Annotated in this window: 53 protein-coding genes, 1 tRNA gene, 1 pseudogene and 1 riboswitch (1 of these 56 only partly in view); of the genes and pseudogenes, 16 read left to right on the top strand and 39 right to left on the bottom strand. The window is 67.9% G+C overall.

The window, feature by feature from the left end:
* The 9 genes from O7R11_RS03240 to O7R11_RS03200 all read right to left on the bottom strand — a co-directional run.
* On the bottom strand, positions 1–447 hold the 5' portion of the coding sequence (locus tag O7R11_RS03240; protein WP_337996049.1) for an IclR family transcriptional regulator. Its footprint begins 363 nt before the window's first position; 447 of the gene's 810 nt are visible here — the first part of the coding sequence; its start codon is at positions 445–447; its stop codon lies beyond the left edge, outside the window.
* Between the two features lie 337 nt (positions 448–784).
* Positions 785–2,839 carry a hydantoinase/oxoprolinase family protein gene (locus tag O7R11_RS03235; RefSeq protein ID WP_337996048.1) on the bottom strand — a complete coding sequence of 685 codons (2,055 nt, stop codon included), beginning with the start codon at positions 2,837–2,839 and terminating at the stop codon, positions 785–787.
* 2 nt (positions 2,840–2,841) lie between these two features.
* Entirely contained in the window at positions 2,842–4,506 is a 1,665-nt protein-coding gene (locus O7R11_RS03230) for a hydantoinase B/oxoprolinase family protein (RefSeq protein WP_337996047.1), read from the bottom strand.
* Between the two features lie 86 nt (positions 4,507–4,592).
* On the bottom strand, positions 4,593–5,912 hold the full coding sequence (locus O7R11_RS03225; protein ID WP_337996046.1) for an aspartate aminotransferase family protein: 1,320 nt from the start codon (positions 5,910–5,912) through the stop codon (positions 4,593–4,595).
* Between the two features lie 40 nt (positions 5,913–5,952).
* Entirely contained in the window at positions 5,953–6,660 is a 708-nt protein-coding gene (locus O7R11_RS03220) for an ABC transporter ATP-binding protein (RefSeq protein ID WP_337996045.1), read from the bottom strand.
* On the bottom strand, positions 6,647–7,384 hold the full coding sequence (locus O7R11_RS03215; RefSeq protein ID WP_337996044.1) for an ABC transporter ATP-binding protein: 738 nt from the start codon (positions 7,382–7,384) through the stop codon (positions 6,647–6,649). Before O7R11_RS03215 ends, O7R11_RS03220 begins: the two co-directional genes overlap by 14 nt.
* Positions 7,381–8,334 carry a branched-chain amino acid ABC transporter permease gene (locus O7R11_RS03210; protein WP_337996043.1) on the bottom strand — a complete coding sequence of 318 codons (954 nt, stop codon included), beginning with the start codon at positions 8,332–8,334 and terminating at the stop codon, positions 7,381–7,383. The genes O7R11_RS03215 and O7R11_RS03210 overlap by 4 nt, the downstream gene beginning before the upstream one ends.
* Positions 8,335–8,337: 3 nt before the next feature.
* On the bottom strand, positions 8,338–9,213 hold the full coding sequence (locus O7R11_RS03205) for a branched-chain amino acid ABC transporter permease (protein WP_337996042.1): 876 nt from the start codon (positions 9,211–9,213) through the stop codon (positions 8,338–8,340).
* Positions 9,214–9,307: 94 nt separating this feature from the next.
* Positions 9,308–10,459 (bottom strand): ABC transporter substrate-binding protein, encoded by a 1,152-nt coding sequence (locus tag O7R11_RS03200; protein ID WP_337996041.1) that lies wholly within the window; start codon positions 10,457–10,459, stop codon positions 9,308–9,310.
* A 136-nt stretch (positions 10,460–10,595) separates the two neighbouring features.
* Between O7R11_RS03200 and O7R11_RS03195 the strand changes: the two genes are divergently transcribed.
* Positions 10,596–11,441, top strand: a complete 846-nt coding sequence (locus O7R11_RS03195; RefSeq protein WP_337996040.1) for an IclR family transcriptional regulator — start codon at positions 10,596–10,598, stop codon at positions 11,439–11,441.
* Positions 11,442–11,692: 251 nt separating this feature from the next.
* Here O7R11_RS03195 and O7R11_RS03190 read toward each other — a convergent pair.
* Positions 11,693–11,766 (bottom strand) — tRNA-Gln (locus tag O7R11_RS03190).
* A gap of 195 nt (positions 11,767–11,961) precedes the next feature.
* Between O7R11_RS03190 and O7R11_RS03185 the strand changes: the two genes are divergently transcribed.
* Together O7R11_RS03185 and O7R11_RS03180 are read left to right on the top strand one after the other, a co-directional pair.
* Positions 11,962–12,978 carry an NAD-dependent epimerase gene (locus O7R11_RS03185; RefSeq protein WP_337996039.1) on the top strand — a complete coding sequence of 339 codons (1,017 nt, stop codon included), beginning with the start codon at positions 11,962–11,964 and terminating at the stop codon, positions 12,976–12,978.
* Positions 12,979–13,048: 70 nt separating this feature from the next.
* Positions 13,049–13,246, top strand: a complete 198-nt coding sequence (locus tag O7R11_RS03180) for a hypothetical protein (RefSeq protein WP_337996038.1) — start codon at positions 13,049–13,051, stop codon at positions 13,244–13,246.
* A 249-nt stretch (positions 13,247–13,495) separates the two neighbouring features.
* Here the strand turns inward: O7R11_RS03180 and gcvPB are convergent, their stop codons facing one another.
* The 4 genes from gcvPB to gcvT are packed head-to-tail and all read right to left on the bottom strand — an operon-like array spanning position 13,496 to position 17,889.
* Positions 13,496–15,016 carry an aminomethyl-transferring glycine dehydrogenase subunit GcvPB gene (gcvPB, locus tag O7R11_RS03175; RefSeq protein WP_337996037.1) on the bottom strand — a complete coding sequence of 507 codons (1,521 nt, stop codon included), beginning with the start codon at positions 15,014–15,016 and terminating at the stop codon, positions 13,496–13,498.
* Complete coding sequence (gene gcvPA, locus O7R11_RS03170; RefSeq protein ID WP_337996036.1) at positions 15,013–16,359, bottom strand: aminomethyl-transferring glycine dehydrogenase subunit GcvPA; 1,347 nt, start codon at positions 16,357–16,359, stop codon at positions 15,013–15,015. Before gcvPA ends, gcvPB begins: the two co-directional genes overlap by 4 nt.
* Position 16,360: 1 nt before the next feature.
* Positions 16,361–16,738, bottom strand: coding sequence for a glycine cleavage system protein GcvH (gcvH, locus tag O7R11_RS03165; RefSeq protein ID WP_337996035.1), 378 nt, complete (start codon positions 16,736–16,738; stop codon positions 16,361–16,363).
* A 29-nt stretch (positions 16,739–16,767) separates the two neighbouring features.
* Complete coding sequence (gcvT, locus tag O7R11_RS03160; RefSeq protein ID WP_337996034.1) at positions 16,768–17,889, bottom strand: glycine cleavage system aminomethyltransferase GcvT; 1,122 nt, start codon at positions 17,887–17,889, stop codon at positions 16,768–16,770.
* Between the two features lie 195 nt (positions 17,890–18,084).
* Positions 18,085–18,174: riboswitch (glycine riboswitch) on the bottom strand.
* A gap of 165 nt (positions 18,175–18,339) precedes the next feature.
* On the opposite strand from gcvT, the gene O7R11_RS03155 reads away from it, so the two are divergent.
* Together O7R11_RS03155 and O7R11_RS03150 are read left to right on the top strand one after the other, a co-directional pair.
* Positions 18,340–19,428, top strand: a complete 1,089-nt coding sequence (locus O7R11_RS03155; RefSeq protein WP_337996033.1) for an efflux RND transporter periplasmic adaptor subunit — start codon at positions 18,340–18,342, stop codon at positions 19,426–19,428.
* A gap of 9 nt (positions 19,429–19,437) precedes the next feature.
* Positions 19,438–22,566, top strand: coding sequence for an efflux RND transporter permease subunit (locus O7R11_RS03150; RefSeq protein WP_337996032.1), 3,129 nt, complete (start codon positions 19,438–19,440; stop codon positions 22,564–22,566).
* Positions 22,567–22,726: 160 nt separating this feature from the next.
* Here O7R11_RS03150 and pssA read toward each other — a convergent pair whose 3' ends face one another.
* Both pssA and O7R11_RS03140 read right to left on the bottom strand, forming a co-directional pair.
* Positions 22,727–23,536 (bottom strand): CDP-diacylglycerol--serine O-phosphatidyltransferase, encoded by an 810-nt coding sequence (pssA, locus tag O7R11_RS03145; protein WP_337996031.1) that lies wholly within the window; start codon positions 23,534–23,536, stop codon positions 22,727–22,729.
* Entirely contained in the window at positions 23,536–24,264 is a 729-nt protein-coding gene (locus O7R11_RS03140) for a phosphatidylserine decarboxylase (RefSeq protein ID WP_337996030.1), read from the bottom strand. The genes pssA and O7R11_RS03140 overlap by 1 nt, the downstream gene beginning before the upstream one ends.
* Before the next feature lie 152 nt (positions 24,265–24,416).
* Here O7R11_RS03140 and O7R11_RS03135 point away from each other — a divergent pair, with 152 nt between their 5' ends.
* Positions 24,417–24,872, top strand: a complete 456-nt coding sequence (locus O7R11_RS03135; RefSeq protein ID WP_337996029.1) for a hypothetical protein — start codon at positions 24,417–24,419, stop codon at positions 24,870–24,872.
* Between the two features lie 17 nt (positions 24,873–24,889).
* Here O7R11_RS03135 and O7R11_RS03130 read toward each other — a convergent pair whose 3' ends face one another.
* The gene (locus O7R11_RS03130; RefSeq protein ID WP_337996028.1) at positions 24,890–25,837 is read right to left on the bottom strand and encodes a LysM peptidoglycan-binding domain-containing protein; all 948 of its coding nucleotides are present in this window, start codon (positions 25,835–25,837) and stop codon (positions 24,890–24,892) included.
* Between the two features lie 265 nt (positions 25,838–26,102).
* Here O7R11_RS03130 and O7R11_RS03125 point away from each other — a divergent pair, with 265 nt between their 5' ends.
* A complete protein-coding gene (locus O7R11_RS03125) occupies positions 26,103–27,317 on the top strand; it encodes an NADP-dependent isocitrate dehydrogenase (RefSeq protein ID WP_337996027.1) in 1,215 nt (404 codons plus the stop codon).
* A 173-nt stretch (positions 27,318–27,490) separates the two neighbouring features.
* Here O7R11_RS03125 and alaS read toward each other — a convergent pair whose 3' ends face one another.
* The 10 genes and pseudogenes from alaS to flgB all read right to left on the bottom strand — a co-directional run bounded on the left by alaS (position 27,491) and on the right by flgB (position 37,550).
* Entirely contained in the window at positions 27,491–30,133 is a 2,643-nt protein-coding gene (alaS, locus tag O7R11_RS03120; protein ID WP_337996026.1) for an alanine--tRNA ligase, read from the bottom strand.
* 304 nt (positions 30,134–30,437) lie between these two features.
* Positions 30,438–31,508: a recombinase RecA gene (gene recA, locus O7R11_RS03115; protein ID WP_337996025.1), complete on the bottom strand. Its 1,071-nt coding sequence runs from the start codon at positions 31,506–31,508 to the stop codon at positions 30,438–30,440.
* Between the two features lie 120 nt (positions 31,509–31,628).
* Positions 31,629–32,633 (bottom strand): ATP-binding protein, encoded by a 1,005-nt coding sequence (locus tag O7R11_RS03110; RefSeq protein WP_337996024.1) that lies wholly within the window; start codon positions 32,631–32,633, stop codon positions 31,629–31,631.
* Positions 32,634–32,706: 73 nt separating this feature from the next.
* Positions 32,707–34,011, bottom strand: a pseudogene (locus O7R11_RS03105) (PAS domain-containing protein); the annotation flags it as partial.
* 205 nt (positions 34,012–34,216) lie between these two features.
* Complete coding sequence (gene flhB, locus O7R11_RS03100; RefSeq protein WP_337996023.1) at positions 34,217–35,281, bottom strand: flagellar biosynthesis protein FlhB; 1,065 nt, start codon at positions 35,279–35,281, stop codon at positions 34,217–34,219.
* Between the two features lie 15 nt (positions 35,282–35,296).
* Positions 35,297–36,064 (bottom strand): flagellar biosynthetic protein FliR, encoded by a 768-nt coding sequence (fliR, locus tag O7R11_RS03095; protein WP_337996022.1) that lies wholly within the window; start codon positions 36,062–36,064, stop codon positions 35,297–35,299.
* A 9-nt stretch (positions 36,065–36,073) separates the two neighbouring features.
* Entirely contained in the window at positions 36,074–36,340 is a 267-nt protein-coding gene (gene fliQ, locus O7R11_RS03090; RefSeq protein ID WP_337996021.1) for a flagellar biosynthesis protein FliQ, read from the bottom strand.
* Between the two features lie 19 nt (positions 36,341–36,359).
* Positions 36,360–36,677, bottom strand: coding sequence for a flagellar hook-basal body complex protein FliE (gene fliE / locus O7R11_RS03085; protein WP_337996020.1), 318 nt, complete (start codon positions 36,675–36,677; stop codon positions 36,360–36,362).
* 19 nt (positions 36,678–36,696) lie between these two features.
* Positions 36,697–37,107, bottom strand: a complete 411-nt coding sequence (gene flgC / locus O7R11_RS03080; protein WP_337996019.1) for a flagellar basal body rod protein FlgC — start codon at positions 37,105–37,107, stop codon at positions 36,697–36,699.
* Positions 37,108–37,127: 20 nt separating this feature from the next.
* Entirely contained in the window at positions 37,128–37,550 is a 423-nt protein-coding gene (flgB, locus tag O7R11_RS03075) for a flagellar basal body rod protein FlgB (RefSeq protein WP_337996018.1), read from the bottom strand.
* 180 nt (positions 37,551–37,730) lie between these two features.
* Here flgB and O7R11_RS03070 point away from each other — a divergent pair, with 180 nt between their 5' ends.
* Genes O7R11_RS03070 through O7R11_RS03050 form a run of 5 tightly spaced genes read left to right on the top strand, consistent with a single transcriptional unit; the run spans position 37,731 to position 40,485 of the window.
* Entirely contained in the window at positions 37,731–38,057 is a 327-nt protein-coding gene (locus O7R11_RS03070; protein WP_337996017.1) for an EscU/YscU/HrcU family type III secretion system export apparatus switch protein, read from the top strand.
* Positions 38,054–38,353 (top strand): hypothetical protein, encoded by a 300-nt coding sequence (locus tag O7R11_RS03065; protein WP_337996016.1) that lies wholly within the window; start codon positions 38,054–38,056, stop codon positions 38,351–38,353. Before O7R11_RS03070 ends, O7R11_RS03065 begins: the two co-directional genes overlap by 4 nt.
* Positions 38,343–38,747: a flagellar biosynthetic protein FliO gene (locus O7R11_RS03060; RefSeq protein WP_337996015.1), complete on the top strand. Its 405-nt coding sequence runs from the start codon at positions 38,343–38,345 to the stop codon at positions 38,745–38,747. Before O7R11_RS03065 ends, O7R11_RS03060 begins: the two co-directional genes overlap by 11 nt.
* Positions 38,744–39,493 carry a flagellar type III secretion system pore protein FliP gene (gene fliP, locus O7R11_RS03055; RefSeq protein WP_337996014.1) on the top strand — a complete coding sequence of 250 codons (750 nt, stop codon included), beginning with the start codon at positions 38,744–38,746 and terminating at the stop codon, positions 39,491–39,493. Before O7R11_RS03060 ends, fliP begins: the two co-directional genes overlap by 4 nt.
* Before the next feature lie 26 nt (positions 39,494–39,519).
* Positions 39,520–40,485, top strand: coding sequence for a threo-3-hydroxy-L-aspartate ammonia-lyase (locus O7R11_RS03050; protein WP_337996013.1), 966 nt, complete (start codon positions 39,520–39,522; stop codon positions 40,483–40,485).
* A 274-nt stretch (positions 40,486–40,759) separates the two neighbouring features.
* Here O7R11_RS03050 and O7R11_RS03045 read toward each other — a convergent pair whose 3' ends face one another.
* From O7R11_RS03045 to O7R11_RS02990, 12 genes are all read right to left on the bottom strand, one after another.
* Complete coding sequence (locus O7R11_RS03045) at positions 40,760–41,857, bottom strand: branched-chain amino acid ABC transporter substrate-binding protein (protein WP_337996012.1); 1,098 nt, start codon at positions 41,855–41,857, stop codon at positions 40,760–40,762.
* Positions 41,858–41,933: 76 nt separating this feature from the next.
* Positions 41,934–42,791, bottom strand: a complete 858-nt coding sequence (gene speE / locus O7R11_RS03040; protein WP_337996011.1) for a polyamine aminopropyltransferase — start codon at positions 42,789–42,791, stop codon at positions 41,934–41,936.
* Positions 42,785–43,294 carry an adenosylmethionine decarboxylase gene (gene speD, locus O7R11_RS03035; RefSeq protein WP_337996010.1) on the bottom strand — a complete coding sequence of 170 codons (510 nt, stop codon included), beginning with the start codon at positions 43,292–43,294 and terminating at the stop codon, positions 42,785–42,787. Before speD ends, speE begins: the two co-directional genes overlap by 7 nt.
* A gap of 150 nt (positions 43,295–43,444) precedes the next feature.
* The gene (locus O7R11_RS03030) at positions 43,445–46,642 is read right to left on the bottom strand and encodes a tetratricopeptide repeat protein (RefSeq protein ID WP_337996009.1); all 3,198 of its coding nucleotides are present in this window, start codon (positions 46,640–46,642) and stop codon (positions 43,445–43,447) included.
* Positions 46,639–47,337: a flagellar motor protein MotB gene (locus tag O7R11_RS03025; RefSeq protein ID WP_337996008.1), complete on the bottom strand. Its 699-nt coding sequence runs from the start codon at positions 47,335–47,337 to the stop codon at positions 46,639–46,641. The genes O7R11_RS03030 and O7R11_RS03025 overlap by 4 nt, the downstream gene beginning before the upstream one ends.
* Positions 47,334–48,011, bottom strand: a complete 678-nt coding sequence (locus O7R11_RS03020; RefSeq protein WP_337996007.1) for a hypothetical protein — start codon at positions 48,009–48,011, stop codon at positions 47,334–47,336. Before O7R11_RS03020 ends, O7R11_RS03025 begins: the two co-directional genes overlap by 4 nt.
* 48 nt (positions 48,012–48,059) lie before the next feature.
* Positions 48,060–48,704, bottom strand: coding sequence for a protein phosphatase CheZ (locus tag O7R11_RS03015; protein WP_337996006.1), 645 nt, complete (start codon positions 48,702–48,704; stop codon positions 48,060–48,062).
* 34 nt (positions 48,705–48,738) lie between these two features.
* Complete coding sequence (locus O7R11_RS03010; protein WP_337996005.1) at positions 48,739–49,128, bottom strand: response regulator; 390 nt, start codon at positions 49,126–49,128, stop codon at positions 48,739–48,741.
* Between the two features lie 141 nt (positions 49,129–49,269).
* Entirely contained in the window at positions 49,270–49,959 is a 690-nt protein-coding gene (locus O7R11_RS03005) for a MotE family protein (protein ID WP_337996004.1), read from the bottom strand.
* Positions 49,960–49,974: 15 nt separating this feature from the next.
* Positions 49,975–50,541: a DUF6468 domain-containing protein gene (locus O7R11_RS03000; protein WP_337996003.1), complete on the bottom strand. Its 567-nt coding sequence runs from the start codon at positions 50,539–50,541 to the stop codon at positions 49,975–49,977.
* A 23-nt stretch (positions 50,542–50,564) separates the two neighbouring features.
* The gene (gene fliM / locus O7R11_RS02995; protein WP_337996002.1) at positions 50,565–51,734 is read right to left on the bottom strand and encodes a flagellar motor switch protein FliM; all 1,170 of its coding nucleotides are present in this window, start codon (positions 51,732–51,734) and stop codon (positions 50,565–50,567) included.
* A gap of 34 nt (positions 51,735–51,768) precedes the next feature.
* Complete coding sequence (locus O7R11_RS02990) at positions 51,769–52,305, bottom strand: flagellar basal body-associated FliL family protein (RefSeq protein ID WP_337996001.1); 537 nt, start codon at positions 52,303–52,305, stop codon at positions 51,769–51,771.
* Between the two features lie 305 nt (positions 52,306–52,610).
* On the opposite strand from O7R11_RS02990, the gene flgF reads away from it, so the two are divergent.
* Genes flgF through flgH form a run of 4 tightly spaced genes read left to right on the top strand, consistent with a single transcriptional unit; the run spans position 52,611 to position 55,979 of the window.
* On the top strand, positions 52,611–53,354 hold the full coding sequence (gene flgF, locus O7R11_RS02985) for a flagellar basal-body rod protein FlgF (protein WP_337996000.1): 744 nt from the start codon (positions 52,611–52,613) through the stop codon (positions 53,352–53,354).
* 21 nt (positions 53,355–53,375) lie between these two features.
* A complete protein-coding gene (flgG, locus tag O7R11_RS02980; protein ID WP_337995999.1) occupies positions 53,376–54,164 on the top strand; it encodes a flagellar basal-body rod protein FlgG in 789 nt (262 codons plus the stop codon).
* 26 nt (positions 54,165–54,190) lie between these two features.
* Complete coding sequence (gene flgA / locus O7R11_RS02975; protein WP_337995998.1) at positions 54,191–55,195, top strand: flagellar basal body P-ring formation chaperone FlgA; 1,005 nt, start codon at positions 54,191–54,193, stop codon at positions 55,193–55,195.
* 16 nt (positions 55,196–55,211) lie between these two features.
* Positions 55,212–55,979 (top strand): flagellar basal body L-ring protein FlgH, encoded by a 768-nt coding sequence (gene flgH / locus O7R11_RS02970; RefSeq protein ID WP_337995997.1) that lies wholly within the window; start codon positions 55,212–55,214, stop codon positions 55,977–55,979.
* Positions 55,980–56,235: the final 256 nt, after the last annotated feature.

Raw genomic sequence — 56,235 nt, 5'->3', positions numbered from 1 at the left:
CTTGCCGGTAGAGGTGCAATAGAGCGGCGCACCGCTGCCCGGATCGAACTGCAATCCCAGCGGCATCGCCACGCGCACGCTATCGACGTAGACGACCGCATTATCGCGCACGATACCGATTTCGCATTGTTCGCCGATTTCTTCGGCAACCGCCTGCAACACCGCATGTCTGCGGGCGGTTCGGAACGCCGAGCCGATGGTCTTGCCTGCCAAGGTAACGAGGCCATTGCCGACAACGAATCGCTTCGTTCCGGGTGCGCGTTGCAGAAAACCGCGTACCTCGAGATTGCCGATCAGCCTGTGCGCCGTCGGAAGAGGCAATTCGAGCCCCTTGGCGATTTCTGCAGAGGAAACGGCCTTCAGCTGACTTGCCACGAATTCAAGCACGGCGAACGCACGATCGAGAGGGGTTTCGCGATTGGCCGCTTGAGGCGCAGAATCATCCACGATGACACTCCATTTTCGGATTCCGACATAAAATATCTCGGAAAGTGGGAGCAGCAATCATGTTTCGACGCCAGGGCCGATTATCGGCATCCCCATCGCTTTGCGTAAAGACAATGTCCGTTGTGAGACGCCACAGCTTGGCCAAGGACGACGGTAATGGGCGCATGGCGGAGGGAGCAAAAAGGGCCGAAAAGCGCCCGTCAACTATGGGGCATCAAGTATGTTCGACAAGATGCTCGGAGCGCCCTTTCCCAAAAGACGCACCAACTTGAACCATCTCCAGAGAATTGCCACAGGGCCCGGCCTCCCACAGAGGCCGGGCCCTGATGCTGGGCAATCAGGCCGAAGTGCCGCCCACAGAGATGTCGAGCCAGCCGAGGTCGTTGACCGTCATCCTGTCCTTCTCGCCGATTACCACCGTGGTGGTTTCCGCCTCGATGATCGCCGGACCCGCGATCTCCTGCCCAAAGCGCAGGGCAGGGAGATCGTAGACCGGCACCTCCCACCAGCCGCCGAACCAGGCACGGCGGTGGGTTCGGGGCAGCGGTGCGGCTTCCGCCCGGCCGCTCAGGCGTTCGTGGCACAGCTTCGGCACGCGGCCCACCGCGGCGACGCGGGCGTTGACGAACACCACTTCCTGGTCGTGCAGGGCATAGGTGTAGAGGTCTTCATGACGACGGTGGAACTGCTCCTCGATGCGGGCGATGAGGCCCGGCGCTTCCCAGTCGATATCGTCCAGCGGCACGTCGATTTCGAAGATCTGCTCGCCGTAGCGCATTTCGGCGGAACGCTCCATCTCCACCGAGCCGTCGAACCAAGCGGAAAGGCGGGTCCGCGCCTGGGCCTCCAGGTCGTTGAAGACGGTACGGATATTCTCCTCTCCCGCCGGGCCGTCGATGCCGATGGAGGTGCGGCCGACCTCGTAACGCAGGTTGCTCGACAGCATTCCCCAGGCGGAGAGGACGGAGGCGGTGACCGGCACGACGATGCGCCGGACCTCCAGCTCGCGCGCCACCTCCACGGCGTGCAGCCCGGCAGCGCCGCCGAAGCTCAGCATGGCGAAGCGGCGCGGATCGATGCCGCGGCGCAGGGTCATCAGACGGATGCCGTCGGCCATCTTGAGGCTCACCAGGCGGTGGATGCCCGCCGCGGTTTCGGCGCGCGGCAGCGCCAGCCCGGCGGCGACGCGATCCACCGCCGCGTCGGCGGCGACGCGGTCGAGGCGGCTTTTGCCGCCGAGGAAGGCATCGGCGTCGAGATAGCCGAGGACGACGTTGGCATCGGTCACCGCCGCCGCCTCGCCACCGTTGCCGTAGCAGGCGGGTCCGGGCACCGACCCGGCGCTTTCCGGCCCGACGTGCAAAATCCCGCCGGCATCGACATGGGCGATGGAGCCGCCGCCTGCGGCGATACTGGCGATGTCGAGGCTGCGCAGGGCGATGCGCTGCCCGGCGAGGCCACCGTCGGCGGAGAGCGTCGCCTGGCCGTCGGCAACCAGGGAGATGTCGGTGCTGGTGCCGCCCATGTCGAACGCCACTAGGTCGGAGACGCCCAGCCACTCGGCGCAACGGCAGCAGCCGGAAATTCCGCCCGCGGGGCCGGAGAGCACGGTGCCCGCGGCGAGGCGGGCCGCCTCTTCCACCGGCGCCATGCCGCCGTGCGACAGAATGATGAACAGCGAACCGCCGAATCCCGCCTCGGCGAGGCGCCGCTCGAGATTGCCGAAATAGCGGCGCACCACCGGCCCGACGTAGGCGTTGACCACGGTGGTGGAGACCCGCTCGTATTCCTTGATCTGCGGCCAGACGTCGCTGGAGCGCGTGACGTAGAGATCGGGGAACTCTTTCTGCAGGCGCTCCACCGTGGCGATCTCGTGCGCCGGATTGCGGTAGGAGTGCAGATAGCACACCGCCACCGCGGTGACACCGGCGGCACGGACGCCCGCCACCGCCCGGTCGAGGGAAGCGGGGTCGAGCGGTGTTTCGACCGTGCCGTCGGCGCGCAGGCGTTCGCGCACGCCGAAGCGCAGATTGCGCGGCACCAGGGGGTCGGGCGGCGGGGTGCGCAGGTCGTAGCGGTCGCCCTTCAGGCCTTCGCGCATCTCCAGAACGTCGCGGTGGCCCTCGGTGGTGAGCAGCGCCACCACCGCACCCTTGCGCTCCAGAAGGGCATTGGTGGCAACGGTGGTGCCGTGCACCAGGCGGCCGGTCGCCGCCAGCATGTCGGCACGGCTCATCTCCAGGCGTGCCGCCAGTTCTTCCAGGCCGGTCATCACGCCGACCGACTGGTCCGCCGGGGTGGAGGGCGACTTGACGAAGACGGTACGCCCGGCTTCGTCGATGGCGACGAGGTCCGTGAAGGTGCCCCCGACGTCGATGCCTATGGTCAACATGATCACACCTCCCCGCCGGTCGTGGGGTCCACCAGTCCGAGTTCGCGATCGCGCCGCCGCGCCACTGCGGTGCGCCGCGACGGCGGGCCCCAGCCGCCGCCGCCGCCGGAGCGCACCTCCAGCACGTCGCCGGGGCGGATTTCGATGCCCGTCTCCTTGGTCTTCAGGCGGCGCACCTCGCCGTCGGGGGAGACTAGGCGGTAGTCGTGAGGTGCACCGTCGGCACCGCCCAGCATGCCGCAGGCGCCATGGCGCACGCCCTCGCCCGCGGTATTGGCGAAGGCGGGCTTGTCGATCTCAAAGACGAGGTCGAGGCTGCCGCCGAGACCGCCGCGGAACTCCCCGTCGCCACCCGAGCCGGGGAGGAACTCGTGGGTACGGAAATGCAGCGGGAAGCGCGCTTCGGTGACCTCGATGCTGCCGAACTTGATGCCACCCACCGAATGCCACTCGCCAATGGACGACCAGCCGTCGCCGCCCGAAGAGCCGCCGCCGCCGGGCCGCGCCTGGAACATGTGCCAGATGAAGCTGCGCCCGGTGCGCGGATCCTCGCCTTGAATCGCCATGCGGAAGCGCCGGCCCCATCCGGCCATGGCACGGCGCGGGCAGGCGCCGGCCATGGCCTTCACCACCGCCTCCACGATCTCATTGGAGGGGTGGCTGGTACACAGGGTCACCGGACGTCCGGGATCGGCCCAAACGATGCTGCCCGGCTTCAGCACCACCTTGAGCGGCCGCAGGGCACCTGCGTTCTTCGGAATTTCGGGGTCGATCAGGTAGGCGAAGGCCATCACCACCGCCGCCTGGGTGTTGGCATAGGAGGAGTTGACGAAGCTGTCGGTCTGCGGATCGGAGCCGCTGAGGTCCACCTCCACGTCGCTGCCGCGCTTGGTCACCGTTGCGGCGATACGGATGTCGCTGCGTCCGCGCCCGTCGTCGTCGAGGAAGGCCTCGCCGTAATAGACCCCGTCCGCCCAGGTGGCCACCACGTCGCGGGTCTGCCGCTCGGTGGCGTCGAGGATCGAATCCACAGCGCCCGCCACCACCGGGCTGCCGAACTCGGAAAACAGCTTCTCCATGCGGCGGCGGCCAAGGTTGGCGGCACCGACCATCGCCGCGAGATCGCCACGGAAATCGCGGGCGTTGCGAACGTTGAGCGCCAGCATGTCGAGCAGATCTTCACGCAGACGTCCCGCCTCGTAGAGGCGGATCGGCGGCACCCGCAGGCCCTCCTGCCAGATCTCGGTGGCGTCCGGATTGTAGCCGCCGTGGGCGGTGCCGCCGATGTCGCTCTGATGCGCGCGCACGATGATCCAAAACAGTCGCACCTCCCCGTCGAACACCGGCACGAACACCGTGAGATCGGGCAGATGGCTGCCGCCGTGGTAGGGATCGTTAAGCAGCATCACATCGCCGGGAACGATGTCGTCGAAGCGCTCCTCGATGGCCCGCGCCGCCCACGGCATCGCGCCCACATGCACCGGAATGTGGTCCGCCTGTGCGATCAGGCGGCATTGGGTGTCGCAGATGGCGATCGAGAAATCGCGGCTGGAATTGAGGATCTGCGAATACGACGTGCGCAGCATCGCCTCGCCCACCTCCGTCACGATCGACGACAGCCGGTGCTGTACGACGGAACGCGTGATGGGGTCGATCTCATGCGGCATTTCAGGTCTCCTGACTGTGAATCGGGCCGCCACTCCCCGCTGCGCCGCTCCTGCGGCACATTAAAAAATGGCGTAATAACATATAGTTATACTGTTTTCGCCACCTCGGAGAGGGCGCCATCGGCAGCGGCGATCACCGCCGCGACGTCGGCATCGGTCATCGGTGTCGAGAATGCCATCAGCCCGTAGCCCGCGGCGACTACCCCACGGTCGAGCAGGCCGCGGTGAAACAGCGCGAGACGGCGCGCCTCCTCGGCGCCGCCATAGGCGGAGCGGTAGTCGCGCACCGGCTGGTCGGCGAAGTGCACTTTGAGCAGGGAGCCGAGGCCTGTGGTGCGGCCGGGCACGCCGTGCCGCCGGAACGCCGCGTCGATGCCCGTGCGCACCGCCTCGCCGATGGCGTCTAGACGCGCGAACGCCGCTTCGTCGAGCAGCTCCATCGCCGCGCACCCGGCACGCATCGTCACCGGATTGGCGGAGAAGGTACCGCCGTGCGGCAGTGCGGGCTTGCCCGCGCTCGGATCGAACACCTGCATGAATTCCGCGCCGCCGCCGACCGCCCCGACCGGGAAGCCGCCGCCGATGATCTTGCCGAAGGTGGTGAGGTCCGGCGCGATGTTCCACAGGCCCTGCGCGCCGTGGTAGCCGAGGCGGAAGGAGATCACCTCGTCGAAGACAAGGAGCGCGCCGATCTCCCGCGTCACCTCGCGCAGCATCTGCAGATAGGCCGGATCCGCGGGGACCAGACCGGCGCGGTTGGGCATCGGGTCGACCAGCACGCACGCCAGCCCGCTGCCGTGCTCGCGCAGCAGACCGGCCGCGGCGTCGGGATCGTTGAACGGCAGAGTGAGAACGTCGTCGAGCACTCCCTGGGGCGTGCCCTGCGCATAGGCCACCGAGACCGGGACGTTAGCGCCCCACACCTCGGGGGTCGGGTCGAGGCTGACCTCCGCATAGTCGTAGGAGCCGTGGTAGGCGCCTTCGCACTTCGCGATGCGAGGGCGGTCGGTGTAGGCACGGGCGGCCTTGAGCGCCATCATCACCGCCTCGGTGCCGGAATTGGTGAAGCGCACCTGGTCTACCGCGGCGACGCGCCCGACGATCAGTTCGGCGAGGTCGATCTCCGATTCCGTCGGCATGCCGAAGCAGGTGCCGAGCGCCGCCTGGCGGCATGCCGCCTCGACCAGGGCGGGGTGGGCGTGGCCGTGGATCAGCGAGGTGAAATTGTTGATGCAGTCGATGCGCGACACCCCGTCGACATCGACGATACGGCAGCCCTCGCCGCGCGCAGCGTAGATCGGATAGGGCTTCATGAACACCGTGGTGCGGGTGTTCCCGCCGGGCAGGCTCCGCCGTGCGCGGGCGTAGAGCGCCTGGGAGCGGGAGTTGGGGTCGGGGTAGCTCATGGTCGTTCTCCTGTGACCGGATGCGTCCGCCGGGGCCGCTCTAGCGGCCGAGGTAGGCCTCGCGTACGAGGGCATTGCGTTTCAGTTCCGCGGCAGGGCCGTCGAGGATGACGCGGCCGTTCTCCAGCACGTAGCCGCGGTCCGCGACGGCCAGCGCCAGCACGGTGTTCTGTTCGACGACAAGGATGGTCAGGCCGGACTCGCCGATGCGGCGGACCTGCTCGTAGACGTCTTCCGCCAGCCGTGGCGCCAGGCCGAGCGACGGTTCGTCGAGCAGCAGCAGCTTCGGCCGCGCCATCAGCGCCCTGCCGATCGCCAGCATCTGCTGCTCGCCGCCGGAGAGCGACCAACCGAGCTGGATGCGGCGCTCCTTGAGGCGGGGGAAGAGGTCGTAGACGCGCTCCAGGTCGAGGGCGATCTTTTCCCCCCAGCGCCGCCACGGTGCGGTGGCGACGGCAAGGTTCTCCTCCACGGTGAGACCGGGAAAGATGCGGCGTCCCTCCGGTGCCTGGGCAATGCCCTTGCGCACGCGGTGGGCCGCTGCCACACCGGCGAGGGACTCGTCCTCGAAGCGGATGTCGCCCGAGAGCACCGGCTGCAACCCGGAGATCGCGTTGAGCAGGGTGGTTTTACCCGCCCCGTTGGCGCCGATCAGGGCGACCGTCTCGCCCGTACCGACGGTCAGGGAGAGACCGTGCAGCGCGACGATCTCGCCATAGGCGACGGTGAGGTCCTTACAGGTCAGCATGGGAATACCCCTCGCCCAGGTAAGCGGTGAGAACCGCCGGATCGGATTGAATCTCCTCCGGCGTGCCCTCGGCGATCGTGCTGCCGAAGTTAAGCACCAGGATCCGCTCGGCGAAGCGCATCACCATGCCCATGTTGTGCTCGATCAGCACCACCGCGACGCTGTGCTCCTCGCGCAGGGCGGCGAGCCGTTCCACCAGCTGCTCCACCTCGCCGGAGTTGAGGCCCGCCGCCGGTTCGTCGAGTAGCAGGACACGCGGCTTCCCAGCGAGAACGCGGCACATCTCCACCATGCGGCGCTGGCCGTAGGAGAGAGACCCCACCGCCTCCGCCGCCTGGGCGGCGAGCCCCATGCGCTCGAGCACTCGCATCGCCGTTTCGCGCGGCGCTCCATCGCCGCCGCGGCGGCAGGTCTCCGCCGCGGTCATCACGTTCTCCAGAACCGACATGCGGGAGAACAGGCGTCCGTGCTGGAAGGTGCGACCGATGCCGAGGCGCACCCGTTTGTGGGTGGCTAGCTTCGTCACGTCGGTGCCGTCGAACAGCACCCGCCCCGTGGTCGGCGGGGTGAGGCCGGTGAGCACGTTGAGGAAGGTGGACTTTCCGGCGCCGTTAGGGCCGATCACCGCAACCGATTCGCCCGGCATCACCGTGAGGTCTACGTCGGTGAGCGCCTGGAGACCGCCATACACCTTGGTCACGCCGCAGGCCTGCAACAGCTTCATGACCGGCCCTCCGCGATGCGCCGCGGCGCCCGACGCCGGAACAGACTGACCAGCCCCCGCGGCAGAAAGATCAGAATGGCGAGCATCATCGCCGCGAAGAAGGCGAGATAGGCGTTGCCAAGAAAGCGCAGCCACTCCGGCAGAAACGTAAGCAGAACCGCCCCGAGGATCGCTCCCACCACCGAGCCCTCGCCGCCGACGATGAGCATGGCGAGGTAGGTGATGGAGTGGACGTAGCCGAAGTCCTCCGGCGCGATGAAGCGGACGTGTTCGGCGAACAGGGCGCCCGCCACCGCGGCGCAGGCCGCCGACAGGGCGAAGGCGGCCACCCGCACCCGGGTGACGTCGATGCCCGACATTGCCGCGGCGATCTCGTCGTCGCGCGCCGCGATCATCGCCCGCCCGTGCCGCGAGCGCTGGAAGGCGAGAGCGGCGGCGGCCACCGCCGCCAGGAAAACCAGGCCGAAACGCAGGAAGTAGCGTTCGCCGGAGATGAAATAGCCGTGCAGGCGCAGCTGTGGAATGCCGGGAATACCGTTGGTGCCCCCGGTAAGGGACAGCCAGTTGGCGGTGATAATGAAGAAACTGACGTTGAGCCCGAGAGTCGCCAGGGCGAGGTAGTGCCCCTTGAGGCGCAGCAGCGGATAGCCGATCAGCGCGGAGAACAGCACGGTACCCGCCACCGCCATGGGGATCGCGGCCCAGGGCGACCAGCCTGTGGCGGTGGTGAGGATGGCGACGGTATAGGCGCTCATCCCGACAAAGGCGGCATGCCCGAGCGAGATCAGCCCCGCCAGGCCGAAGGCGAAATTGAAGCCGATCACCGCGATCGCGGTGATCACCGAGAGGTTGAGCAGACGCAGGTTGTACTCGGAGAGCACCACCGACAGCGCCAGGCCGACCGCGAGGATGGCCGCGGCGAGCAGAAGCGGGGAACGACGCGTCGCCATCGCCTACCCCCGGTCCTGAATGCGTTCGCCGAACAGCCCCTGGGGCCGCACCAGCAGAAACAGGATCATGATGCCGAAGGCGATCAGGTCCTTGTAGGCGGAGGAGATGTAGGAGGCGCCGAGGACCTCGGTGAGCCCGACGAAGATTCCTCCGGCGATCGCCCCCGGCAGGCTGCCGAAGCCGCCGATGATCGAGGCGGCAAACGCTTTGAGCGCGATCGGATCGCCCATGTTGACGTCGGCGAACCACATCGGTCCGAGCAGAAGGCCAGCCAGCCCGGCAAGCAGCGCTGCGAGAATCCACGACAAGGCAAGCAGGCGGTTGACCTCCAGCCCCATCAGGCGCGCCGCGCGCATATCCTGCGCCACGGCACGCATGCCGATGCCCACTGGAGTACGGTGCAGCAGGAACCACAGCAGCCCGACGAGCAGCGCGGTGACCGCCACCACCATCAGTGCATGTGCCGAGATCACAGCCCCGAACATGTGCACCGACAGTCCGTCCAGCGGCGACGGCAGGCGGAACGGCCAGGAGCCGAAAGCGAGCAGGGCGACATTCTGCATCAGAATGCCGATCGCCACGGTACCGATGATCATCGTTGCTACCGGACTCTTGCGTAGCGGCAGATAGAGACAGGCGAAGAATCCTGCGCCGAACACCGCCATCACCACGAACACGGCAAGATACCCCACCGCCCACGGCAAGCCGGCATCGAGCAGCATGGAAACCCCGGCAAAGGTGCCGAACATGACGAACTGCCCGGAGGCGAAATTCACCACGCCGGTGGCGGAGTAGACGATGACGAACCCGATTGCGGCCAGTGCGTAGACGCTGCCGAGCGCAAGTCCGTTGACGAACAATTGAATGAGATCGGACATGTTCACCCTTTCTGGACGCCCCACGTCTGCGGAACGCCCCGGTCACGGCAAGCCCGGTCGGAAGCCGCGCACGGCCCCGACCGGGGCGTACGCGTCACTTCACGCTGACATGCTGGACGAGTTGCAGGGTCTTGGTGCCGGGCTTCGCCTTGACGATTGCCAAGTCGAAGATGCCGTTCCCGTGCGCATCGTAGGAGAACGTATGTCCGATACCGGGCCAATCCTTGGTCACGGCGATCCAGTCGCGCAGCGCCTTGGGCTCAAGGCCGGCCTTGCGCATGCCTTCCGCCACAAGCAGGGCGGCATCGTAATAGGCGAGGCCGTAGGGGTCGGCATCGACGCCGAACTTGGCCTTGTATCGCGTCATGAAGTCCTTCATGCGGGGGCCGACGCTGGGGTCGATGAAGGCATCCACGACGCCCCAGACATTGTCGAGATCGGCCGGGGTGAGCAACTGCATCGCGGCCGGAACCAACGCCGCCGAGGAGGTGATGACCGGCATCTTGAGGCCGAGCATCTTGGCCTGGCGCAGCAGCATGGCGCCGTCCTGCGGGTAGTTGAACAGCAGAATCACATCGGCGCCCTTGGAGCGCAGGCTCAACATCTGGGCCGAGAAGTCCTTGTCGTTTTGGCCATAGGCCTCCACCCCCACGGGTTTGATGCCCGCCGCCTCGAACTGCTTCACCGCGACGTTGGCGCCGCCCTGGCCGAAGTCGTTCTGGATGTAGATGATGCCGGGCTTCGATACCTTCAGCACGGTTTGCGCGCACAGCACCATGGCCCGTGCGGCGACGCTGTCGGCCGGGCGGATGCGGAACATCCACGGGTTGCCCGCCGCCGACACCACATCAGCGCCGCCCGCATAAACCGCCGGAACGCCGACCTTGGCGACCTCGGGGGAAACCGCAAGGTTCTGAGTGGAATAGCTCGACAGGAAGAAGAAGGCCGGTTTGGTCTCCTGCGCCAGCTTGACGAAGGCGTTGACTGCCGTGCTGTTGGAAGCCTGGGTGTCCTCGAAGGCAATCGAAATCTTGCGGCCGCTGATACCGCCCGCGGCGTTGATGTCTTCTTCAGCCATTTTCAGGGAGTTGTAATATTGCTTACCGGTCAGGGAGAGCGGGCCGGTAATCGGCACCGTCGCGCCGATTAGGATCGGGCCGCCGGATTGCGCTGCGGCCGGAAGCACTGGGAACGCCAAAACCGCGCCGAACGCGGCGGCAAGAAACGCCTGCCTGGTCATGCTCATTGGGTTTGCCTCTGCATGTTCTGTGTTGTTGCTTCCTTTCCTGTTCCACCCAAAAAATTTTTCTTGACTAGTTCCGTTTTTCGGAACATTTTGTCGTTTAACGCAACGACACTATCCCCGGCGCAGGACCTTGTCAATGCTGCCCGCGTGGGGAAGTGCGATTCCCGAAACAAACGTCATGACGGAAAACAAACCTGAGCCCTCCCCGCATGCCGGCTCCGAAGGCCCTCTCGAACGCTACATGGCGGTGCTGGAATTGATTGTCGGCTTCCCCGGCAGTCTGACTCTCAGCGATATCGCCGGACTTCTCGACCTGCCCAAGACCACGGTGCACCGCCTGTTGCGTGGCCTGATTCGCGCCGACTTGGCGAAAAGCGGGGCCGCGGGGCGCGCCTATGTGCCCGGCGACCGGCTGACCCGCCTGCTCTACGCCAGCACCGACGGCGGGCACTACGCCACCCTGGCACGGCCGCACCTCACCGCCCTCGCCGAGGAAACCCACGAGGCGTGCTATCTCACCAAGTTGCAGGGAACGCGCGTCATCGTCGTCGCCTCCCAGGCGCCGGAGGTGCGCTGGCGCAGCTATGTTCAGCCCGGCATCGAAATGGCGCCGCACGCCGCAGCGACCGCCAAGGCGATACTCGCCTTCCAGGAAGCGGACATGATCGAGGCGATTCTGCAAGGCAGTCTGCCGAAGCTCGCCATCAACACCCGCACCGACCGCGCCTGGGTTTTCAGCGAGTTCGAGAAGGTGCACACGCGGGGCTACGCCACCTGCATCGGCGAGATCGACGACGGACTCGCGGCCATCGCAGTGCCAATTCGCCAGGAAGGTGGCCTAGTGATCCATTCGCTCGGCATTACCGGCCCGATCCAGCGGATCATCAACGACCTCCTACCCGAACGCATCGCCACAATGAACCGGATAGCGGCCACCCTGGCTGAGAAACTGCGGCTCGGCGAGTTGATCAAGGCCCGTTGAACCCAGCATCGCCCGGATTTGGCATCGCACGAGGCAGGTTTACCTATCCGGCCGTGAGAGGTGGCCCCATCCTTTCGGACCCCGCATCTAGCGAGCGGAGAATGGCGGAGAGCGGTCGCCGGAAAACCACCGCTGTTCCGCGTCTCCGCTTCGCTTGGCGGGGCTCCCCAGACGCAGAACCGCCGGAAAGCGGCGGCTTTCCGGCGGTTGGATCTGCGTCTCGGGTTTTCGCAAAATGAGCCCGGACTTAGTGGCTGGGGGACGAGGATTCGAACCTCGACTAACGGAGTCAGAGTCCGCGGTTCTACCGTTAAACTATCCCCCACCAGGGGTCCCGGCATGGCCGGAAACATCGGCAAGGGCGGCTGTATAGCACAGCGTGACGGGCGTGTGTAGCTTTTTCTGCCTCTCCCGCCGGGCCGTGCGCGCCGCGGCTTGGCCCAGGATTGGGTTGCTTTTTCGCCCCGCCTGCCGCACTAATGCCCCTCACCGTTTTTTTCCGTCAGAGGTTGTTCAGGGCATGACCGTCCTCGTCACCGGCGCCGCCGGATTCATCGGCTTCCACACCTGCTTGCGCCTGCTCGAAGCGGGGCGTCAGGTGGTGGGCATCGACAACCGCAACGCCTATTACGACCCGGCCCTGAAGCAGGCGCGCGCCGACATCCTGGCCGCGCGCGAGGGCTACACCGACGTCATCGGCAACATCGCCAACCTCGACATGCTGAAGTCGGTGTTCGCCGAGCACGCGCCGGAAGTGGTGATCAACCTCGCCGCCCAGGCGGGGGTGCGCTATTCGGTGGAGAACCCCTTCTCCTACGTCAGCAGCAATCTCGTCGGCTTCGTCAACATCCTGGAATGCTGCCGCCACGGCGGGGTGAAGCATCTGGTCTACGCCTCCACCAGCTCGGTATTCGGCGCCAACGCCGAAATGCCCTTCGCCGAGAGCCAGGGCACGGCGCACCAGATGAGCCTCTACGCCGCCACCAAGAAGTCCAACGAGGTGATGGCGCACTCCTACAGCCACCTCTTCGGCCTGCCGACCACGGGCTTACGCTTCTTCACCGTCTACGGCCCGTGGGGCCGCCCGGACATGGCGCTGTTCAAGTTCACCAAGGCGATCCTCGCGGACGAACCCATCGACGTGTTCAACCGCGGCGAGATGACCCGCGACTTCACCTACATCGACGACATCGTGGAAGGCGTGGTGCGCGTCGCCGCCCAGCCCGCCGCGGCGGACCCGGCCTGGCGCGCCGACACCGCCAACCCCGACCCGTCGAGAAGCGGCATCGCCCCCTACCGCATCTTCAACATCGGCGGCGGCACGCCGGTGCCGCTGATGACCTACATCAACACCCTGGAAACCTGCCTCGGCAAGAAAGCGACGCTCAACCTGCTGCCGATGCAGCCGGGCGACGTGCCCGCCACCGCGGCGGACACCACCGCCCTGCGCGAGGCGGTGGGCTATGCGCCGTCCACCCCGGTGTCGGTGGGCATCGCCCGCTTCGTCGAGTGGTACCGCGCCTACTTCAAGGTCTGAGCGAGAACTCCCCCTTTTTTCCTCCGGCGCGCGCCACTATGTTCTAGGCGATGCATTGCCGAAGGAGGTCATGGTGCGCGTGGTTCTGCAAACCCTGGGAATTCTGCTGGTCGCGGTGATCGGCCTCGCCGCCGTCGTCGGCTCGGTGCTGTTCCAGGTGTCGTTCGTCATCTATCTCGCGCTGCTGTTCACCGTCCTCGCGCTCGCGGGCATCGTCAGCCTCTGCTTCGGCAAACTGGAAGACCCGCAAGCCGGCCCGCCGCACTGAGCCGCCGCGCCCGGCAACGAAAAACCCCCGAAGCCGGGGGTTTTTCGTTTCATGGGGGTCGAAAAATAAAACTTCGTGGAGGGTCGCGGACCCTCCACCCCTCCCCTAACTTTTGGTTTTTGCGCGTAGCGCCATAAGTCCGTGCGGCGAAAAAGTTAGGGGGAGCGCGAGGGGTCCGATCTCCGCCTTGGGAACGCCCACTGGGCGTTCCCACCGCCTTTGGCGGTCGGCTTCGATCCTCGCAACGTTTCAGTTTTCCTGCGGCTTCCAGCGCAGCACCGGCTTGCGGGCGGCGAGGGTTTCGTCGAGGCGGCGGCGCGGCGTCAGCCGGGGCGCGGCGTGGAAGAAGTCGGCCTCCCCCGCCCGGGCTTTGGCGGCGAGCGCGCGGACGGTCTCGACGAACAGGTCGAGGGTCTGCTTGCTCTCGCTTTCGGTGGGTTCCATCAGAAGCGCGCCATGCACCACCAGGGGGAAGTACATGGTCATCGGATGGTAGCCCTCGTCGATCAGCGCCTTGGCGAAGTCCAGCGTGGTGACGCCGGTATCCTTGAGGAAGCCGTCGTCGAACAGCGCCTCGTGCATGCACGGGCCTTCGAACGGCGCGGTAAGCACGTCCTTGAGCCGGGCGAGCAGGTAGTTGGCGTTGAGCACCGCGTCGCCGGAGGTCTGGCGCAGGCCGTCGGCCCCCAGGCTCATGGCATAGGCGAGCGCCCGCAGCATCACCCCGAACTGGCCGTGGAAGCCCTTCATCCGGCCGAAGGGCTGCGCCTTCTTCCCCGCCTGGGCGCGGGTTTCCACCAGTTCGTAGGCATCGCCCGACTTGCGCACGAAGGGCAGCGGCGCGAACGCGGCGAGCGCCGGGGAGAGCACCGTCGGCCCCGCGCCCGGCCCGCCGCCGCCGTGCGGCGTGGAGAAGGTCTTGTGCAGGTTGATGTGCATCGCATCGACGCCGAGGTCGGCGATCTTCACCCGGCCGATCAGGGCATTGAAGTTGGCGCCGTCCATGTAGAAGAAGGCCCCCGCCGCGTGCACCATCTCGGCGATCTGCCGCACGTCGCGCTCGAACAGGCCGCAGGTGTTGGGGTTGGTGAGCATGATCCCCGCGACGTCCTCGGAGAGCTTCTCCTGCAGCGCCGCGATGTCCACCCGGCCGTCCTCCGTCGCCGGAATGGCGACGACGGAATAGCCGCAGAGAGCGGCGCTGGCCGGGTTGGTGCCGTGCGCGGATTCCGGCACCAGGATGATCTTGCGCGGGTTGCCCTTGGCCTCCTGCGCGGCGCGGATGGTCATCAGGCCGCAGAGTTCGCCGTGCGCGCCGGCGGCGGGCGACATCGCCACCCCGGCCATGCCGGTCAGCTCCATCAGCCAGGCGGCGAGCGCGTCCATCGCGGCGAGCGCGCCCTGCACCGTGGAGACCGGCTGAAACGGGTGAAGATCGCCCAGGCCGGTGAGCCGCGCCACCTTCTCGTTGAGGCGCGGGTTGTACTTCATGGTGCAGGAGCCGAGCGGATAGAACCCGGCGTCGATGGAATAGTTCTTCTGCGACAGGCGGGTGTAGTGGCGCACCACCTGCGGCTCGGAAAGGCCGGGCAGGCCGATCGGCCCGGTGCGGCGGAACCCGCCGAGCGCATCCGGCAGGTCGCGCGGCTCCGGCAGATCGACGCCGGAACCGCCGGGCGATCCCTGTTCGAACAACAGCGGCTCCTCGACCACCAGGCCGCGGTTGCCGGTCACCGTGCCCGCGGGCATCGACGGAAACACGTCGCTCATTTCAGCACCTCCGTCAGCGCCTTGGCCAGGACAGACATCTCCGCGTCGGTGTTGAGTTCGGTCGCCGACAGCAGCAGCAGGTTCTCCATCTCCGGGAACATCGGATAGAAGCGGGAAACCGGCACCCCGCCGAGGATGCCCCGCTCCGCCAGGGCTTCCACCACCGCCGCGGCGGGTTTGGGCAGCATCACCGCGAACTCGTTGAAGAAGGCGGGCGTCACCACCTTCACCCCCTTCACCGCGCCGACCTTGCGCGCCAGCGCGCAGGCGGCGGCGTGGTTGACCGCGGCAAGCTTGGCGAACCCTGCGTCGCCGAGAAGAGCCACATGGATGGAGAAGGCGAGCGCGCACAACCCGGAGTTGGTGCAGATGTTGGAGGTGGCCTTCTCGCGGCGGATGTGCTGCTCGCGGGTGGAGAGGGTGAGCACCCAGCCGCGGCGGCCGTCCACGTCCAAGGTTTCGCCGACGAGGCGGCCCGGCATGTTGCGCACGTATTTTTCGCGGGTGGCGAAGAGCCCGACGCCCGGCCCGCCGAAGGAGAGCGGCATGCCGAGAGAGGAGCCGTCCACCGCCACGATGTCCGCGCCCATCTCGCCCGGCGGCATCAGCGCGCCGAGGGAAACCGGCTCCGGCACCGCGACGACGAGCAGCACCCCATGCGCCCGGCACTGCGCGGAGAGCGCGGTGAAATCGGCGAGGCGGCCGAAGAAGCTCGGCGTCTGCACCACGACGCAGGCCAGCCCCTCGTCGATGCGGCCCATCAGGTCCTCGATGCCCAGGGGATCGGGGGAGAGGCGCTCGCAGGCGATGTCGGTGTGCCCGGTCTGGGTGAGGATGACGTCGGCATAGTGCGGGTGCACCGCACCGGAGATCAAGGCCGCCTTGCGGCGGGTGACGCGGGCGGCCATCAGCACCGCCTCGGCGCAGGCGGTGGCCGCGTCGTACATCGAGGCGTTGGACACCTCCATGCCGGTGAGCAGGCACACCTGGGTCTGGAACTCGAACAGCGCCTGCAACGTGCCCTGGGAGATTTCCGGCTGATACGGCGTGTAGCTGGTGAGGAACTCGCCGCGCTGGATCAGCGCGTCCACCGCCGCGGGGATGTGGTGGCGATACGCCCCCGCGCCCAGAAAGGTGGGTGCGCAGGCGGGGCTGAGGTTGCGCCAGGCAAAGGCATGGAAGGCGCGCTCCACCGCCATTTCGTCCTGGTGGCAGGGCAGTTTGAAGGTTCCGCCCGCCCGCACCTCGGCCGGGATATCCCGGAACAGGTCGTCAACCGACCCCGCCCCGATCGCGGCCAGCATCGCCGCGCGGTCCTCCGCGCTCAACGGCAAATAGCGCATGTCAGTCCAGCCCTTCGACGAAGGCGTCGTATTCCTGGCGGTTCATCAGGTCGTCCAGCTCCGACGGCTCGGAGAGGGAAATCTTGTAGAACCAGCCGTCGGCCTCGGCGCTCTGGTTGACCAGACCGGGGGCTTCCGCCAGGTCCTCGTTGATCTCGACGATCTCGCCGGAGACCGGGGAGTAGACCTCGCTCGCCGCCTTCACCGATTCGACCACGGCGACGTCGTCGCCCTTGTCCACCGCGCCGCCGATTTCCGGCAGTTCGACGAACACCACGTCGCCCAGCTGTTCCTGCGCGTACTCGGTGATGCCGACGGTGCCCACGCCGCCTTCCACCGAAATCCATTCATGCTCTTCGGAAAAATAGATCTTCGCCATGTTGTCGTCCCCTTGACCTTTGTTCCCTGTCATCCCTTGAAATAGCGGTGCGCCGCGAACGGCATCGTCACCACCTCGGCGTCCAGCGCCTTGCCGCGCACCATGCAGGCGACCCGGGTTCCCGGGGCGGCGTGCGCGGCGTCCACATAGGCCATGGCGATCGCCGCCTGCACCGTCGGACCGAAGCCGCCGGAGGTGATCTCGCCGATCTTCGCGCCGTTTTCGTCCACGATTTCGGTGTGTGCGCGGGCGGGCTGGCGGCCCGCCAGGCGCAGGCCGACGCGGGCGCGCGGCGCGCCCTCGGCGAGCTGGCGCAGAACGATCTCCGCGCCGGGGAAGCCCCCTTCGGCGCGGCGGCGCTTGCCGATCGTCCACTTGAGATTGGCCTCCACCGGGGTGGTGGCGGTATCGATGTCCGAGCCGTAGAGGCAGAGCCCGGCCTCGAGGCGCAGGCTGTCGCGCGCCCCCAGGCCGACCGGGCCCACTTCCGGCTCCGCCAGAAGACGGCGCGCCAGGGTCTCGGCCTCGGCGGCGGAAACCGAGATCTCGTAGCCGTCCTCGCCGGTATAGCCGGAACGCGAGGCCCACACGCCGATGCCGCCGATATCCAGCACCCGCGCGGACATGAAGGCCATCTCCGCCGCCTCGGGGGCGAAGCGGGAGAGCACGGCGGCGGCCTTCGGCCCCTGCAGGGCGACCAGCGCGCGGTCGGGCAGCACGGCGAGGGTGCAGCCCGCGAGGTTGGCCGCCATGTGGGCGAAATCCGCCTCCTTGCACGCGGCGTTGACCACGACGAACAGGTGGTCGCCCGCGTTGGTGACCATCAGGTCGTCGAGAATGCCGCCCGCCGGGTTGGTGAACAGGGTATAGCGGATCGCGCCCGGCGCGAGGGATTGCAGGTCGCCGGGGACCAGCGCCTCGAAGGCCGCGGCGGCGGCGGCGACGCCATCGGGGTGGTGCACCGTCGCCTGCCCCATGTGGGAGACATCGAACAGCGCGGCGGCCTCGCGGCAATGCGCGTGCTCGGCGAGGATGCCCTCGTACTGCACCGGCATGGCATAGCCCGCGAACGGCACCATGCGCGCGCCGAGCTGCCGATGCAGGGCATCGAGCGGCGTGACGCGGAGAGCTTCGGAGTGGGTTTCGCCCATCGGTTCCTCTTTCAGAAGTCCGCGCCTGCCGTGGCAGGCGCGAATCGGCCATGAACCGGAAACCCGGTCCGACGGCCCCCCTCTGTCTTCGGAACCTGAAAGATTCGCCGAGAACGAGGGACGCCCACGCAACGGCTTACATCTTCGGTGAGGCGGGACGCGGAAACCGCGCCTGCCTGCTTTCCAGAGGCCCCCCTGATCGCTGCGGTTCGGTTTGCCTGAGAGTTTCCGGGGGCGGTTGCTCCTTCGGCGGCGGGCATGCCCGCTCTCTCCCGCGGCGGCGTTCGGGGACGAGACCCACTTTTACGGAGGCGTGGCGTTTGGTCAACACCTTCCCGGCGGCGGCGCATGGGTTTTTCCATCCGCGGCGCGGGCGGTGTCGCTTGTGGGTATGCGCAACAGTGCGTATTCTTCGCGCGGAGAGGGAATGCACCGGGTCCGGGGTGTCGTATGCATATCAAGGCGTCCTATCTCGCCGCGGCGGCGATCGTCGCGGTTTGCGTGGTCTGGGTGGGCTCCGGCCTGATCGGCGGCCATGCCTCGCCGCCCCAAAAGCAGGACTCCGCGGCGCGCCTGGTGCGCGTCGGCGTGCGCGACTCGACGGCACAGCCGGTGACCGCGCGCATCGTGCTGACCGGCACTTCCAAGTCCAACCGCAGCGTCGCCGTCCGCGCCGAGACCAAGGGCCGCGTCGCCGCGGTGCTGGCGGCGCGCGGCGACCGGCTGGCCGCGGGCGCGCCGATCGTGCGCCTCGCCATGGACGACCGCGCCGCCCGGCTCAAGCAGGCGGAGTCCCTGCTGGCGCAGCGCGAGATCGAATACGCCGCGGCCTCCAAGCTTTCCGACAAGGCGTTCGCCAGCCGCATCCAGCTCGCCACCGCCAAGGCGGCGCGCGACGACGCCGCCGCCGGGGCCGCCGCGGCCCGCCTCGACATCGCGCGCACCGAGATCCGCGCCCCCTTCGCCGGGGTGCTCGACAGCCGCCCGGTGGAGGTCGGCGACTATCTGGCGGTGGAGGGACTGGTCGGCGCCCTGGTGGAACTCGACCCGCTGAAGGTGTCGCTGCAAGTGACCGAAAGCGCCATCGCCAAGGTCAAGTCCGGCGCGGTGGCGGAGCTCACGCTGCCCGGCGGCGCGCGCCGCGACGGCATCGTCACCTACGTCGGCGCGGTGGCGGCGGCGGCGACGCGCACCTTCACCGTGGAGGTGGAGTTCGCCAACCCCGACGGCGCATTCTCCGAAGGGATGACGGTGGAGGCGGCGCTGCCCCTCGGCCAGGCGATGGCGCACCTCGTCTCCCCCGCGGTGCTCTCCCTCTCCGCCGACGGCCGCGTCGGGGTGAAGACGGTCGGCGCGAAGGGCACGGTGGAATTCCACCCCGCCGAGCTGGTGCGCGAGGACGACCGCGGCCTGTGGATCGGCGGCCTGCCGCAGACCGTCCGCCTGATCACCGTGGGGCAGGACTTCGTGGGCGAGGGCCAGAGCGTCGAGGCGCACCCCGACACCCTGCTCGCCGCCCCCGCCGCAGCCGCATCCTGAGGCCGCGCGATGAACCGCCTGATCGACGCCGCCCTGGGACGCACCCGCACCGTGCTGCTCTGCCTCGCGCTGACGCTGATCGCCGGGCTCTACGCCTACGTCACCATCCCCAAGGAATCCTCGCCCGACGTCAACATCCCGATCATGTACGTGCTGATGACGCACCAGGGCATCTCGCCCGAGGATGCGGAGCGCATGCTGATCCGCCCGATGGAGCGCGAACTGCGCACCATCGAGGGGGTGAAGGAGATGCGCGCCACCGCCTACGAGGGCGGCGCCAACGTGGTGCTGGAGTTCGACGCGGGCTTCGACGCCGACAAGGCGCTCTCCGACGTGCGCGCCAAGGTGGACATCGCCAAGGCCGACCTGCCCGCGGATACCGACGAGCCGTCGATCCACGAGGTCAACGTCAGCCTCTTCCCGGTGCTGGTGGTCACCCTCTCCGGCGCGGTGCCGGAGCGCACCCTGCTCAAGATCGCCCGCGAGCTGAAGGACGAGATCGAGGCGATCCCCGCGGTGCTCGAGGTCAACATCGGCGGCAACCGCGAGGAACAGGTGGACATCGTGGTCGATCCGACGCGGGTGGAGAGCTACAACCTGGTGGCGCAGGACGTCACCGGCTTCGTTTCCCGTTCCAACAAGCTGGTCGCCGCGGGCACGCTCGACACCGGCAAGGGGCGCTTCCCGATCAAGGTGCCGGGCCTGCTGGAAACCGTGCGCGACATCATGGAGATGCCGGTGAAGGCGGCGGGCGACGGGGTGATCCGCCTCGCCGACATCGCCTCGGTGCGCAAGAGCTTCAAGGACCCCACCAGCATCGCCCGGGTCAACGGCCAGCCCGCGATCACCCTCGAGGTTTCCAAGCGCACCGGCGAAAACATCATCGACACCATCGACCGGGTGCGCGCGGCGGTGGAGGCGGAACGCGCCTACTGGCCCGCCAACGTCGCCGCCGCCTTCTCCCAGGACCAGTCCGACGACATCCGCTCCATGCTCTCGGATTTGCAGAACAACGTCATCGCCGCGGTGATCCTGGTGATGGTGGTGATCGTCGGCGCGCTCGGCCCGCGCTCCGGCATGCTGGTGGGCATCGCCATTCCCGGCTCGTTCCTGATGGCGATCCTGGCGCTCGCGGCGATGGGCCAGAGCATGAACCTGGTGGTGCTGTTCAGCCTCATCCTCGCCACCGGCATGCTGGTGGACGGCGCGATCATCGTGGTGGAATACGCCGACCGCAAGATGGCGGAGGGCGTGCACCGCAGCGAGGCCTATGCGCTCGCGGCGCAGCGCATGGCCTGGCCGGTGATCTCCTCCACCGCCACCACGCTCGCCGCCTTCCTGCCCATGGTGTTCTGGACCGGGGTGGTCGGCGAATTCATGAAATACCTGCCGATCACCCTGCTGATGACGCTCACCGCCTCGCTCCTCATGGCGCTGGTCTTCGTGCCCACCCTGGGGGCGCAGTTCGGCCGCCCCGGCGAGGCCGACCCCGAGACCCTGAAGGCGCTGTCGATGAGCGAGACCGGCGACCTCACCCAGCTTTCGGGCTTCACCGGCGCCTATACCCGCCTGCTCGCGGGCGCGCTCCGCCGTCCCGGCTGGGTGGTGGCGGGCGCGGTGGCGCTGCTCTTCGCCAGTTGGGGGCTTTATGGCGCGTTCGGCCGCGGCGTCGAGTTCTTCCCCGACATCGAGCCGAAACAGGCGGTGGTCTATGTGCATGCGCGCGGCAACATGGCGGTGGCGGAACGCGACGCCATCGTGCATGCGGTGGAACGCCGGGTGCTGGAATACCGCGACGCCTTCGACACCGTCTACGCCCGCGCGGGGGAAATCTCCGACCGCGAGGCGGCGGAAGACGTGATCGGCGCGATCTCTCTCGAATTCAAGGACTGGCAGCTGCGCCGCCCGGCCAAGGAGATCTTCGCCGCGATCCGCGCCCGCACCGCCGACATGGCGGGCATCGAGGTGGAAATCCGCAAGAAGGAGGAAGGCCCGCCGGTGGGCAGGCCGATCCAGTTGCAGCTCGCCAGCCGCGACCACGGCCTCCTGCCCGCCGCGGTGGACCACGTGCGCCGCGGCCTGGCGGAACTCGGCGGCTACATCGACGTGGAGGACAACCGCCCGATCCCCGGCATCGAGTGGGAGGTCAAGGTGGACCGCGCCCAGGCGGCGAAGTTCGGCGTGGACGTCTCCGCCGTCGGCGACGTGGTGCAGATGGTCACCAAGGGCCTCAAGGTCGGCACCTACCGCCCCGACGACGCCGACGACGAGGTGGACATCATGGTGCGCTATCCCCTGGAGTACCGCACCGTCGAGCAGCTCGGCCGCCTGCGGGTGGCCACCGCGCACGGCAGCGTTCCGGTTTCCGGCTTCGTCTCGATCACGCCGCACCAGCGCACCGGCAAGCTGACGCGCAGCGACGCCAAACGGGTGATGACGGTGAAGGCCGACGTCGAGCCGGGCCTCCTGGTGGACGACCAGGTGACGCGCCTGCGCGGCTGGCTGGCCGCCAATCCGCTGCCGCGCGAGGTCACCTTCAAGTTCAAGGGCCAGGACGAAGAGCAGAAGAAGAGCCAGGCCTTCCTCGGCCGCGCCTTCCTCATCGCGCTCTTCCTCATCGCGCTGATCCTGGTCACCCAGTTCAACAGCTTCTATGCCGCGGGGCTGATCCTCTCCGCGGTGGTGATGTCCACCCTCGGCGTGATGCTGGGGCTGCTGGTCACCCACCAGCCCTTCGGCGTGATCATGAGCGGCATCGGCGTGGTGGCGCTGGCGGGCATCGTGGTCAACAACAACATCGTGCTGATCGACACCTACGACCGCCTGAAGGGCGAGATCCCCGATCCGCGGGAGGCGATCCTGCGCACCGGGGCACAGCGCCTGCGCCCGGTGATGCTGACCTCCGGCACCACCATTCTCGGCCTGTTGCCGATGATGTTCATGGTCAACATCGACTTCGTGAACCGCGACCTCACCGTCGGCGCGCCGTCGATGCAGTGGTGGACGCAGCTCTCCACCGGCATCGTCTTCGGGCTCACCTTCGCCACCGGGCTGACCCTGGTGGTGACGCCGTGCGCGCTCTTGCTGCGCGAGCGGCTGTCAGGCGGGCTGAAGCGCCTCTTCCGCCGGAAAAGCTGAATTCACGGGGCTGCCGCCCCGCGCCCCGCCTGGGGCGATGCCCCAGACTCCCTTTATTTTTAAGCGGCTATCCGCGTGATGGTCTTATCGCGCTGCGCGCAAACCAAAGTTATGGGCGGTCCGGAGGGACCGAGTCCCTCGGGGAAGTTTTAGGTTGACGCTACAGCCCGACGTCGAAGTCGTCGTCCTCGTCCTCGGCGCTGCGTTCCGCCTCCGCCGCGGCGCGGGCGCGGTAGGCCCGCACGCTGAAGGGAATGCTGCCGAGGTAGGCGAGCCCCAGGCCCGCCAGGGTGATCCACGGCTGGGTGACCAGGAAGGCGGCGAGCGCGCCGATCAGCAGCAGCAGCGGCAGCACGCCGCGCACCGGAATCCGCCCCTTCTTGAACGAGAAGGTGGGGATGCGGCTGACCATGAGGAACGACACCCCGGCGAGGAAGACGCCCACCACCGCGGCGTGGGAGAAGATGCTGTGGTCGAACTCGTTGGAGAGGATGAGCGGGATCAGCACCACGAAGGCCGCGGCGGGCGCGGGCACGCCGGTGAAATAGTTGTAGGCCCAGGCGGGCTGGTCCGGATCGCCGATCATGGTGTTGAAGCGCGCCAGGCGCAGGGCGCAGCACACCGCATAGCACAGGCACAAGGCCCAGCCGATGCCCGCCGAGCCGTGCATCGCGAACTGGTGCAGGATGATCGCGGGGGCGACGCCGAAGCAGATGATGTCGGAAAGCGAATCGAGCTCCGCGCCGAACTTCGAGGTGCCGCGCAGAAGCCGCGCGATGCGCCCGTCCAGGCCGTCGAGGATGGCGGCGATGAGCAGCGCGATCACCGCGCGCTCCCAGCGTTCCTCGATGCCGAAGCGGATCGCGGTGACCCCGGCGGACAGCGCGAACAGGGTCAGCACGTTGGGAATGATGACGTTGAACGGCAGGCTGCGGATCGGCCGCCTGCGCGTGCCGGGAATCAGGGCCATCAGCGCATCTCCCCCGCCGCCGGAGCATCCTGGCGGTCGGCGCGCAGATCGGCGAGCACCGTCTCGCCCGCCAGCATGCGCTGCCCCACCGCCACCTTGGGGGCGACGCCCACAGGCAGGTAGACGTCGAGCCGCGAGCCGAAGCGGATCAGGCCGAAGCGTTCGCCCGCGGCGAGCCCGTCGCCCTCGCGCACGAAACAGACGATGCGCCGCGCGATCAGCCCGGCGATCTGCACCACGCCGAGGCTGCCGCCGATCAGGCCGTCGCGCTCGGCAAGGTCGAGGCGCAGGCCGTTGCGCTCGTTGTCCAGGCTCGCCTTGTCCAGCGTGGCGTTGAGGAACTTGCCGGAATGATAGGCGACCGCGCCCACGGCACCCGCGGTCGGCGCGCGGTTCACGTGCACGTCGAAGACGCTCATGAACACGCTGATGCGGGTGCGCGGCGCATCGCCGAGGCCCAGCTCCGCCGGGGGTTCCACCTCCGCCACCGCCGAGACGATGCCGTCGGCGGGAGAGACCACCCAGTGCTCGCCCGCGGGCGTCACCCGCTCCGGATTGCGGAAGAAATAAAAGCACCACAAAGTCAGCGCCGCGCCGACGATGCCGAGCGGCTTCCAGGCCCAAAACAGCAGCAGCGCGACGACGGCGAAGATCGCGACGAAGCGCCGCCCCTCCGGATGCATCGGCGGCAGAACATAGCGCCGCCAGGACAGATCGACCGGGTTCATCCCACATTCCCATAGGTTTCGACGGGCACACAGTAGGACGGATCGGCGCGCGGGGGAAGCCGCTTCGCGCGCCGCCCTCCGCTCACGCCTTGGCGGGCGCTGCGGCGCAGTGTAGAGTGGTCGCCTCTTTGCTTTATTCGAGCGGTTCCATAGTGACTCGTCTGGTCAAAATCGGTGCGCAGGTGCTTCCCCTGCAATTGCAATCGGTCGGCGTCGAAGACGGCGAGATCGTCCTCCTCCCCCCCGCACCGCCGATGACCTATCGCGGGCCGGTCAGCTTCTCCTTCCGCTATCTCGACTCCGGGTTTTCCGTGCAATACCTGGAGATCGGCAAGGCGGCGCGGCTCAAGGTGACGGGCGAGATCGCCACCCTGCCGCCGCGCGCGGACAAGGCGCGGCGCAACCGCGTGCTCGCGCTGATCGACATCATGCAGGATGACGTGGGAAACGGGCTTTCCATCGGCGACGACGGGGCGATCCGCTTCGCCGCCGAGTCCCCGCTCGTCGTGCCGGTCTCGGCGGAACGCCTGATGGTCGGGCTCTGCCGGGCGCTCGCCTGGCACAAGCCGCTGCTCCGCCTGGTTCAGGAGGAAGCGGCGGGGGCCTGAACCCCCGCCTCACGCTTTCACTTCTTCGGCGCGACGAACTTCTGGCCGGGATAGATCAGGTCCGGGTCGCGGATCTGGCCGCGATTGGCCTCGAAGATCAGGGTGTAGGCGATGCCCTCGCCATAGATGCGCCGCGCGATGCGCCACAGGCTGTTGCCCGGCTGCACCACGACGATGACGTTGCCGTCCACCGCCGCATCGGCGGCATCGACGCGGAAGTTCACCTCCACCCGCTTCGCCACGCCGCCCTTGGCGTCCAACTGGTCGGCGCGCACCGTATGCGTGCCCACGGCGAGGCTGAGGTTGGCCTGTAGCCGCCAGTCGCCGTTGGCCGCGGCGGCGGTCTGCCCCAGTTCGGCGTTGTCGAGATAGACCACGATCATCGCGCCGGGGTCCGCCCCGCCGGAAACGCCGATGCTGCCCTTGCGGTCGTAGTCCACCGCGGCGATGGAAAGCCCGGCGGCGGCATCGCCGGGGCGCTGTAACACGCGCGAAACCCCGCCCTTGCCCGGCAGCTGCACCGCCACCACCGCGCCGGTTCCCGGCGGCGGCACCACCAGCACCACGTCGGATTCCGAGCGCAGCGCGTGCGCCGGGTCGGCATCGGGGAAGACCGCAAGGTTGAGACGGCGGGTGCCGGGGGGCAGCGGCTTTTCGGGCAGGAACACCCACTCGCCGCGTTCGTCGGCCTTGGCGCGGCCGAGTTCCGCCTCGCCGTCGTAGATCACCACCTGGGCGCCCGGCGCGGCGCGCCCGGCGATCACGGTGTCGCCCTCGGGGCTGATCCGCACGATGTCGAACGACGGCAGCACCGCGGACGGCACCGCGTTTTCCACCTTCGCCGGCGGAGCGGCAGGGGCGGCGGGCTTGGTCCCCTCGTCGGAGGAGCCGCGCAACATCCACAGGGCGGCGCCGACCAGCACCAGCCCGAGAACCAGAACGCCATAAGTTCCAACGCGTTTCACGTTCGACCCCAACACCGTCGTGAGAAAGCGGCGCGAAAAAGCCCGCCCCTCGCGGCTTGCTCGCGCCCCCGCCACCCTACGACCGAACCGCGCGCCGCGCAACGCCGCTGACGCAGACGAAAATCCTTGCGCGCCGGATGTTCAAATCGGTGGGGGGATGACCTATGTTTCCCCCAAAGACATTGCGTCTACTATGAACCCGGGGCGCTCCCCGGCAGGGTCCACTCCCTGAACGAACACCCACACCTCATCGGGAGCCTTCGTCATGACAAAAATCAAGGTCGCCAACCCCATCGTCGAGCTGGACGGCGACGAAATGACGCGCATCCTCTGGTCGTTCATCAAGGACAAGCTGATCCTGCCCTATCTCGACGTCGATCTGCTCTACTTCGACCTCGGCGTGGAACACCGCGACGCCACCGGCGACCAGGTGACCATCGACGCCGCCAACGCGATCAAGCAGCACCACGTCGGCGTCAAGTGCGCCACCATCACCCCGGACGAGGACCGGGTGAAGGAGTTCAACCTCAAGAAGATGTGGAAGTCGCCCAACGGCACCATCCGCAACATCCTCGACGGCACGGTGTTCCGCGAGCCGATCATCTGCAGGAACGTGCCGCGCACCGTGCCCAGCTGGACGCAGCCGGTGGTGATCGGCCGCCACGCCTTCGGCGACCAGTACAAGGCCACCGACTTCCTGGTGCCCGAAGCGGGCAAGCTCACCATCACCTTCACCCCCGCGGGCGGCGGCGCGGCGGTGACGCGCGAGGTCTTCGACTTCCCCGGCGCGGGCGTCGCCATGGGCATGTACAACCTCGACGAATCGATCCGCGGCTTCGCCCGCGCCTGCATGAACTACGCGCTGGGGCGCGGCTGGCCGCTCTACCTCTCCACCAAGAACACCATCCTCAAGGCCTACGACGGGCGCTTCAAGGACCTCTTCGCCGAGGTCTACGAGGCCGAGTTCACGGAAGCCTTCGCCAAGGCGGGCATCACCTACGAACACCGCCTGATCGACGACATGGTCGCCTGCTGCATGAAGTGGTCCGGCGGCTTCATCTGGGCCTGCAAGAACTACGACGGCGACGTGCAGTCGGACTCGGTGGCCCAGGGCTTCGGCTCGCTCGGCCTGATGACCTCGGTGCTGATGACCCCGGACGGCAAGACCATCGAGGCCGAGGCGGCGCACGGCACGGTCACCCGCCACTACCGCCTGCACCAGCAGGGCAAGGAGACCTCCACCAACCCCATCGCCTCGATCTTCGCCTGGACCCGCGGCCTGAAATACCGCGGCCGGTTCGACGGCACGCCGGAGGTCACCCGCTTCGCCGAAACCCTGGAAAAGGTCTGCATCGAAACCGTCGAGGCGGGCTTCATGACCAAGGACCTCGCCATCCTCATCGGCCCGAAGCAGCCATGGCTCACCACCACCCAGTTCCTCGAAAAACTCGACGAAGAACTGAAGACCGCGATGGGCTGAACAACCGGGCCGGGCTCCGCCCGGACCCGCTGGGGACTCGGTCCCCAGACCCCATTCATGCTCGAAGAAAAAGGGCCCTCCTTGCGGGGGGCCCTTTTCCTTCGAACGTGTCCGGGAGGCCCGGAGGGACCAAGGCCCTCCGGCGGGGACCGGGGCAGCGCCCCGGCCTGGTTTTAATTCGCCTTGGCGGCCATCGCGGCCTCGATCGCGGCGAGCGCGGCGGCGGCCTTGCTGCCGTCCGGGCCGCCCGCCTGGGCCATGTCGGGGCGGCCGCCGCCGCCCTTGCCGCCGAGCGCGACGGAGCCTGCGCGCACCAGGTCCACGGCGTTGAAGCGTTCCACCGCATCGGCGGTGACGCCGACGACGAGGGAGGCCTTGCCTTCGACGACGCTGATCAGGGCGACCACGCCGCTGCCGATCTGCGCCTTGATCTCGTCGGTCATGCCCTTGAGGTCCTTGGCGGGCACGTCTTCCAGCACCTTTCCGGCGAAGGCGACCCCCGCCACCTGCTTCGGCCCGGCGGCGGCAGTGCCGCCCATGGCGAGCTTCTTGCGGGTGTCGGAGAGTTCGCGTTCCAGGCGCTTGCGGTCTTCGAGGAGTTGATGGAGGCGGTCCGGCAGTTCGGTGACCGGGGCCTTCAGGGTTTCCGCCGCCTGGGCGAGGATGGCGTCGTGCTCGGCCACGTAGTGCTCGGCGGCCGCGCCGACCACCGCCTCGATGCGGCGCACGCCCGCGGCGACCGCGCTCTCCGCGACGATTTTGAACAGGCCGATGTCGCCGGTGCGCTTGACGTGGGTGCCGCCGCAAAGCTCGACCGAATAGGTGCCCTCGCCCTCGCCCATGGAGACGACGCGCACTTCCTCGCCGTACTTCTCGCCGAACAGCGCCATCGCCCCCGCCTCGATCGCCGATTCCGGGTCCATCAGGCGGGTGGTGGAGGGCAGGTTGGCGCGGATGCGGTCGTTGATCTCCGCCTCCACCGCCGCGCGGTCCTCGTGGGTGAGCGGCTTCGGGTGGCTGATGTCGAAGCGCAGGCGGTCGGGCGCGACGAGAGAACCCTTCTGCGTCACGTGGTCGCCCAGGCGGTGGCGCAGCGCGGCGTGCAGCAGGTGCGTCGCCGAATGGTGCGCCCGCACCGCGGCGCGGCGCTCGTGGTCCACCTCGCAGCGCGCGGCGTCGCCCACGGAGACCGGCCCGCCCTCCAGCACGCCCATGTGGACGTGCAGTGCGCCCACCTTCTTCTGGGTGTCGGTGACGGAAAGGCGCGCGCCGTTGACGAAGGTGATCTCGCCCGCATCGCCCATCTGGCCGCCGGATTCGCCGTAGAACGGCGTCTGGTTGAGCAGCAGCGCCACCGCGCCCGGCTGCGCGGTCTGCACCGGCCGGCCATCCACCACCAGGGCGGCCACCGTGCCCTCCGCGCTTTCGGTGTCGTAGCCGAGGAATTCGGTGGCGCCGATCCGCTCCTTGAGGTCGAACCACACCGTCTCGGTCGCCGCCTCTCCGGAGCCGGCCCAGGCCTTGCGCGCGTCGGCGCGCTGCTTCGCCATGGCGGCGTTGAAGCCCGCCTCGTCCACGGTCATGCCGCGGGTGCGCAGCGCATCCTGCGTCAGGTCGAGGGGGAAGCCGTAGGTGTCGTAGAGGCGGAAGGCCACCTCGCCGCCGAGCACGCCGCCCGCGGCAAGGTCCGCGGTCTCGTCGTCCAGGAGGCGCAGGCCGCGCTCCAGAAGTTGCTTGAAGCGGCTTTCCTCCAGCTTGAGAATCTCGGTGATCAGCGCCTCGGCGCGGGCGAGTTCCGGGTACGCGCCGCCCATCTTGGCGACCAGCGCATGCACCAGCTTGTAGAGCAGCGGCTCGCGGCAACCCATCATGTGGGCGTGGCGCATGGCGCGGCGCATGATGCGGCGCAGCACGTAGCCGCGGCCCTCGTTGGAGGGCAGCACGCCGTCGGCGATGAGGAAGCACGAGGAACGCAGGTGGTCGGCGATGACGCGGTGCGAGACCTTGTGCGGGCCGTCGGGGTCCACGCCGCTGGCGTGCGCCGAGGCCTCGATGAGGAAGCGCATCAGGTCGATATCGTAGTTGTCGTGCTGCCCCTGCAGCACCGCGGCGATGCGCTCCAGGCCCATGCCGGTGTCGATGGAAGGCTTGGGCAGGTCCATGCGGGCGCCGTCGGCCTGCTGCTCGTACTGCATGAACACCAGGTTCCAGATCTCGATGAAGCGGTCGCCGTCCTCGTCCGGGCTGCCGGGCGGGCCGCCGGGAATGCCCTCCCCATGGTCATAGAAGATTTCCGAGCACGGGCCGCACGGGCCGGTATCGCCCATCGACCAGAAGTTGTCGGAGGTCGGAATGCGGATGATGCGGGAGTCCGGCAGCCCGGCCACGGTCTTCCACAGGTCGAAGGCGGCGTCGTCCTCCGAGTACACGGTGGCGAGCAGGCGGTCCTTCGGCAGGCCGAAGTCCTTGGTGATCAGCGTCCAGGCGAAGTCGATGGCGTCGGCCTTGAAATAGTCGCCGAACGAAAAGTTTCCCAGCATCTCGAAGAAGGTGTGGTGGCGCGCGGTGTAGCCCACGTTGTCCAGGTCGTTGTGCTTGCCGCCGGCGCGCACGCACTTCTGCGAGGTGACGGCGCGGTTGTACGGCCGGTGCTCCGCCCCGGTGAAGACGTTCTTGAACTGCACCATGCCGGCGTTGGTGAACAGCAGGGTCGGGTCGTTGCGTGGCACCAGGGGCGAGGACTCGACGACCTGATGCCCGCGGTCCTTGAAGAAGTTCAGAAACGCGGAACGGATATCGTTGGTGGTGGTGGTCATATCGTTTTCACCGGCGCAAATGTTCGACCCTTCTCCGCAATGCCTTCCGGCACCCGCGAAGCGAAGGACTTATGTATCGCGCGCCCTGGAGGAAGTCAAAAATTTCGCCGCCGCTGCGGGAAAACCAGGCCGGGCTCCGCCCGGACCCGCAAGGGGCCGGAAGGCCCCTTGACCCCATAACGCCGGTTTTTGTGCGAAGCGCCATAAACCTGCGGCGGTTGCCACAGAAATGTTGCCTGCCGCTTTGCGGCGAAAAACTTAAGGGGTGCGCGAGGGGACCGAGTCCCCTCGCAAAGTTTTGGTTTTACGGCTCGTCCACCGGTTCGGTGGCGTCGGTGAGCATCGCCTCGACGATGAGGCCCGCGTTGGAGCGGATCGAGCCTTCGATTTCCGCCGCGATTTCCGGATTGTCCCGGAGGAACTGTTTGGCGTTGTCGCGGCCCTGGCCGATGCGCTGGTCCTTGTAGGAGAACCAGGAGCCGGACTTGTCGATCAGGCCGCCCTGCACGCCGAGGTCGAGCAGCTCGCCGGTCTTGGAGATGCCGATGCCGTAGTCGATGTCGAATTCGACGGTCTTGAACGGCGGGGCGACCTTGTTTTTCACCACGCGCACGCGGGTCTGGTTGCCGGTGACCTCGTCCTTGATCTTGATCTGACCGATGCGGCGGATATCCAGGCGTACCGAGGCGTAGAACTTGAGCGCGTTGCCGCCGGTGGTGGTTTCCGGATTGCCGAACATCACGCCGATCTTCATGCGGATCTGGTTGATGAAGATGACCAGGGTATGGGAGCGCGACACCGAACCGGTGAGCTTGCGCAGCGCCTGGCTCATCAGGCGGGCCTGGAGGCCGACGTGGGAATCGCCCATCTCGCCTTCCAGCTCGGCGCGCGGGGTGAGCGCGGCGACCGAGTCCACCACCAGCACGTCCACCGCGCCGGAACGCACCAGGGTGTCGGTGATTTCCAGCGCCTGTTCGCCGGTGTCGGGCTGGGAGATCAGGAGGTCTTCGAGTTTGACGCCGAGCTTGCGGGCATAGGAGGGGTCGAGCGCGTGTTCCGCATCGACGAAGGCGCAGGTGCCGCCCTTCTTCTGCGCCTCGGCGACGACGTGCAGCGCCAGCGTGGTCTTGCCCGAGCTTTCCGGGCCGTAGATCTCGATGACGCGGCCGCGCGGCAGGCCGCCGATGCCGAGCGCAAGATCGAGGCCGAGGGAGCCGGTGGAGATCGCCTCGATATCCACGGCGTTTTCGTGCTGACCGAGGCGCATGATCGAGCCTTTGCCGAAGTTGCGCTCGATCTGCGCCACCGCCGCTTCCAGAGCCTTCTGCTTGTCCATTGTTTCCTTATCCACCAGGCGAAGTGCCGTTTGCATCATGATCGAGCCTCGTTATCCCATATTTCACGGCGGACGTCACCGCTCCGGGCGTGGGGGCTAGAAGATCATGTTTTGTTCTTCATGTCCAGGAGAAAGAACTTAAAGAGAACGTGCATAAGCTCATGGGGCCGCGTCGCGGCGTTCCAGGGCCTCGGCCACCTTCTCGGCCAGGGCCTCCAGCGAGAACGGCTTGGCGAGGAAGAGCACGTCGGGGGAATCGGCGAGGTCGTCGGAGGCGATGTCCTCCGAATAGCCGGACATCAGGACGACGCGGATCGCCGGGTATTCCTGCCGCACCAGGCGGGCGAGCGTCGCGCCGTCCATGCCCGGCATCACCATGTCGGTGATCAGCACGTCCACCTCGTCGTGGTCCTGGAGTATCCCGATCGCCTGCTCGCCGTCGGCGGCCTCGAGCACCGTGTAGCCCTTGGCGGAGAGAGCGCGCGCGCCGAACACCCGCACCGCGTCCTCGTCCTCGACGATCAGCACCACCTTGCCCTGCGGCAGGGCGAGGTCGCGGCGCGGCTCCTCCTCCGGCGGTTTGGGCGCCGCCGCGCCCGCGGCGGCGCGGGCGCGCACCGCCGCCTCGTCGAAGCGCGGCAGATAGATGGTGAAGGCCGCGCCCTCGCCCTTCCTGCTTTCCACCGTCACCGTGCCCTCGGTCTGGCGCACGATGCCGTAGACGGTGGAGAGCCCGAGCCCGGTGCCCGCCGCCGCCGAGCCCGCCTTGGTGGAGAAGAAGGGTTCGAAGATGCGGCCCAGGTCCTCCTTGGCGATGCCGGTGCCGGTATCGGAAACCCGGATCACCGCGTAATGGCCGGGGGCCACGGTTTCGGTGCCGACCTTCAGGGGCTCGGTGAGGTGGCGCGCCTCGGTGCGGATGGAAAGTCTGCCGCCGCCGACCATGGCGTCGCGCGCGTTCACCGCGAGGTTGAGGATCACCTGGTCGAACTGGCCGGGATCGACCCGCACGTAGCCGACGTCGCGGCCGTGCACCAGCTCGAACTCGATGGTCTCGCCGAGGAGGCGGCGCAGCAGGTGGGAGAGCTCGGCCAGCGCATCCGGCACCCGCACGAAGCGCGGCAGCAGCGGCTGGCGGCGCGAGAACGCGAGGAGCTGCCGCACCAGGTTGGCGCGGCTGGCGGCGCGAGAACGCGAGGAGCTGCCGCACCAGGTTGGCGGCGCGGTTGGCGTTCTGCTTGATCTGCATGATGTCGGTGAACGAGGCGCTGCCCGGTCCGTGGCGCTGCAACAGCAGGTCGCAGAAGCCGATCATCGCGGTGAGCAGGTTGTTGAAGTCGTGCGCCACGCCGCCCGCGAGCTGGCCCATCGCCTGCATCTTCTGCGCCTGGGCGGTCTGCATCTGCAGCGCCCGGCGGTCGGTGGTGTCCACCACGTGGACGAGCAGGCGCGCCGGAACCTCCGCCGCCTCGGCGGCGTCGCCCGGCAGGGTGCGCATGTGGATCATCGCGGTGAGGTCGCGCGGGCTGTCGAGGCGCACCTCCATCGGCGCGACGGAGAGGCCGGCGGCGGCGCGGGAGAACACCGCGGCGACCTCGTCGCGCATCGCGGGCTCGACGATCTCGCCGAGCGCCAGGCCGATCAGGTCGTCGCGGGCGCGCCCCAGCATGCCCGCCAGGGTCTCGTTGGCCTCCGCCAGCATCGGGTAGGGCAGCCCCGCCACGTCCACCACCGCAATGCCCACCGGCGCTTCGTCGAACACCAGGCGGCCGAACGGCCCGGCGGCGTTGCCGCCCGGCTCCGCCGCGGCGTCGGCGGCGTCGCGCGCCACCACGGCGCGGGTCAGGGTTTCGCCGTTCTCGTCGTAGAGGGACTGCACCAGCAGCGCGGGCACCGCCGCGCCGCGCGCGCCGCGCAGGCGCACCGGGCCGCGCCACGCGCCGTCCACCTCGGGCCGCGCCGAACCCTCGGCGAGAATGGCGGCGAACGGCGCGCCGAGCAGCGCGTCCGGCGCCGCGCCCAGCCACTCGGCGAGCGCCAGGTTGACGTAGCGGAAGTTCTGCGCCGCATCGAGGGCATAGACCCCGACCGGCAGGAAATCGAGGAAATCGCTGAGCGCCTCGCGCTCCGCCTTGAGCACGTTCTCCACGGCGCGGCGCGCCGAGATGTCGGAAGCGATGAGCAGGCGCGCGCCCGCCGGGCGCGGCAGGGCGCGCACCTCGACGCGCAGCCAGTCGCGGCCGCCCAGGCGCTCGTCCCGCGCCGGGCGGGGGGAAACATCCTGCGCGTCGTCCAGCCCGGCCTGATAGGCGCCGCGCAGGCGGGTGAGCGCCTCGCGCTCCGCCTCGGTGTCGGAGAGCCGCGCCTCGAGCGCGGCGAGCGGGTCGGCGACGCCCCAGAAGCGCCGTCCCTCGGCATTGGCGACGATGGTGCGGCCCGAGGCATCGACGATGCGCACCGCCCGCTTGTCCCGCGCAAGAAAGGCGTCCAGCGCCTCGGCGCGGGAGAGCAGCACCTGCCACACCGAGGCCTCGCGCAGCATCAGAAGCGCGCCCGCGAGGCCGAGGCCCGCGCCCGCCACCATCGTCCACGTCGGAACGCCGCCGCCGCCCGCGCTGCCGAGGATCACTCCGAAGCCGAGCACCACGATCAACGCGCCCCAGGTGCTGAAACCCTTCATCATCCCCCCGGCGATACCGCCGCTGGTGTTGCCGCGCCTCGAAGCATGTCAGGCCGCACCCCGCCTGTCAGCGCTTTTTCTTCAGCTTCATCACGTAGCTGATCACCTCCGCCACCGGTCGGTAGTGCTCGGGCGGAATGAACTGGTCCACCTCGACGCTGGCATAGAGCGCGCGGGCGAGCGGCGGGTTCTCGACGATCGGCACGTCGTTCTCCTCCGCCAGTTCGCGGATGCGCTTGGCGAGAAAGTCCACGCCCTTGGCCACCACCTTGGGGGCGGCCATGTCCTCCATCTTGTAGGAGAGCGCCACGGCGAAGTGGGTGGGGTTGGTGATCACCACGTCGGCGTGCGGCACCGCCTGCATCATCCGCTTGCGGAAGCGTTCCAGGCGGATGGAGCGGATGCGCGACTTGACCTGCGGGTCGCCCTCGGACTGCTTGTGCTCGTCCTTGACCTCCTGCTTGGTCATCTTCAGCTTCTTGTGGGACTGGTAGCGCACGAAGAACATGTCGGCGAAGGCCACCGCCAGCATCACGCCGAGCACCGTGGCGATGAGGATGATGATGATCACCCGCACCTGAAGCAGCATCGCCACCGTCTCCATCTCCGGCAGGCGGAGAATCCAGTCGAGCTGCGGCCACACCACGAAGCCGAGCGCCAGGCCGACGAGCGCCAGCTTGGCCAGGCTCTTGCCCAGCTCCACCAGGCGGCGGAGGGAGAAGAACTGCTTGACCCCCTTGATGATGCTGAGCTTGTCGAGGCTGGGGGCGATGCGCTTCGGCGAGTAGACGAAGCCCACCTGGCCGACCACCGAGAGGAAAGCCAGCATCACCAGAATCGCGATCGGAAACAGCAGGATCAGCCCGACCTGGAGAAGCGTGCCCGCCAGCAGGCCGCGCAGGCCCTCGAAATCGGTGGGCAATTCGTGCGGCCGCGCGATGAAGGGCCGCAACAGGTTGGAGAGGTCGCGCGCCATCCTGGGCGCGAACATCCCCACCGCGACGATGCCGCCGATCAGCATCATCAGGCTCTTGATTTCCTGGGAAATCGGGACGTTGCCTTCCTCCCGCGCCTTTTCCAGGCGTTTTCCCGTGGGTTCTTCGGTTTTTGATGCGTCGTCTTCTTCCGACATCGCGCGGAACTCTCCCTATCCCACGGGCGCGAACAGGCCGCGCAGGCTGTCCTCGTAATGCGTCATGAACCACAGCATGATGGTCGGCAGCACCAGCATCAACAGCGACAGCCCCAGCAGAATCTGCGCCGGCAGGCCGACGAAGAACACGTTCATCTGCGGCATCAGGCGCGCGGTCACGCCCATCGCGGTCTGGAAGACGATGGAGAACACGATGAACGGCGAGGCCAGGCGCAGACCGATGGCGAAGCTGCGCGACAGCGCGTGGGCCAGATAGTCGGCCATGTCGCCGGTAGGGATCACGCCCCCCGGCGGGAACAGCGAAAAGGTCTCCGCCACCGCCTCCAGCATCACCATGTGAATGCCGGTGACGAAGATCAGCACCAGCGCCACGAGGTTGAGGAAGCCGGTGATCAGCGCGCCCTGCGACTCGCTCACCGGGTCGAAGACGAAGGCGTTGGCGAGGCCGGAGGTGAGCCCCGCCACGGTGCCCGCGAAGTGCAGCGCGGTGATCAGCATCTGCGCCAGCACGCCGACGAACACCCCCACCGTGATCTCGTAGGCGATGAGGCGGACCAGCCCGCCCGCGGCGCCGGGCGGCGGCGGAATCTGGTCGATCACCAGGGGGAGGATGGCGATGCTGACGCCGATGGCGATGAACAGGCGGATCCGCACCTGCACATAGGAGGCGGCGAATCCCGGCAGCGCCAGGAAGGCGCCGCTGATGCGCGCGAACACCATGCCGAGGTGGTAGATATCCAGCGCGAGGAGCTGCTCCAGCATCGGGGGCTCCTATCGCGGCGCGATCATCAGGTCGAACATATGCTCGCTGAAAACCTGCAATTCGTGGAACATGAAGGGGAGCAGCAGAATCAGGGAGACGAACACCACCAGCACCTTCGGCACGAAGGTGAGGGTCATTTCCTGAATCTGGGTCAGCGTCTGGAACAGCGAGATGGCAAGGCCGATCGCCATGCCGACGAGCAGCACCGGCGCCGCCACCATCACCAGGGTCAGCACCGACTCCCGTGCGATCTCCAGAACCTGCGCCTCGTTCATCGCGCATCCCCGCCGATCGTCAGATCGACATCTTGAGGATTTCCTGATAGGCGGACAACACCCTGTCGCGCACCGCGACGACGGTCTGCAACGCGGTCTCGGCGTTGGCCACGGCGTTGACCACCTCGCGCAGGTCCGCCTTGCCCTGCAGGGCGAGAAGGCTCATCTGCTCGCTCTTCTTGCCCGCGTCCACCGCCTCGGTAAGGTTGTCCTTGATCATGTCGGCGAAGGCCTGGCCCGGCTGGACGGCGGCGGCGGCGCTTTCGCCGGTGGCGGCCCCGGCGCCCTGCGCCGCGGTGCGGTAGGCGTTGAGCGCCGTGGTGATCGGAATCGTCATCGCGCGTACTCCCCCGCCATCACTTCAGCATGTCCACGGTCTTGGAGATCATCTGGCGGCTGATCTGCATCGCGTTGAGGTTGGCCTCATAGCCGCGCTGCGCCTCGCGCATGTCCATCATTTCCACCAGCGGGTTGATGTTGGGCAGCTTGACGTAGCCGTCCGCGCCCGCCGCCGGATGGGTGGGGTCGTAGCGCTTCTCGAAGTCCGAACGGTCCGTGGCGATCTTGTTCACTTTCACCTCCTCCGCGCCGGTGGTGCGGTTGAGCTCGCTTTTGAACGACAGGGTCTTGCGGCGATAGGGCGCCTCACCCGGTTTGGTGCCGACGGAATCGGCATTGGCGATGTTTTCCGAGACGACGCGCAGCCGCGTCGCCTGGGCCTTCATCCCCGAGGTCGAAATCTGCGCGCCGACCAGCAGATCATCCATCGCCCACCTCCTTCACGCGGTCACGATCCGCCGCGCCCGAGCGCGGTTTTGATCATGTTGATGTTCTTGGAGAAGAGATTGGCCGCGACCTCATATTGCGTGCGGTTGTTCGCCGCCTTGGCCATCTGTTCCTCCACATCCACCCCGTTCTTGTCCAGGGTGTATTCGTAGGGGCGGCGCACCGTCTCGACGCGGTAGGGTCCGCTCTTCGGCAGGGAGCCGCTCAAATGCTTGGGATCGGTGCGGGCCACCGCCACCGACTGGCTATCCTTCGCCAGGGTGCGCGACAGGGCGTCCTTGAAGTCGATCTCCTTCAGGTCCTTGGCGGCATAACCCGGCGTGTTGGCGTTGGCGAGGTTCTGCGACACCACTTTCTGCCGCTGCGCCAGCCAGTCCATGCGCTCCTGCGCCATCTGGAAGAAGGTGAGATTCTGCAGATCCATCCGCCCTGATCCCTTGCCTCGGAGGAGGCCGCGCCGCATTGCGGGCGCTCGCCGCCGGAACCCAGTATCGCCCCGGCCCTTTAACATTCGGTAAAAGCCGCGGGCCGGGGATGTTAAGGGATTTTTTAGAGCGGGGCGGGATACTGATTCCTTGAGTCTCCCCTGGGGGATCGATAGGCGATGAGCACATCCGACCCGAACGACCGCGCCAAGAAGCCCGCCCACGACCTCGATCAGGTCGCGGTGGCGCTTGCCTACGACGCCGCCACCGACGATGCGCCGCGCATCGTCGCCTCCGGCCACGGCGCGCTGGCGGAGCAGATTCTCGCGCTGGCCTTCGCCAACGGGGTGAAGGTGCGCGAGGACGCGGACCTGGTGGAGATTCTCGCGGCGATCCCGGTGGACACCGAGATTCCGCTGGAGGCCTTCACCGCGGTGGCGGAAATCCTCGCCTACGTCTACCGCGCCAACGGCGTCCTGCCGCCCGCGCCGGAGGCCGCGCCATGACGCTTGCCGCCTCGCCCTATTCCGACCTGATGATCCGCATCCAGGCGCTGCGCCGCGGCATCGACGAGGCCAACCGCACCCTCTCCCGCGGCATCGTCGCCGAGATGCCCGACCTCGCCGACGAGGTCGCGGCGCTGTGCGCGCTGGCGGGCGATCTGCCGCCGGACCGCCGCCGCCAGGCCGCGCTCGCGCTCAACGCCCTCGACGCCGACCTCGACGCCTATGCAAAAATCCTCAACACCCACCGGCGCAACGCCACCGCACGCAACCGGGGAGCGACCGCTCTTGACCCCTGACTCGCTGATCAACGGCGCAACCCTCGGCCGCCTGACGGCCATCCTCATCCTCATCATCGGGCTGATCCTGCTTGCCGCGTGGCTGATCCGCCGCCTCGGCGTGGGCATGACGGTGGCGCGCGGCGCGGCGAAATCGCGCCGCCTCGCCATCCTCGAAATCCGCCCGATCGACGCGCAGCGCCGCCTGGTTCTCGTCTCCCGCGACGAAACCCAGCACCTGCTGCTGATCGGCGGGCAGAACGACCTTGTCGTCGAAACCGGCATCGCGCCGCCCGCGGAGGCCGAAGACCCGCTCTCCCGCGTGCGCTTCCGCGACATCGTTTCGGAGAGCGGCGGCGAGGCCCGCATCCTCCGCCCCGGCATCCGCATCGACGAACCCGGAGACGACGCATGAGCCGCCGCCGCATCCTCGCCTGCGCCCTGCCGCTTGCGCTCCTCCTCGTGCTGCTGCCCGGGCTCGCGCTGGCGCAATCGGTGAACATCGACCTCGGCGGCCAGGGCGGCGGCAGCAGCACCTCGCGGGTGATCCAGCTCGTCCTGCTGATCACCGTGCTGTCGCTTGCGCCCAGCATCCTCCTCATGGTCACGTCGTTCACCCGCATCGCCGTGGTGCTGGCGATGCTGCGCCAGGCGATCGGCACCAACACCACGCCGCCCAACATGGTGCTGCTCTCGCTGGCGATGTTCCTCACCTTCTTCGTCATGACGCCGACCTTCGAGCGCTCCTGGAACGAGGGCGTGCGCCCCCTGATCAACGAGCAGATCACCGAGGGCGAGGCGCTGGAACGCGCCGCCAAGCCGTTCCACGACTTCATGATGAAGAACGTCGGCGAGCGCGACCTCTCCCTCTTCGTCGATATGGCCAAGGTGCCGGAAAACACCGAACCCGACGCGCTCCCCTATTCCGCGCTGATCCCCGCGTTCATGATCAGCGAACTCAAGCGCGCCTTCGAGATCGGCTTTTTGCTCTACCTGCCGTTCATCATCATCGACATGGTGGTGGCCTCGGTGCTGATGTCCATGGGCATGATGATGCTGCCGCCGATCATGCTGGCCCTGCCGTTCAAGCTGATCTTTTTCGTCCTCATCGACGGCTGGTACTTGATCGCGGGCTCCCTGGTGCAAAGCTTCGCACCATAGGCCCTCCCAACACGGACACACCGAAAATGACCTTCGCGCTTCCCACCTACGCCGACGTCGCCGCGGCGGCGGACCGTATCCATGGCGCCGCCCACCGCACCCCGGTGATGACCTCGCGCACCGCCGACGCCGCGACCGGCGCCTCCTTCTTCTTCAAGTGCGAGAACCTGCAGCGCATGGGCGCCTTCAAGTTCCGCGGCGGCTTCAACGCGCTCGCGCAGTTCGACGCGGCGCAGAAGAAGGCGGGCGTCATCACCTTCTCCTCCGGCAACCACGCCCAGGCGGTGGCGCTGGCGGCGCGCATCCTCGGCATCCCCGCCACCATCATCATGCCCACCGACGCCCCGGCGGCCAAGGTGGCGGCGACCAAGGGCTACGGCGCGCGCGTCGTCACCTACGACCGCTATAGCGAAGACCGCGAGGAGATCGGCCGCAAACTTGCGGAGAAGGACGGCCTCACCCTGATCCCGCCCTACAACCATCCCCACGTCATCGCGGGCCAGGGCACCGCGGCGAAGGAGCTGATCGAAGAGGTGGGCCCCATCGACATGCTGTTCGCCCCGGTCGGCGGCGGCGGCCTGCTCTCCGGCTGCGCCCTGGCGGCGCGCGAACTCGCCCCCGCCTGCGCCATCTACGGCGTCGAACCGGCGGCCGGAAACGACGCCCAGCGCTCCCTGCGCGAAGGCAAAATCATCCACATCGACACGCCGAAAACCATCGCCGACGGCGCGCAGACCCAGCATATCGGCGACCTCACCTACGCGATCATGAAACGCGAAGCCGCGGACATCCTCACCGCCGCCGACGACGAGCTGGTGGAGGCGATGCGATTCTTCGCCGCCCGGATGAAAATCGTCGTCGAACCCACCGGCTGCCTCGGATTCGCCGCCGCGCGCAAACTCGGCGACGCGATCGAGGGCAAACGCATCGGCGTCATCCTCTCCGGCGGCAACGTCGATATGGAACGCTTCTGTTCGCTGCTGTCGGCGTAAAAACCGGGCCGGGCTCCGCCCGGACCCGCAAGGGGCCGGGAGGCCCCTTGACCCCATAACCGGTTTTCGCCACGCCGCGGTCACGGTTCTATCGCGCTTCGCGCAAAAACCAAGGTTATGGGGAGCGCGAGGGGATCGTAGCCGATCGCCGAAGGCGGCGTAAACGCCCAGCGGGCGTTTCCGAGGCGGAGATGTCCCCTCGCAAAGTTTTCGTATTCCCCTCAACAAAAAAGGCCGGAGCATATCCGGCCTTTTTCCCGGCTGACGAGCGGCGTTACTGCACCGTGTCGTATTTGCCGTCCTTCCAGCGATAGACCACGAAGCCCGGCACCTTGAGGTCGCCCTTGGCGTTGAAGGAGAGCTGGCCGATCACCGTATCGAAGGTTCCGGCGGCCATGGCGTCGCGCAGCGGCTTGTACTTCACGCTTTTCGCCTTGGTCGCGGCCTGGTCGAACAGCTGCATCGCGGCATAGGCGTAGAGCACGTAGCCTTCCGGCTCGATGTTCTTCTTGCGGAACTCCGCGACCACGGACTTGGCGCTGGGAATCTTGCGCGGATCGGGCGAGAAGGTGAACAGCACGTTGTTGGCGGCCGCTCCGGCGATGCTGGCGAGTTCGGAGTTGGTCATGGTGTCGCCGCCCATGACCAAAAGATCGAGGCCCGCCTCCTTGGCCTGGCGGACGATCAGCCCGACCTCGGTGTGGTAGCCGCCGTAGGCCATGATCTTGACGCCGGCGGCCTTGAGCTTGGTGACCAGGCTGGAATAGTCGCGTTCGCCCGCGGTGATGGATTCCTCGATCGCCGGCTTGATCCCCGCGGCCTTGATCGCCTTGGCCATTTCGGTGGCCAGGCCCTTGCCGTAGGCGCTCTTGTCGTCCACCACGGCGATCTTGCTCTTGCCGTAGTTCTTGACGATGTAGGTGCCCGCGACCATCCCCTGCTGGTCGTCGCGGCCCATGATGCGGAAAATGTTCTTCAGCCCGCGCTCGGTGACCTGCGGATTGGTGGACACCGTGGCCATCGGGATCGCGGCCTCGTTATAGATGTCGGAGGCCGGAATGGTGGAGCTGGAGCACCAGTGCCCGTGCATGAAGACGATGCCGGAGGTGACCATGCGGTTGGCCACCGCGACCGCCTGCTTGGGGTCGCAGGCGTCGTCGCCGACCACCAGCTTGAGCTTCTGGCCGAGCACGCCGCCCTTGGCGTTGATGTCGGCAAGCGCGAGGTCCGCGCCCTGTTTGATCTGGTCTCCGGCGGAGGCGTATTGCCCGCTCATCGGTCCGGCGATGGCGACCAGGGTTTCCGCCTGCGCCTGGCCCGCGATCAGGCAGGCGGCAAGGAAGGCGCCGCCGAAAATGGATTTGTGCAGCATCTAAAAATCTCCTTGAGTCTTCTTCGCGTTCTTGTTGGGACGATGCCTCCCTGCCTGTCCGCGTCTGATGCGCGGTTCAGGGGACCAAAAGCTCCTGAATGTACCCCGGCAGCGCGAAAGCCGCCAGATGAACCTCTGGGGTGTAATAGCGGGTGGAAAGGCCCGCGGCCTGCGCGCGGATGCGCAGGCTTTCGACGCCCAGCCTGCGCAGGCCGGGGTCGTTCGACGCCCAGCCGAGGGTCATCAGGCCGCCGACGTAGGTGGGCACCGCGCAGACGCTGAAGGTGACGTCGGAGAAGGCGGCGGAGAGGCGGCGGAAGCTGGCGGTGACGCCCGCGGGCTGGAGGAAGGGCACGCCACACTGCGTGGCGAGCACGCCGTGGGGGGCGAGCGCGCGGGCGCAATCGGCATAGAACGCCTCGGTGAACAGCGCCTCGCCCGGGCCTTCCGGGTCGGTGGAATCGACCAGGATGACGTCGAAGGTCTCGGTGGTCGCGGCAACGAAGGCGAGGCCGTCGCCGACGACGATGCGCGCCCGCGGGTCGGAAAAGCCGCCCGCGGCGAGCGTCGGGAGAAACCGCTTGGAGGCCGCGATCACCGCGGCGTCGATCTCCACCAGGGTGACGCGTTCCACCGGATGCTTCAGCGCCTCGCGCAGGCAGCCGCCGTCGCCGCCGCCGATGATCAGCACGCGCTTCGCCCCGCCATGGGCGAGCATCGGCGGGTGGACCATCATCTCGTGATAGACGAACTCGTCGGCGGTGGTGGTCTGGATCACGCCGTCGAGCGCCATCACCGCTCCGAAGCCGGGAGTCTCGAAAACCTCCAGCTTCTGGAACGGGGTGGTCTCGGCATGCAGCATCCGCACGTCGCCGAATTCCTGCCGCCAGTGGGCGTGCAGGGTCTCGGCATAGCCGGCGCGACCCGCTACCACGTGGTCATCCCGCGCTTATGCTCGTTCAGCGTGACGTGTTCGGGATGGAAGGCCTCGCGCAGGAACGGCAGGCATCGGTACGGATCGCACGATCCGCACATGAAGATGTCGAGCGCCGCGTAGTTGCGTTCCGGCCAGGTATGAATCGAGATGTGACTCTCGGCCAGTACGATCACACCGGACACGCCGCCGTTGGGCGTGAAGTGGTGCAGATGGGTGTGGAGGATGGTCGCCCCGGCCTCTTCCGCCGCGGCTTCCAGCGTTTCCTCGATGAGAGCGAGGCGATCGAGGTTGGTCGCCCCCCACAGATCGATGATCAAGTGCGTCCCGGCGAATTTTATGCCGTTTCGCTCCACAAAATAGTCGTTGTCGTTATCGACAGACGGCCACAAACGAGCCGCCGCGGACCGCGCCGCGGTGTTGTTACGCGCACCATTTTGGGAGTCTCTCAGAACCGCTTCCGAGTTCATCCCCAGTTGGGTCGCGAGAGAAGCATGTTGCATGATTCCCCACTCCTAACCAGCAGATGGACCAGATTTTTCTGGAAGCGGTGTTGTGAGGCATGGGGGGGGCGAATGCAAGAAAAATATCATCCGCACCATGCGTTGTAGGGGCATTTTCCCCGGGGGCCATGGATGGCCCCTCGCCCGCAATCAATTGATTGCGCTCAAACCTCCGGCCTTGGTGCGAGTCTTGTATTCGCCCATGAAGGAGCGGAACTTCTCCGCCTGCTTGATCTGCTCCTCCACCGCCACCATGTCGATCAGCCCCGGCTGGGTGCGGTTGGTCAAGAGGTTGAAGGCGTCGTATTCCGGGGTCGCATTCATGAACGGCAGGTAGTCGCGGCGCACCTGGGCGATCTCGCGGCGCTGCTCGGAGAGGCGCAGCGCGGTGACCCATTGCAGCACCCTCTGGCGCATCGCGGGCTGCATCTGGGTGCCCGGCTCCGGCGCGTGCACGGTGCGCGCCAGGGCCTCCGCCGCGCCCGCCCAGTTCTTGCGCCGCCATTCGATCTCCGCCTTCAGCAGATTGGCGTCGTCGCTGTTGTCCTCCGCGAGCCCCTTGAGCGCGTTGTCCGGCTGGTTGAGGTCGGCGAGCGCACGGGCGCGCAACTGCTCGCGCTGGCGCTTCATCTCCGGCGTCGTCTCCGGGGTTTCGCTCTTCTTCAAGGCGGCAAGCGCGAGCGCGGGCTTCTGGTTGAACAGGTGGACGAGGGCGAGGCGCGCGCCGATGCGGCTCTTCTCCACGCCCGAGAGCCGGGTCTCCACCTGATGGTCGAGCAGCGCCGCGGCCTGGTCCAGAAGATCGACGGCGACGAGGCGGTCGGCGAGCTTGCGGATCATCTCGTCGCCTTCCGGCCCGGGCGGGGTGAGTTCGCGGAACTCCTCGAACAGGGCGATGGCGCGCACCGGCGGCATGTCGTCGGCGCGGTCGTTGAGATAGAGTTCGCGGAAGGTGGTGCGCATCAGCTCGGTGATGTCCTTCGCCCCCGGCTTGTCCCGGAAATAGCTGACCATCTGCTTGAGCACGCGCAGGCCCTCGCCATAGCGCTTGGCGGAAAGATCCATCTCCGCCAGGGTCTTCAAGAGGGTGTATTCGAAGTCGTCGCCGCGCCAGGCGAAGCGCAGGCGGTCGAGACCGTCGATCGCCTCGGCGTCGGTGATCTTGCCCATCTTGCGCATCAGGACGATGCGGTCGAAGGCGGCGCGCGCACGGAACGGGCGCACCATCGTGTCTTCCGCCTTCTGCCAGTTCTCGATGGCGGTTTCGAGCGCGCCGGAGGTGGCGTTCATCCGTCCGGTGAGGTAGAGCGTCTCCGCCTGTTCGGCCGGGGTCGCGCCGTCGCGCTTGGCGATGTCGAGGAAGTTGCGGATGCCGACGTCGTCGCCCGCGTCGGCCACCGCCTCGGCGGCGGCGAGCGCGATACGCGCGCGCAGGGTGGGCGGATAGTCCTTCAACAGCGGCGCGCCCGCGCGGATGGTGAGCACCGCCTCGGCCCTGGCGTCCTTGTCCGCGGCGGCGGCGGCGGCGAGCGCGCGCCAGAACTTCGCCTCGCCGGAGCCGCCCAGGGTCTCGTGGCCGAGGTCCTTGAGCGCCTCCCCGGAACGGTACGCCAGATAGAGGGCGGCGCCGCGCACCGCCAGGAAGTCCGGCTGCTCGCGGCTGCCGGGGTCGTCCTTGGCGATCACGCCGAGCACGCCGAGCGCCTCGGCGCCGAACCCCTGCGCCAGATAGAAGCGTGCGAGGTCGAGGCGCGCGGCGTTGCGCCGGTCGTCGGAGGCGGCGACCACCCGGTCGAACAGCTTGCGCTCGTCCTCGACGAAGTGATCCTCGCCACCCTTGATCCAGTTCTTGAAATCGAACGCCTTGGAAAGGCCGCCGCCCGCCGGTTCGGCCAGAGCCACCGCCGCCCCCGCCTCGCCGGAAAGGCGCAGCCCGCCCTTGCGGGTGATCTCCACGCCGTTGCGGCTGGTGGCGACGGCGACCTCGTCGGCGCGCGGGATCACCACCACGCCCTGAGCGGTGACGGGCATCTCCGCATCGACGAAGCGGCGCGCCGGCGCAATGCCGGAGCCGAGCGGGATCACCGGCACCACCCACATGTCGTCGCCGATTTCCGGATCGGTGAAGGAGATCGGGTTGCCGCCCTCGTTGACCGGCAGGAACAGGCGCGCCCCGCCCTCGGCCTTGAGCTGCGGCATCACCTCGATCGGCTGCGTCGGGCGCAGCGGCTGCACCATGAAATCGACGATCCACAGCAGGCCTTCGCGGCGCGGGCTGGGGTTGTAGTTCGGCGGCGCCAGGGCGCGCACCACGGTGGCGCGGGCGCTGGGGATCTGCTCGATATCCTCGATCACGCCCTTGCCCATGCGCCGCATCAGCGAGATGTCGGCGGTCTGCGGGCGGTCGAACACCATCCAGACGTAGCCGCCGCGGCGGAACATCGCCGCCCCGGTGGGCTGGTCCCAGGCGAAGCTGAGGCTGACGATGCGGCCGGTGGGCGGCGTCTGCGGCACGGTGGAAACCGCGCCCACCGGCGCGGCGGCGGGCGGCGGCGGCTCGCCCGGCGCGGGCTTGGCGGCGGGCTTGGCCGGAGCGGGCTTCTCCGCCGCGGCAGGGGCGGCGGGCGATCGCGGCGCGGGCTTTTCCGCCGCGGCGGCAGTGGGCACGTCCACCGCGATGCCGCCCGCGCCGGTGCGGAAGGATTTGGCCGCGGCGGCGGCGGGCAGCGACACCGCCAGCGGGTTGCGTCCGTCCTCGCGGACGCTGCGCATCGCCTCGGGCAGCAGGCCGCGCAGGCGCGCCAGGTCGATGCGGCCCGGCGCGTCGAAGCGGATGAACGCCCGGCCGTCCGTCAGGCCGGTGGAAACCCCGGGGCGGCGCGGCCAGTCGAAGACGATGCGCACGAAGCCCGGATGCACGCCGACGCGCACCGGCACCGCGCCGGGCGCGGGCGCCGCGGCGGAAGAGGCGGAAGCGGCGGGGGCGGGCAGCAGGTCGAGCACCACGGAATTGCCGTAGCGGCTGGAACGCAGGGTGTGCCGCCCGGCGAGGTCGAAGACGAGGCGGCGGCCGCCGTTTTCGCTGCGTGCGGCGCGCAGATAGGCATTCAGGCGCGGCACCAGGGCGGCGGGGTCGGCGGCCACCGCGCTGCCGAAGCTGACGACCAGCTGGTCGCCCGCGATGCGGGCGGTATATTCGGTGCGCTGCGGCCATTCGAAGACGATGCGGCCGAAGCCCTCGTGCACCCCGGCGCGCATCTCGACGCTCTGCGCAAACGCCGCGGGCGCGGCGAACAGCACGGCGCAGACCAGCAGGATCAGGCGCAGCATGGGGCGGAGGCGGCTCACGGTTGCTGCCTCCAACTCGGCAGGATGACGATGTCGAGGCTGGCCGGCGCATGCACCGCCTCGCCCATGCCGTAGACGCGGATCGGCTGGGTCACCCCGACGCTTTTCAGGAAGTTGGCCACCGCGCCGGCGCGCGCCAGCGAGAACTCCCACGCCGAGCGGTAGGCGGCCTCGGTCTCCGCCGCCGGAGCGGCGTAGGCGGCCACCGCGATGCGGTTGGTGAGGCCGTTCAGCACCTCGCCGATCGAGCCCATCACCGGGCGCGCCGCGGCGGTGAGCGCGGCGCCGCCCTGGGCGAACAGCGCGGGCGCGGGCAGCGACAGGACCAGGCGGTCGTCGAGCAGGCGCACCGAGGAACCCTTGAGTTGCGGCGTGTCGGCGGCGAGCGCCTCGAACAGGCTGGCGAGATAGGCGAGCGAGGTGGCGCGGCGCACCTCCACCTGTTCGATGTTCTTCAGCGCGGAGCCGCTCTTCGCCGCGTCGAGCGCCGGATTGAGGCTGCGCGACAGGGTGTCCACCACCTCCTGCCAGCGGTCCACCTTCACCCCCGAAACCGCGAACAGCAGCACGAAGAAGGTGAGCATCAGGGAGACGAGGTCGGCGAAGGTGAGCATCCAGGCGGTGGAGGCGCCTTCCGGCGGCTGCGCCTCGGGCACGCCGCCTTCCCAGTCGAGAAGGGCATTGGGGTCGGTCATTGCGCGCCCTCCCCCGCCTTCTCCTCGGCGACGCGGAAGACCAGGCGCGCCTGGGTGGGGTCGCCCTCCTCCAGCGCCGCGGAAACCGCCGTCCGCGGCGCGCCCTGCTCGACGAAGGCGCGGGCGATCACCCCGGCGCGGCGCATCGCGCGGTCCTCCGCCACCGGCAGAGCGGCCCCGGCAGGCACGGAGAAGATCGCCTCCGCCTCGTAGCGCAGGCCGGGCGGCGGCGCCGACAGCGAGGAGACGAGCTGCGCGATGGCGCGGCGCTGCGCCGGACGCAGCGTTTCGGTATCGTGCTCGAACAGGGAATCGACGTGGAAGCGCAGCTCCATCAGACGGCCCGTGGAGACCGTGGTGATCTCGGCGGCGGGGATCGCCGTCTCGTAGACCTGGGTGATGCGGTCCATGAAGGCGGAGGGGGAGACGAAAGCGCCGATATCGGAGGTGAAGCTCGCGGCCTCGCGCGGCGTGCGCTGCGCCGCGAACTGCGAACTCACGCCCTGCATGATCTCGCGGCTTTTCACGTTCTCGCCGTTAGAGATCGCCACCAGGAGGATGAAGAAGGCGAGCAGCAGCAGATAGAGCGACAGGAACAGCGCCACCGAGCCGTCGCGTCGCGGCTCCTGCGGCCTGTCCATCCACTCCCGATCCTCGAAGACAGCGCCCGGCATGATCCCCACGCTCCGGATTTCCGGTCAGACGCACCGGATGGCGGGCATTCAGCCCAAGCTCGCCAGCAGCGCGTCGATTTCGTCCTGGCTCGATGCCGCATCGGGATGTTGCGGCCCGTTCAGCAGATCCGCTTCCGCGTGCCGGGGCGCGCCATCTTCCTGCTTCAGGACCTGCTCGATCTCCTCGCCGAAGGCGGCGACCAGGGTGTTCACCCGTTCCTCGATCTGCTTCAAGGTATTGACCACCTTGGAGATGCGCTGGCCGGTGAGATCCTGGAAGTTGCAGCCTTCGTAGATCCGCATCGTGGCGTTGGAGAGCGCCTCGCCCGCCGCGGCATCGACCGTGGGGATCACCGCCTCGATCGCCTCCACCGCGTCGAGGATGGCGTTGGCGGCGGTTTCCGTGGACTGCACGATGGCGTCGAGCTCATCGGCGGCGGTGGGCAGGAAGTCGTCCTTGATCTCGTCCGGGCGGATGTCGGCGATTTCCTGCTTGGTCTTGCGGATCACCTCGGCAAGCGCCTCGAGCTCGCCGTAGACGCGCAGTTCCCCGGCCGAAATCTCGCCGGTCATGGTGTCGAGGATGGCGCGCACCACCTCCGCCACGTCCTCCAGCGGCACCGCGTTGCCGCGGGCGGCGCGGATCATGTCGAGGCGTTTCTGCAAGGCGGTTTCGGCGTCGTCGCGGCTCATCGCGCGTTCCCTTCGGACGGAGACCGGCAAACCCTTAGAAGTCGCCCAGCACGCTCGACATCTTGGTCTTCAAGGTCTCGGCGTTGAACGGCTTGACGATGTAGTTGGAAACCCCCGCCTGCTTCGCGGCGATGACGTTCTCGGTCTTGCTTTCCGCCGTGACCATGATGAAGGGCAGGCTCTTCAGGTGTGCGTCGGCGCGCACCTCGCGCAGCAGCTGCAAGCCGGTCATCGGCTCCATGTTCCAGTCCGAGATGACCAGCCCATAGGTGTTGCCGGAGCGCAGAATCTGCAATGCCATGCTGCCGTCCGTCGCCTCGTCGATATTGTTGAAGCCCAATTGTTTCAACAGGTTGCGGATAATACGCAGCATCGTCTTGTAGTCATCGACGATAAGAATGCGCATGTTCATGTCAACGGCCATTGAACCCTCTCCCGAAGGGGGCGGCGGTTTCCGCCGATACCAGAAAATCATCATACCAAAACAAAGACGTAACGTCGGGGTATAAAGTAAACGGCAGGACGGACGCAAGCCTTTTCCGTGGCGTGGCGGGCCTCTTCCACACTATCTCTTCACCCCCGCGTCGCCGGCCAGATCGGGCGGCAACTGCGTCTGGGTGGCGAGTTCCGCGGTCACCGCGTTGGCGCGGTCCGGCGTCATTTCCGCCAGAATCGCCGCCGAGGTGCGTTCCTTCATCCCCTTGAACACCCGGATCAGGATCGGCATGTCCATCTGCTCGAAGATGCGCGCCGCATCCTTCGGCTTCATCGCCTGGTAAATCTTGACCAGGCTCTCGATCTTCTTGTCTTCCTGCTCCTGGTGTTTGTCGAGCAGGCCCTCGATGGTCTTCTGGATTTCGCGCAGCTTCTGAATCTTTGCGTCGATCTGCGCCTCGGCGGCGGAAAGCACGGCGAGGCGCTGGTCGAGTTCGCGCTCGCGCCTGTCCAGTTCCTCGCGGCGCGCCGCGAGGCTCTGCAACACCTCGATCTCCGACTGCGAGAAGCCTGCGGGCTCGCTCATCCCGGAAAGCGGCTCGGCGGCGGGCTTGGCCTCGGGCGTGGCGCCCTGCGCCAGCGCCGGGGCGATGAGCGGCTGCTCGACCACCGCGGCGGGCGTCACGGGCGCATGCCCGGTGCCGCGCTGCCACAGGCTGCCGAGGCGCGCGCCGAACATCAGGGCGCCGGCGAGAATGAACAACGGCAACAGGCGGAAACGCGGCGTGGCCGAACGGGAGGATGCGGTTTTGCGGCCCATGCCTGCTCCCCCGCCCTAGCGCGCCGCGCGGATGGCGCGCAGCAACTGGCGCTCCGCCTCGGAGCGTTCGTCCTCGCGCCCGTCGAAGCCTGCCGCCTCGTCGGCGAGCAGGGCGGAGAGCAGGGTCGGCCCCGGCGCGATGCCGCCGACGACGCGCGCGCCCTCGCCGATCTCGCGCACCCGGTCCATGCCCAGGGGTTCCGGCAGGTCGGCAACGGCCGCCACCGGGGACTCCAGGTTGAGGCCGGGCCGCGCCGCGCCGCGCGCCTCGCGCAGATGCGCCTCCAGGCGGTTGGCCATGGAGTCCGCGCGCTCGCTCATGAAGGCGAGGTCGTCGCGCAGGGTCTGCGCCCGTTCCATGGAGTCCCGCAGGGTGGCTCCCACCTCTTCCACCGCCTTCTTCATCTTGGGAATGCCCGCCTCGGCGCGCACCGTCGCATCCTGGAAGGCGGCGATCATCTTGGTCAGCTCGTCGCGGTTGCGGCGCAGGCCTTCCAGCTTGCGGTTGAGAATCACCGCATAGACGATGGTCGGCACCAGAAGCGCGACGATGACGACATCGAGCAGCATGGAGGGTGACATGGCGGACTATCCTTCCCGGTGACTCAGTTGCGCTTGCGCTTGACCTTCTCGTCGAGGCAGATGGCGATGTGATTGCCCTTGCGCCCCATGCGTCCGCCCCACATCGGCACGTCGCCGCAGCGCATCACCACCCGCGACTCCGGGGTGGCGTTGAACATCAGGCGGGTGCCGACCTCCATGTTGAGGACGGAATAGAGCGGCAGGTACTGCTGGTCCAACACCGCCTCCAGTTCCACCTCGGTCTGCCACAGCTCCTCGGCGAGGTGGATTTCCCAGATCGAGTCCCGGCCGAACTTCTCGCCCATGAACATCTGCAGCAGCAGCTCGCGCACCGGCTCCAGGGTGGCGTAGGGCAGCAGCAGTTCGAGGCGGCCGCCGCGGTCCTCCATGTCGATGCGCAGCTTGGCGACGATCGCGGCGTTGGAGGGGCGCGAGATGGTGGCGAAGCGCGGGTTGGTCTCCAGCCGGTCGAAGCGGAAGGCGACCGGCGACAGCGGGTCGAACGCCGCGGAGAGGTCGGCGAGCACCACGTGGATCATCCGCTCCACGAGATTGCGCTCGATGGTGGTGTAGGGGCGGCCCTCGATGCGCATCGCGGCGGTGCCGCGGCGGCCGCCGAGCAGCACGTCCACGATCGAATAGATCAGCGAGGAATCGACGGTCAGAAGGCCGTAGTTGTCCCACTCCTCGGCCTTGAACACCGCGAGCATCGCAGGCAGCGGGATGGAATTGAGATAGTCGCCGAAACGCAGCGAGACGAGGTTGTCGAGCGACACCTCGACGTTGTCGGAGGTGAAATTGCGCAGGCTCGTGGACATCATGCGGACCAGGCGGTCGAACACCACCTCGAGCATCGGCAGGCGCTCGTAGGAGACCATGCCGGAATTGAGGATCGCCTGAATGCCGGAGCGGTTGTCCTCGCCGCCCACACCGCCGTCGAAGCCGAGGAGGCTGTCGATCTCGTCCTGGTTCAGCACGCGGGCGGATTCCCGGCCCGAGACGTTGGTCATCAGGTCGGTCTCGTCGCCGGACCCGCCCTCCTTGCCGTCGCCGTCGAGCATCGCCTCCCATTCGGCGGTGGCGTCGCCGCCGGCGGGCGCATCGGCGGCGGCGCCCTTGTCGTCGGCCATGGCTTCCCATTCCGCCATCAGGGCGTCCTCGTCGGTCGCGGTGCGTGCCTTGTCCTCCGCCATCAGACTTTCCGCCCTTTCACGCCCGCTTCCGGGGTCATTGCACCAGCACGTCCTGGAAGAGGACGTCGTTGATCTTCGCCGGCGCGGCCACCCGGTTGACGCGCATCATCAATTCCTCGCGCAACCGGTACATCCCCGCCGCGCCCTGCATGTCCTCGACCCTCAGCTCCCGCAGATAGACCTGGAAGCTGTCCACGATGCGCGGCAGCATCGCCTCGATCTTCGGGGTGTCGGCCGCCGAGGAGAGCTCGAGCCGCACCTTGATCTTCATGTGCGAGGCGCGCCGACCGCTCCCGGGGTTGAGGTTGACCAGCATCTCCGGCAGTTCGTAGAACACCGGCGGCGCGGCCACGCCCTTGGGCTTGTCCGCCGCGGCTTCCTCGCCGTGTTTGCCGCCGCCCAGCATCGCCACGATCGGGTCGGCCAGCCCGGTGAAATAGGCGCCCGCCGCCGCGCCGACGATCAGGAGAAGCGGCAGAACCACCAGCAGGATCAGTTTCTTCTTACTGCGTTTGGCAGGCTCCTGTTCTGCGGCGCCTTCCTCGATGTCTTCTTCGTAGTCTTCGGCCATGCCCGCACCAACCCGCTGCCCGGTTCCGCGCCCGCTTCCGGGCCAAGTTTCAACGTACCCGGAATTGATTAAAAAGACGTTGAAACATACCACGCGCGTCTGCGCCGTACACCCCACCCGGCGAAATTTGCCGCCCGCACCCGGCAGCAACGCGCCCGCTGCCGCTCCGGCGGCACCGTGAATTCACAATTTATCATTCAATTTCAATAATATGATCCATTGGCACGGGGGATGCACATGGACTTGCGAATACGTGGCGCCGCCGGCAAACGGCGGGCCGAAGACGACAGAAGACGGGATCGATCATGGAAAACGCCGGTTACATCGCGCTCAGCCGCCAGACCGCCCTATGGCGGCAAATGGACCAGGTCGCCAACAACATGGCGAACGTCAACACCGCCGGGTTCAAGGGCGAGCAGATGCTGTTCACCGACTACGTGGCGGCGGTGCGCACCGACCGGTCGCTGTTCCGCGACAAGATCGCCTACACCGAGGATTTCGGCGCGGCGCGCGACCTCTCCGAGGGCGCGATGCGGACCACCGGCAACCCGCTCGACGTGGCGATCAAGGGCGACGGCTACTTCACCGTCGAGGCGGAGAACGGCGACCGCCTCTACACCCGCAACGGCCACTTCAAGCTCAACGCCAACGGCCAGCTGGCCACCAGTTCGGGCGAACTGCTGATTTCGGATTCCGACACGCCGGTGGTGCTCGCCCCCAACGAGAGCGAGATCACCATCGCCCGCGACGGCACCATCTCCACCGAGAACGGCCAGATCGGCCGCCTGCGCCTGGTCGGTTTCGACAACCAGCGGGCGCTGAACAAGGTGGGCGACGGGCTCTATGCCGCGCGCCAGGACCAGACCCCCAATCCGCTTGCCGCGCCGCACCTGGTGCAGGGCATGCTGGAGGGTTCCAACGTCAATCCGATCACGGAAATCACCCGGATGATCAACGTGCAGCGCTCCTACGAGCAGGCGCAGAAGATGATCGACATCGAACACCAACGCGTGAGCGACGCCATCGAGGCGTACGCCCGGCAGTTCTGATCTTAGAAAAGGACCACGACGATGCGCGCTCTCAGCATTGCGGCGACCGGGATGCAGGCCCAGCAGACCAACGTCGAAGTGATCTCCAACAACATCGCCAACATGAACACCACGGCGTACTCGCGCCGCCGGGCGGAGTTCAACGACCTCCTCTACCAGAACATGAAGCGCCAGGGCTCGGCCACCTCGGACACCGGCACGGTGGTTCCGGCGGGCATCCAGATCGGCCTCGGCGTGCGCACCGCGGCGGTCTACCGCATCACCGAGCAGGGCAGCCTGACCAGCACCGACAACACGCTGGACCTCGCGATCGAGGGCAAGGGCTACTTCCAGATCACCCTGCCCTCGGGCGACACCGCCTACACCCGCGCCGGCTCCTTCCAGCTCAGCTCCACCGGGCAGATCGTCACCAACGACGGCTACACGGTGCAGCCGGGCATCACCATTCCCACCAACGCCACCGCAGTGACGGTCAACTCCTCGGGCGAGGTGTGGGTGAAGATCGACGGCCAGACGACGCAATCCAACGTCGGCGCGCTGCAGACCGCCACCTTCATCAACGAGGCGGGGCTGGAGGCGATCGGCGACAACCTCTACCTCGAAACCACGGCGTCCGGCACGCCCTCCACCGGCACCCCGGACACCACCGGCTTCGGCTCGATCCTCCAGGGCTACCTGGAAACCTCGAACGTCAACGTGGTCACCGAGATCACCGACCTGATCAGCGCGCAGCGCGCCTACGAGATGAATTCCAAGGTGGTGCAGACCTCCGACGACATGCTGGCGACGGTCAGCAACATGAAGAGCTGACCGCAGTCCGGATAGGGGAGACCCCGATGCAACCCATGGCCTGGCTTTTCGCAAGCACCCTCGCGCTCGCCGCCGCCGCGCTTCCCGCCGCCGCGGCCGCGGGCGGCGTGCAGGCCGCGCCCGCCACGGGGGCGGAGGCCAACAGCCTCAACCCGGTGGTCTCGGTGCGCGGCGCGGTGATCCGCGTCAGCGACATCTTCGACGGACCGATCCCGCGCGGCGACCGCGCCATCCTCGCCGCGCCGGAGCCGGGCGAGCGCAGCGTGCTGGATGCCGAGCTGCTCTCCCGCATCGCGCGGGCCTACGGCATCGCGTGGAAGCCGGCCTCCCGCGACATCCGCGTCGTGGTGAAGCGCGAAAGCCGCCTGATCTCCCACGCCGACGTGCTCGCCGCGCTGCGCGCCGCGCTGGAGGCCGCGGGCGCGCCGCAGGATGCGGACATCCAGACCGCCACCGCCTCGCTCGCCGTGTCGCTCCCCGCCGAGGCGGAACCGCGGATGGAGATCGGCCAGGTGCAGTACGACCCGCGCACCCACGCCTTCGCCGCTTCCGTTGACATCACCGCCGCGGCGGACGGGCGCGTCGTGTTCACCCGCCAGGTGCCGGTGAGCGGCCGCGCCTACGCCACCGAGCCGGTGCCGGTGCTCGCCGCCACGGTCAACCGCGGCGACATCATCCAGGCCGCGGACGTCACCGTCGCCCACGTGCGCACCGGGCTGTTGCAGGGCGGCGCGGTCACCGACCCCTACGCCCTGGTCGGCAAGCAGGCGCGCCGCACCATCAAGGAAGGCATGCCGGTGAAGGCGAGCCAGGTGCAGACGCCGGTGCTGATCAACCGCGGCGACCCGGTGATCATCTACTACGCGCTCAAGTCGATGAACCTGACCGCCAAGGGCAAGGCGCTGGACGCCGGCGGCCAGGGCGACGTGATCCGCGTGCTCAACCCGAAGAGCAACCGCACCCTGATGGCCAAGGTGGTTCAGGGCAACCAGGTGGTGGTGGACGCCGCCACCCAGACCGCCTTGCGCTGAGGGGAGGAGGCCCGACATGACCCGCAGGTTCATCCATCCGTTGCGCCGCATCGCCATGCTGCCGCTCGTGGCGCTCGCGCTTTCCGGCTGCAACACCCTCACCCGGCTCTCGGAGATCGGCGAGGAGCCGAAGCTCTCGGCGATCACCAACCCGACGGAGAAGAGCGGCTACCGCCCGGTGACGATGCCGATGCCCGACCCGGACACGCCGCGGCCGATGGCCAACTCGCTGTGGCGGCCCGGCGCGCGCGCCTTCTTCAAGGACCAGCGCGCCGCCAAGGTGGGCGACATCCTCACCGTTTCGGTGGCGATCACCGACAGCGCCTCGCTCTCCAACTCCACCAGCCAGAACCGCGGCGGCGACGGCGACAGCATGGGCATCTCCAGCCTGCTCGGCCTCGAGAACAGCATCAACAAGGTGCTGCCCAACTCGGTGGACCCGACGACCATGGTCTCCGGCGTCACCAGCTCGCGCGACCACACCGGCACCGGCGCGATCGCCCGCAACGAGACGATCCGGATCTCGGTGGCGGCGGTGGTGGTGCAGGTGCTGCCCAACGGCAACCTGGTGATCGCGGGCAACCAGGAGGTGCGCGTCAACTACGAACTGCGGCAGCTCCAGGTTTCCGGCGTGATCCGGCGCGAGGACATCGGCTCCACCAACACCATCGCGTCCTCCGACATCGCGGAGCTGCGCGTCGCCTACGGCGGGCGCGGCACCATCAGCGACGTGCAGACGCCGCGCTACGGCTCGCAACTGCTCGACGTGATCCTGCCGTTCTGACGACTCCGTTTCCGCGGCTATCCCGTCTGCCGCATGGGCCCGGCTCTGCCGGGCCCCTTTTTTGCCTGTATTTTCTTTTCTTTAACCTTCCCCGCACGATACTGCATCGTCGCCGAGGCGATTCTGGTTTAAGAATTTCGAGTTGAAGCGTGAGGTAGCCTGCGCCGTCTCCTTGAACGCCCGAACGGCGGGGGAGTTCAGGCGTGTGATCGGCCTGCCTGGGAAAAGCAGCGGGCGCATCAGTTGGGAGACATGC

This window comes from Oleispirillum naphthae (assembly GCA_027864655.1).
GTDB lineage: Bacteria > Pseudomonadota > Alphaproteobacteria > Rhodospirillales > Rhodospirillaceae > Oleispirillum > Oleispirillum naphthae.
Note: the sequence above shows the minus strand (reverse complement) of the source record. Positions and strands in the feature narration are given on the sequence as shown.

Coding starts and splice junctions, on each gene's coding strand:
- O7R11_RS03235 (WP_337996048.1), bottom strand. CDS start 2,839: ATGTTGACCATAGGCATCGACGTCGGGGGCACCTTCACGGACCTCGTC.
- O7R11_RS03230 (WP_337996047.1), bottom strand. CDS start 4,506: ATGCCGCATGAGATCGACCCCATCACGCGTTCCGTCGTACAGCACCGG.
- O7R11_RS03225 (WP_337996046.1), bottom strand. CDS start 5,912: ATGAGCTACCCCGACCCCAACTCCCGCTCCCAGGCGCTCTACGCCCGC.
- O7R11_RS03220 (WP_337996045.1), bottom strand. CDS start 6,660: ATGCTGACCTGTAAGGACCTCACCGTCGCCTATGGCGAGATCGTCGCG.
- O7R11_RS03215 (WP_337996044.1), bottom strand. CDS start 7,384: ATGAAGCTGTTGCAGGCCTGCGGCGTGACCAAGGTGTATGGCGGTCTC.
- O7R11_RS03210 (WP_337996043.1), bottom strand. CDS start 8,334: ATGGCGACGCGTCGTTCCCCGCTTCTGCTCGCCGCGGCCATCCTCGCG.
- O7R11_RS03205 (WP_337996042.1), bottom strand. CDS start 9,213: ATGTCCGATCTCATTCAATTGTTCGTCAACGGACTTGCGCTCGGCAGC.
- O7R11_RS03200 (WP_337996041.1), bottom strand. CDS start 10,459: ATGAGCATGACCAGGCAGGCGTTTCTTGCCGCCGCGTTCGGCGCGGTT.
- O7R11_RS03195 (WP_337996040.1), top strand. CDS start 10,596: ATGCTGCCCGCGTGGGGAAGTGCGATTCCCGAAACAAACGTCATGACG.
- O7R11_RS03185 (WP_337996039.1), top strand. CDS start 11,962: ATGACCGTCCTCGTCACCGGCGCCGCCGGATTCATCGGCTTCCACACC.
- O7R11_RS03180 (WP_337996038.1), top strand. CDS start 13,049: ATGGTGCGCGTGGTTCTGCAAACCCTGGGAATTCTGCTGGTCGCGGTG.
- gcvPB (WP_337996037.1), bottom strand. CDS start 15,016: ATGAGCGACGTGTTTCCGTCGATGCCCGCGGGCACGGTGACCGGCAAC.
- gcvPA (WP_337996036.1), bottom strand. CDS start 16,359: ATGCGCTATTTGCCGTTGAGCGCGGAGGACCGCGCGGCGATGCTGGCC.
- gcvH (WP_337996035.1), bottom strand. CDS start 16,738: ATGGCGAAGATCTATTTTTCCGAAGAGCATGAATGGATTTCGGTGGAA.
- gcvT (WP_337996034.1), bottom strand. CDS start 17,889: ATGGGCGAAACCCACTCCGAAGCTCTCCGCGTCACGCCGCTCGATGCC.
- O7R11_RS03155 (WP_337996033.1), top strand. CDS start 18,340: ATGCATATCAAGGCGTCCTATCTCGCCGCGGCGGCGATCGTCGCGGTT.
- O7R11_RS03150 (WP_337996032.1), top strand. CDS start 19,438: ATGAACCGCCTGATCGACGCCGCCCTGGGACGCACCCGCACCGTGCTG.
- pssA (WP_337996031.1), bottom strand. CDS start 23,536: ATGGCCCTGATTCCCGGCACGCGCAGGCGGCCGATCCGCAGCCTGCCG.
- O7R11_RS03140 (WP_337996030.1), bottom strand. CDS start 24,264: ATGAACCCGGTCGATCTGTCCTGGCGGCGCTATGTTCTGCCGCCGATG.
- O7R11_RS03125 (WP_337996027.1), top strand. CDS start 26,103: ATGACAAAAATCAAGGTCGCCAACCCCATCGTCGAGCTGGACGGCGAC.
- alaS (WP_337996026.1), bottom strand. CDS start 30,133: ATGACCACCACCACCAACGATATCCGTTCCGCGTTTCTGAACTTCTTC.
- recA (WP_337996025.1), bottom strand. CDS start 31,508: ATGATGCAAACGGCACTTCGCCTGGTGGATAAGGAAACAATGGACAAG.
- flhB (WP_337996023.1), bottom strand. CDS start 35,281: ATGTCGGAAGAAGACGACGCATCAAAAACCGAAGAACCCACGGGAAAA.
- fliR (WP_337996022.1), bottom strand. CDS start 36,064: ATGCTGGAGCAGCTCCTCGCGCTGGATATCTACCACCTCGGCATGGTG.
- fliQ (WP_337996021.1), bottom strand. CDS start 36,340: ATGAACGAGGCGCAGGTTCTGGAGATCGCACGGGAGTCGGTGCTGACC.
- fliE (WP_337996020.1), bottom strand. CDS start 36,677: ATGACGATTCCGATCACCACGGCGCTCAACGCCTACCGCACCGCGGCG.
- flgC (WP_337996019.1), bottom strand. CDS start 37,107: ATGGATGATCTGCTGGTCGGCGCGCAGATTTCGACCTCGGGGATGAAG.
- flgB (WP_337996018.1), bottom strand. CDS start 37,550: ATGGATCTGCAGAATCTCACCTTCTTCCAGATGGCGCAGGAGCGCATG.
- O7R11_RS03070 (WP_337996017.1), top strand. CDS start 37,731: ATGAGCACATCCGACCCGAACGACCGCGCCAAGAAGCCCGCCCACGAC.
- O7R11_RS03065 (WP_337996016.1), top strand. CDS start 38,054: ATGACGCTTGCCGCCTCGCCCTATTCCGACCTGATGATCCGCATCCAG.
- fliP (WP_337996014.1), top strand. CDS start 38,744: ATGAGCCGCCGCCGCATCCTCGCCTGCGCCCTGCCGCTTGCGCTCCTC.
- O7R11_RS03050 (WP_337996013.1), top strand. CDS start 39,520: ATGACCTTCGCGCTTCCCACCTACGCCGACGTCGCCGCGGCGGCGGAC.
- O7R11_RS03045 (WP_337996012.1), bottom strand. CDS start 41,857: ATGCTGCACAAATCCATTTTCGGCGGCGCCTTCCTTGCCGCCTGCCTG.
- speD (WP_337996010.1), bottom strand. CDS start 43,294: ATGCAACATGCTTCTCTCGCGACCCAACTGGGGATGAACTCGGAAGCG.
- O7R11_RS03025 (WP_337996008.1), bottom strand. CDS start 47,337: ATGACCGACCCCAATGCCCTTCTCGACTGGGAAGGCGGCGTGCCCGAG.
- O7R11_RS03020 (WP_337996007.1), bottom strand. CDS start 48,011: ATGCCGGGCGCTGTCTTCGAGGATCGGGAGTGGATGGACAGGCCGCAG.
- O7R11_RS03015 (WP_337996006.1), bottom strand. CDS start 48,704: ATGAGCCGCGACGACGCCGAAACCGCCTTGCAGAAACGCCTCGACATG.
- O7R11_RS03010 (WP_337996005.1), bottom strand. CDS start 49,128: ATGGCCGTTGACATGAACATGCGCATTCTTATCGTCGATGACTACAAG.
- O7R11_RS03005 (WP_337996004.1), bottom strand. CDS start 49,959: ATGGGCCGCAAAACCGCATCCTCCCGTTCGGCCACGCCGCGTTTCCGC.
- O7R11_RS03000 (WP_337996003.1), bottom strand. CDS start 50,541: ATGTCACCCTCCATGCTGCTCGATGTCGTCATCGTCGCGCTTCTGGTG.
- fliM (WP_337996002.1), bottom strand. CDS start 51,734: ATGGCGGAGGACAAGGCACGCACCGCGACCGACGAGGACGCCCTGATG.
- O7R11_RS02990 (WP_337996001.1), bottom strand. CDS start 52,305: ATGGCCGAAGACTACGAAGAAGACATCGAGGAAGGCGCCGCAGAACAG.
- flgF (WP_337996000.1), top strand. CDS start 52,611: ATGGAAAACGCCGGTTACATCGCGCTCAGCCGCCAGACCGCCCTATGG.
- flgG (WP_337995999.1), top strand. CDS start 53,376: ATGCGCGCTCTCAGCATTGCGGCGACCGGGATGCAGGCCCAGCAGACC.
- flgA (WP_337995998.1), top strand. CDS start 54,191: ATGCAACCCATGGCCTGGCTTTTCGCAAGCACCCTCGCGCTCGCCGCC.
- flgH (WP_337995997.1), top strand. CDS start 55,212: ATGACCCGCAGGTTCATCCATCCGTTGCGCCGCATCGCCATGCTGCCG.